Origin of the sequence: Pseudoalteromonas sp. SWXJ133 (genome assembly GCF_015864365.1) — a bacterium.
Taxonomy (GTDB): domain Bacteria; phylum Pseudomonadota; class Gammaproteobacteria; order Enterobacterales; family Alteromonadaceae; genus Pseudoalteromonas; species Pseudoalteromonas arctica.
On the sequence record NZ_JADYXJ010000028.1, the window covers coordinates 1 to 57,671 of the forward strand.

Consider the following 57,671-nt stretch of genomic DNA (forward strand, 5'->3'; position numbering starts at 1 on the left):
AATCGTAATTATTTAACTCTTTCATCTTAATTCCTTTATTAATTAATTTTCACTTTTACCAATACAAACACCATACTCACCATCAGTCGTTCCTAACCAAACTCCAGTACACTTTCCACCAAAAACACTACTTGTTATTTCTTTTTTATTTAACTCTTTCATTTTATTTTTCCTATCTGATTATTTAAGTTGATTCATTAGATCTTTAATGGCTTGCAGCCATGCACCCTCATGATAAACCGTTGAAACACCACCACTCACTACTTCCAACTGAACTATATTTAATGTTTTCATATACCTCTCCTATTGAAAAATCTTTGGAATAGTTGGGACTTTAGGTCCAATTACACAACCACCATCTACAATGCCACCATTAGCTTCTTTCACTTGCATTATGTTCAATTCATTCATGATATTTTCCTATTTTAAGTTTATTGTGTTTTAGTAAGTCTGATTAGATTTTGGTATTTCAATGGGGCCACATATAACAGGCCTACTCCCGGAAGAAATTGCACCACCATTAACTTCTTTTAACTGAACTACATTTAACTCTTTCATTTATTTCTCCTTTTTTATTAATTAACTTATTAAAAAACTTCCGTCTGAACTTGTATCTATAAACTCTTCATTTTCAACATTTAAGCTATTTATCTTCTTTATAGCTTTAGTTCTTGAACCTAAATCAGGCTTATCTACCTCTATGGCTTCACCATATCTAAGCTCTATAACCCTGTCTGCACTGGCTATTGTTTCTGGCCTATGTGCAATAATAATGCGTGTTACATCTAGATTTTTAACGGCTTCGTTTACTGAAAACTCAAGCTTTGTATCTAAGTTACTTGTTGCTTCGTCCATAAATAATATTTTAGGTTTTCTGTACAGAGCTCTTGCAAGTAATAAGCGCTGTATTTGCCCGCCTGATAATGCCGCCCCCATATCACCAACGAGTGTGTTGTAGCCCATTGTCATTTGTAAAATATCTTTATCTATAGCCGCAATTTTGGCTGCCCATTCAACTTGTTGCATGTCTAGCTCGGGGTCAAAAAATGATATATTATCTGCTATTGAGCCTGATAGAAGCTGGTCGTCCTGCATTACAGCTGCAATCTGCGTTCTATATTGACCAAGCCCAAGTTGTCTAATATCAATGCCATCTACTTCAATCTTGCCTTCGTCTGCTTCGAACAACCCAAGCATTAACTTTGCTAACGTCGTTTTACCGCAACCAGACGGCCCAATAATTGCGACTGACTCTCCGGCTTTAATTGATAAGTCTAGGTGTTTAAATACCGGTGCTTCTTTTTTGTTGTATCGGTAATTAATGCCTTTAAGCTCTATGTTGCCACTGATTTTCTTTCCACTCATTTTGCCTTGAATGTTTTGCTCTTTATCAGTTAGAGAGATATCAGCTAAGCGGTTAAAATGAAGGCTAAGCATTTTAAACTCGATCACTTTTTCAATTAAGCTTGCCATTTTTTCTACAAATTGGCGCTTATAAGCCATAAAGGCAAACAACATACCAACCGTTAAATCCCCCTCCATAACCAGCATGGCTGCAAAGTAAATAACTAGAACATTTTCAATACCAAAAATAATTTTATTAAATGCTTCGTAGCCTATGTTTAAGTGACCTACGCGTATACCTGAGTTCAAACTGTCTGCGTACTTGTTATGCCACACACTTTGTCTTTGTACTTCTCGCCCAAACAATTTAATCGTTTGGATACCTCTCACTGTTTCCATAAAGTTCGATTGCTCTTTGGCAAGGTTTACGATGACCTCTTCTGACATTTGACGAAGTGGGCGATACATTGCAATTCTAAACACTGCATAAATGGCTATCGCTATTAAAACAATGATACTGAGCTTTGGGCTGTACAAAAAAATCATGATAAGTGTTGCGATAGCCATCACACCATCAATAACCGCCTCTATTACCCCTTTAGTAAGTAGTTCCTTTACTTGTTGTAGTGAGCCGAACCGAGAGACAACATCACCTATGTGCCGTTTTTCAAAATACTGTAATGGTAATCTGATTAAATGATGAAATAGATTGGCACCAAGCTGTATGCTCATTAAATTACCAAAATGCAATAATAAAACACTCCGTACAGCTCCCGTGACCATTTCTATTCCCATCAGCAAGCCAAATCCAATTGCTAAAATAGCGAGTAGGTTTTGGTCGTAGCTTAAAATCACTTCATCAACTACAAGCTGCATGTAGTAAGGGCTTGCTATTGCAAATGCTTGTAGTAATAGTGATAAAACAAATACTTTGCCCAGCGTTGACTTTAGGCCGGTTACTTTGCTCCAAAAGTCAGATAATTTTAAATTTACCCGCGAATCTTCAGATTTAAACTCTTCTGTTGGACTAAGCTCTAATGCAACACCAGTAAAGTGTTTAGAAAACTCCTCCATTGTGTATTTGCGCTCACCTAAACCTGGGTCATGTATCTCTATTGATTTTTTAGTTACTTTTTTTAGTACTACAAAGTGATTCATGTCCCAGTGCAAAATACAGGGTGTTTTAAGCTGCGATAAGTGTTCTAAATCTAATCTTAAAGCTCGTGTACTTAACTTTAACTTATCTGCAATTTGCATTAGCTCTTCAAGGTTTGCGCCTTTTAAAGAAATTTCATGTTCTTGGCGTAAGCTCGTTAAATCTGTTTTGTAACCATAGTAAGCAGCAACCATTGCTATACTTGCTAACCCACATTCTGCAGCTTCTGTTTGTAAAATTACTGGGAGACGCTTTGCCCCGCTAAATTTCAATAAATGCATTGGGTTTTCCATCATACTGCTCCCTTAATGCTATATATTGGTTCAAATAACCACTCAAAGAGCGAACGACTATCAACCATAATGTCTGCTTCGAGTAACATGCCAGCTTGTAGAGGAACAGAAGCTCCATAAGCTTTTGCATTTTGATTGGTTAACTCTACTACTACTTGATACATTGGCTCTTGAAGCGAAACAGGTAAAGCCGTCTCGTTTGGTAAAAGTATTGATTTAGATACACTTTTTATTACCCCGTCATAAATACCAAAGCGTTGGTATGGAAATGCCTGATAACGAATGCGTGTACCTTGCCCTTTTTGTACAAACCCATAAGCTCTAGTTGGTACAAAAAGAACGGCCTCTAATTTTGTATCTTCTGGTAACACTGCCATTAATGGATAATTTGATTGTGCCATCATCCCTGGCTTAACTAATAAGTTACTAATGCGGCCACTACGCTGACTACGGACATCATAACTACCTTGTGATTCAGCTTGGCTAATCTGCTGATTTATATTCGCTAATTGAGAACGTAGCTGTGATTCAACCTCTTGTTGATTCATCGGCATTTGTATTAATTCAAAACGATACTGACTCAGCAACTCTTTTTGCGTAAGTAAACGCGCTTCTAGATCTTCGGCTTGTTGTTGAATTGCAAAGTAATTATCTTTTACCGTCTCCAAATCAGCGTTAGAAGCAAATTGTTTTTCTATAAGCGATTCGGTATCAGTAACTCTTTTTTTACTCAAAACAACTCGTTTATCTAATAATGTCAGCTGTTTTTGGGCCTGCTCCACTTGAAAAGTCGTGCTCGCTATTTGAGATTCTAATTTTTCAACACTCACTTCAGCTAATAATTTTTGATTTTGTAAGTTTTCATTTAAGAATTGCTTTTGCTTAGTTAACTCACTCACGATTACATCATTAATATCGTTACCAGAAGAAAGTAACCTTTCCATCCGTATCCGCGCTAGCAATTGACCTTTAATGACATGTTCACCTTCTTCTACAAAAATCTCTTCAACAACACCTGTTGTTAAAGGATAAACCTTAGATAAACCGGTTGTTGGTCGTAAATAACCAGAAACAACTTCTTTTCGGTGATATTCACCTAAAATAAGGTATGTGAAGCCAATAATAACAATCCCTAAAATCAACCCTAATATCCATGTAAACGACATATGAGTTGCTATTGTTACCTCACCATCAAGTTTTTGTCCTTGATGGTCAATAGCTTCTTTGCGAAATAAACCTGACATATTTACACCATTGCCTCAGGTAGTGGTGTACTACAATGCAATTTCCATTCACCTGACTCTTTTACTAACGAATGTAAATTACTCGACACTTTATCTATATCTTTGCCATCTATCTCTGCTTTAAAATTAACTACATCTCTTACAACTAATAAGTCGTCTTGCTTTGCAATTAGTGCCACATTTTGCAAAGTAAACTTAAAGTCAAATTGCTTTCTTAGTGTTTCAAACTGTTGCTTGGTCGCATTAAATAAAGGGGAGCCAGAACAGAAATAATCTTCTAGATCATCTAAGCTACCATCGCAGATTAATGCATAGTAACGGCTAAAATATTCATTAAGCGTCATAGTAAGCTCCAAATTATTTAACTTTTAAAAGAGGGTTTTATTGGCCCCCTCTGATTCGATGGAATTTATATTCACAGATAATTATTCATTTAGCAAATGTAAGGATAATTAATAAAATTATTTTTTTTCAGTTACTTAAGCTAAAAAGTTATTTGTAAATAAGCTAGTAATAGTGATTAGATTTGCTTTGCTAATATGGTAAACATATTTATAGATATAGATTTGCGAAGGGAATACATAAGAAGTATCATCCCGATGGTTGCTCGGGTCTAATTTAGCTGAACGCTTAATTTATTGACTAACGAGCAAGGCTACAGTATTGCAAAAATTGCTAAGTTTGTGTGTATAACGCTTAACTTTAAAGGTGAAAATATAAAGAAATAGCTAAAACGCAGCAGAGACTTCGGATGAGTCTAAAAAGCGTATGCCGTAATAACTGAGTAAAAAGCACTAAATAAAAAGTTCGAAAAGTAATACTAACCAAGGCTAACTCCTTTTCCACTAAAAAAAGTAATGATTATGAGCATAAAAACTAGTGTTCCTGAATCACCTTTAAAATTAATTTGTTACATGATGGGAATAAATAATGGCTAACTTAAATACCGAGTAGTGTTATCAGCCTATACTTTAAAATTTAATACGCGTGTTTGGTGTCTATTTAAAACTAAGAAGGGTAAGTAGTTTGGGATAACAAGGTAAATATAATTTAGAAAACAAGTAGATGAGTAACTACAGATAGATGAGTAACTACAGATTTAATTGGTATGCTTTTGATATAAGCCTGTTATTTTCTGTGGCCCTGGGCGGGAAAGTGGTTAAAATTATTGCCAGCTATTTCTCCAGCGGTTGTTAAATATAACACAACTTAAGAAAAGAAAGGAATGTAGATATATACTGCTAATAAACGCTTTTTCGGTAATTTATTTAGTACTAAGCCAGATTGTTTATGACAAAGTATACGGCCACTTATATAAAGCATGACTATATTTGGAAAATAGAGGTTAGAATGGTGAAGAGTGTAAAAATTCTTAAATAAAAATTTCCATTTAATAGAACTAAATAAGCTTAAATGGCGATTATGGCCGCTTAATAAATCTAAACCATCGTAATATAATGTAAAATTTGATAAAAATACTTACTCGTTTGCAAAGCAGATAGTACCTGCGAAACTAATTGCAATTATAAAAAACTTCATTAACCCCCTTATTTTTCATGCTCAAATCCTCATCTAAATTCTTAATTGATACTAAAATAGATGAATGGTCTACCTTGACCACTTTAAAACGAAAGTCATATGCGTCTGAACATAAGTAACCCTCTAGCTTTATAGAGGCAATGTTATCTAGCTCCTTATTATTAAAAGAAAGTACGCCATAAAACTCTTCGTTTTTGATTTTAAAAAGTAGCTCTCCCTTATAAAAAAAACCACCTTTTTCTAACCTTGACCCATATACGACATTTCCCTTTAAAGTAGAGTAAACATACTTTCTTGACTCATAATTATCATACGCCATTAATAAATCATTTTTATTAACTAAATCACCGTTCTTAACAAAAACATCACTAATATTCCCAGATTCTCTGGAATATAAATACTCCTGAAGTTCAGGTGTATTTATATTCAAAACAGCAGAGAATGAAATTGCAGTATATAAATTGATTACTAACAAAAAGCCCCCTATTTAGTGACTTCAGTAAATATTGTAACTGAACCTGGAATTTGAACATCAGGGTCTTCCGGATTACACCAGCTTGTTCTAATCGTCACAGTTTTTGCCGCACCGTTTATCATTTTCGTTTGTTCTAGCGCTAGGATATTATTAGTATTTAAGCCTTCTGATTTAAGAACTTTTAGGTTTTTTTTCTTTAATGAAAATTTCATGAATCTTAATCCTATAGATAATTGTTTGTTATAGTTTCTTAGTGAACACAATTAATTTATCCTAAAAATATAAAAAAATGTAATTATCAATCATTATTAAATCATATAATAATTAGACTTAAACTACTGAAATTAAATAACTTAACAATATTAGCAATTGAAAATATTAGAATAATAAAAAACTTGTCTTATTTTTGGAACGGCTGTAAAATTTAGTTTCCTTATTGCATTTGCATTTCTCGCATATGTAGCCCAAAGTACCGCCATACTTTGGGCATATATATACAAAGTCAAATAAGTAAGTCCTAAAATACATATAATTGTTTTAAGTACAACAAAGTGACGCCAGCATTGAAAATAACACTTTTCACTATTAAGCCCTTAAGTTAAATACAAAAATATTGCATCCGATTTGAAGAAACTTATAAGGCGCAAGTTTACTTTTAAATTTATAAAATTAAGTAACAGAGTTTTTCAAGTTAGTTGTCGCATCAAGTTAAATTTTATGCCGCCCGCACTTCTTCTTTTTTCTCTGGATTTAAATTTACTTCATTGATCATTGTCCAATCTCGCGACTTTCCTGACCAACGGCTTGGATTCTGTAATTTCGCCATTTCATTTACCCGATGAGGTTTCGCTAGTATCGCTTTATCTAATCCTAAATGGCGCTGGTTTGGCGTGACAAATTTAATACCGCTGTGCAAGTGCGATCCATCGTTGTAAAGTTGAATAACCGATGTCTAAATCAAGCGCAATATCTTCTAGGCGAACATCATCACATTGAGATAATGCTTTTTCAACAGCTTGAACTTTAAATTCGTGTGTAAATCGACGTCTCATTTTATCTGCCTCTATTAAAAGTTAGAGGCGACAACTATCCTGACACAGGGGGGTAACAAAGATGAATTGGATTAGCTGAGAAGTTATAATATCAAACTTAGTTTTACTTAGTAATGCAGACCACATTAAATTAAAAATCAAGCTAGTTACTATATCTAACACTGTTGATTAAAAGCGATCGCATGAAAGAGCGCGCATAAATTTATCGTTTATAAGTTATTACATGCAGAAAGTCTTCGTATAAACTACTTAAATTAAGGCATAAAAGTTTTGATAACTATATTGATAATTTCAAAAAATACTAGTTAATCACTTTTCTCTAGCGATAATCTCACAAGCTCATTGTTTAGCAATTCAACTATTTCTAAGGTTAGAGTGCTATCTGAACTCGAAGAATTTACATTTAGAATAACATCTTCTGCATTGCTAACTTCAAATACTTTTTTAGGCAATATATCAACACTCTCAGCAAAATCATATTCGTAAATTGCTTTACCGGTCGAATGATAAACTTTATTTTTATTTATCGATAAAGAGTGCTTATAAGTTGATTGTTTAACTTCTAAGCCAGTTGTTTGCACCCCTGTAGATAAATCAAAAAATATTAACATACCTAGATTATTCAAAAATACTATTTTATTATTTTGTAACTGGCCAAACCACAATGCATTATTTACAGGTAATAATATACTTTTAGAGTTAACCCTATTAAAAATGTAAGAGTGAGTACTTGCACCAGATTCATCTTGCACAATATAACCAATGTTTTTATCTAGTAAATAACTAGCTGAAATCAAATTACCTTTTGGGGTAATAACATCCCTAACGGATAAATTTTCATAATTAAGTATTTCTATTTCACTTTCATTAACACCAAAAGCCTCTTGGGAATCAGAAGATATTTTAAAGTCTCGATAGCTGAAGCTAACTTTTTTTGATTTGACCTTACCATCTTTGAATACCGTATTTAATTTAATTGATTCCCCATCATTACTTAAAAACACAAGGTTTTCTCCAATAGAACTTGCAAACCTGCTATCGTATTTTGATACACGTTCAAAGTTTTTAGAAGTTAGATCTAATCTGTAGACATTATGAAAAAAAGGATATATCAACCCTAGAACATTGTTATTGTTAATAGGATAAGTTGCCGAGTAGCGACTTCTACTATGAACTTTTGTTTTACTTTTTATACGGTTATTATTTAACGAATATTGGTAAAAAATTTCTTCTGTATTGTCATACCATAACAATGAGTCGGTTTCTTTTTGATAGTTAATTGACCATATTCTATTTTTGGTCTCAAATAGTTTTATCTGCGCGCCACCTTCTAAATCAGTCATGTATAATTCACTAGAATTAAATTGATGTCTTTCAAATATAATTTTATTCTTGTTTTTTATAAAATATAAAAACTTATCACCATATGAATTTAGGTTTGGTGAACTTATTTGAAACTCCTCACCTGTACTTAAGTTTCGATTAACAAGAACTGATAATTCAGAGCGGTTTCTATAACCATACTTTGAATAAATAAGAGAATTATTATCAATATTAATCGCATTTATTGGGTATGAAGACTCACAATTAAATAAAAACTTACTATCCGCATTACTTGTTAAACCTACTTCCCACAGCTCACATTTGCCTTTACTTTCTACACTATAAATTGCACGTTCACTATCAATTGACCAACCTGCCGGGGAAATATTAGCGTTAGCTTCTGAAATTTTTATTTCTTGCCCAGTATTTAAGTTTTTTAATAAAAGCACTGAATCTAATTGTTCTTCTCCAAGGAATGAAAGTGCAACGGTTGAGTTATTTGGGGAAAGTATCATTTGACTATATACCCCCTGTAGCCAAGAGAGTGTTTCTTCGTTAAATTTTTTCTCTACAATGTTTGGGCTTTTTGTTCCTACCTTTGATAGCGTATCCTTTTGTTTATAGTCATTTTGATTTAGTAGGCTTTGAAATATGTAGATACTACCAATAACTCCTAAAACTAATATTACTATAAATCCTATTACCTTTTTTTGCATTTTATTAGGGGTTTCTTTTAATATATTAACCTGCCCCGAAGTCGAAGGCTCTTCTTCATAATAAATAATCTCAGGCTCCAAGAAAAAGCTATAACCCTTCCTGTAATGTGTTTTTACCACTAAACCACGTTGTATTTCTGACTTCAGTACTTTTCTAAGTTCTGACATTGCTCGGTTAATTGCGTTGTCATCAACATAGTGTTGACACCAAACATCATCAATTAAGTTTTGACGGGTAATGATCTCGTCTTTGTTAATAATCAAATAAGAAAGTACTTTAAAAAGAAGTGGTTCTAGTTCTCTTTCAACTTCACCATCAGAAATTATTTGAAGTTTTGGATTAAGGCTCCACGCACCGAACTTGACTTCTTTAACACTACGGGGAAAATTTGCTTCTTTCATAATTGTTATAACCCAACATCCATATCACAACTTGAGAATAAAAAATGTTTAAACTGTTTCAAATGCGAAAACATTAACGAGAGGTTAACAGCTATGTAAGGTAATGTCATCTGAACAGGCACAAAAAAGCCCACTCAAAGTGGGCTTTTTAAAAACCGGATAGGCTTACTTGTGACGTAATTGCTGAATTACGCGTAACTGAGCAACTGCTTCTGCCAGTCGCGTAGCCGCTTGCTGATAATCAAACTCAACAGCTGACGAATTCGCCATATGTTCTTCAGCTTCACGTTTAGCTTTTTGTACAGAATCTTCATCTAAATCTTCACCACGAACCGCAGTATCTGCAAGAATCGTGATGTGATTTGGTTGAACTTCTAATGTACCGCCAGCAACATATATCACATCTTCGTGACCAAATTGCTTAACTAAACGTACCATACCAGGTTTAAGGGCAGTTAGTAGTGGAGCATGGCCTAGGTTTACACCCAGCTCGCCTTCACTACCAGATACTTGAATCGATTCAACAAGACCAGAGAACAAACTCTGCTCAGCGCTTACTACGTCAAGATGTACAGTCATAGCTGTCATACTACCCTCCTAGTTACATGCCTTTGGCTTTTTCTTGAGCTTCTTCGATAGAGCCAACCATGTAGAACGCTTGCTCTGGCATATCATCAAATTCACCGTTTAAGATGCCTTTAAAGCCAGAAATTGTATCTTTTAGTGATACGTACTTACCAGACGCGCCTGTAAACACCTCTGCCACGAAGAATGGCTGAGATAGGAAACGTTGGATTTTACGTGCACGAGATACAAGTTGCTTATCTTCGTCAGAAAGCTCGTCCATACCTAGGATTGCAATGATGTCTTTAAGTTCTTTATAACGCTGAAGAACTGTTTGAACGCCACGTGCTGTATCGTAGTGCTCTTGACCAATTACTTGTGGGTCAAGTTGACGTGAAGATGAATCAAGTGGGTCTACCGCTGGGTAGATACCAAGTGACGCGATATCACGTGAAAGTACTACTGTTGCGTCTAAGTGAGCAAAGGTAGTTGCTGGAGATGGATCCGTTAAATCATCCGCAGGTACGTATACCGCTTGGATTGATGTAATTGAACCCGTCTTAGTAGAAGCGATACGCTCTTGAAGCACACCCATTTCTTCAGCAAGTGTAGGCTGGTAACCTACCGCTGATGGCATACGACCAAGTAGTGCAGATACTTCTGTACCAGCAAGAGTATAACGGTAGATGTTATCTACGAAGAAAAGTACATCGCGACCTTCATCACGGAACTTTTCAGCCATAGTAAGACCAGTTAACGCTACGCGTAAACGGTTACCAGGAGGCTCGTTCATCTGACCGTATACAAGCGATACTTTATCAAGTACGTTTGAATCGTTCATCTCATGGTAGAAATCGTTACCCTCACGTGTACGCTCACCAACACCTGCGAATACTGAGTAGCCGCTGTGCTCGATTGCGATGTTACGGATAAGTTCCATCATGTTTACAGTTTTACCAACACCGGCACCACCGAATAAACCAACTTTACCACCTTTAGCAAACGGACATACAAGGTCGATAACCTTGATACCAGTTTCTAAAAGTTCAACTGAACTTGATTGCTCTTCGTATGAAGGTGCTGCACGGTGAATAGACATACGGTCTTCTTCGCCGATTGGACCCGCTTCATCGATTGGCTCACCAAGTACGTTCATGATACGACCAAGTGTTGCTTTACCAACTGGAACTTGAATCGATTCACCTGTATTCATAACTAAAGCACTACGACGTAAACCATCAGTAGTACCCATAGCGATAGTACGCACTACACCGCCACCTAGCTGTTGTTGAACTTCTAGAGTCAAACCAGCTAAATCGCCATCTGTTACTCTTAGTGCGTGGTATACCGCTGGCACGCTATCTTGTGGAAATTCAATATCCACAACGGCGCCGATAATTTGGACGACCTTACCTAAACTCATGTCTATTCCTCTCGTTAATCTTTACCCGAAGCATTAAACTGCTGCTGAGCCAGAACAAATCTCACTAATTTCTTGTGTGATTGCTGCTTGGCGAGCCTTATTATAAACAAGCTGTAGCTCGTCCATAAGGTCACCTGCGTTATCAGTTGCAGCTTTCATTGCAACCATACGAGCAGCCTGTTCAGAGGCAGCATTTTCTACCACACCTTGGTATGCTTGAGACTCAATAAAGCGTACTAACAAAGACTCTAAAATAGCCTCTGGATTTGGCTCGTATAAGTAATCCCATGTGTGAGCAGATACTTCTTCTTCAGCTTTTGGCAAAGGGAGTAACTGATCTATAATTGGCTCTTGCCTCATGGTATTAACGAATTTGTTATATACCAAGAATAAACGGTCTATTTTGCCTTCAGAAAATGCATCAAGCATAACTTTTACAGGACCAATAACGTCTTGTACTGAAGGTTTATCTCCTAGGCCCGCTTTTTTAGCGAGTAGTTGACCACCAAAACGTTGAAAGAAGCCAGCTGCTTTACTACCTAAAGTAGCAAATTCAGCATCAACACCTTTTTCTTTCCACGCTTTAACATCAAGTGCAACTTTCTTAAACTCGTTTGAGTTTAGACCGCCACACAGACCACGGTCTGTAGAGATAACAATATAACCAACTCGTTTCACTTCACGATCTTTTAAGAACGGGTGAGTAAAATCAAGATTTGCTTGAGCAACACGACCAATTACTTCACGTAATTTGTCAGCGTATGGACGGCTTGAAGCAACGCGTTCTTGCGCCCTTTTCATTTTAGACGCAGCAACCATTTCCATTGCGCTAGTGATCTTTTGAGTATTTTTAATACTCCCGATCTTGCTTTTAATCTCTTTTCCGCTGGCCATGACTCTCTCTCCGAATCAAGGTGTGCTTTAGTTTCCTAAAGCGCACCATTAATAACTAAATTACCAAGTTTGCGTAGATTTGAACTTCGTTAGAAGTTCTTTAAGCTGCGCTTCGATCTCGGCATTCAAGTTACCAGTTTCATTGATTTGAGCCACAAGCTCTGCGTATGTGCTATTTGCATACGAAAGTAAAGCTGCTTCAAAGTCACCGATTTTCGCGATTTCGATGTCTTGAAGGAAGCCTTTTTCAGCAGCAAATAACGACAAAGACATATCAGCAACAGACATTGGCGCGTACTGTTTCTGCTTCATTAGCTCTGTTACACGCTCACCATGCTCAAGTTGAGCACGAGTTGCATCATCAAGGTCAGACGCGAACTGCGAAAACGCAGCTAATTCACGGTACTGAGCTAGGGCTAGACGAATACCGCCACCTAGTTTCTTAACGATTTTAGTTTGTGCAGCACCACCAACACGCGATACCGAGATACCAGCATTTACTGCCGGACGGATACCTGAGTTGAATAAGTCAGTTTCTAAGAAGATCTGACCATCGGTGATAGAGATAACGTTAGTCGGTACGAACGCAGAAACGTCGCCGCCTTGAGTTTCAATGATTGGCAATGCCGTCAATGAACCAGTTTTGCCTTTCACTTCACCATTAGTGAACTTTTCAACGTAATCTGCGTTTACACGCGATGCACGCTCTAAAAGACGAGAGTGAAGATAGAATACGTCACCTGGGTATGCTTCACGCCCTGGTGGACGCTTAAGTAGTAATGAAATTTGACGGTAGGCAACTGCTTGCTTAGACAAATCATCATATACGATTAATGCGTTTTCACCACGGTCACGGAAGTATTCACCCATAGTACAGCCCGCGAACGGTGCTAAGTACTGAAGTGCCGCAGATTCAGAAGCAGATGCAACAACTACGATAGTATTTGCTAGTGCACCATGCTCTTCTAATTTACGAACTACGTTTGCAATAGTAGATGCTTTTTGACCAATCGCAACGTACACACACTTAACGCCTGTGTCTTTTTGATTGATGATTGCATCGATTGCTAGTGCAGTTTTACCTGTTTGGCGATCCCCAATGATAAGTTCACGTTGACCACGACCAACTGGAATCATCGCATCAATAGATTTATAACCAGTTTGAACTGGCTCATCTACAGATTTACGCTCGATTACACCCGGTGCAATTTTTTCTACAGGTTCAAACCCGTCGTTATCTAGAGCGCCTTTACCATCGATTGGAGCACCTAGTGTGTTTACAACACGACCAAGTAAACCAGGACCAACAGGAACTTCTAAAATACGACCAGTTGTATATACTTTTACGCCTTCAGTAAGGTCAGCGTACGGACCCATTACTACTGCACCAATTGAGTCGCGCTCAAGGTTTAGTGCGATAGCATAACGGCTGCCAGGAAGCTCAATCATTTCACCTTGCATACAGTCAGCAAGACCGTGGATGCGGATGATACCGTCAGTAACAGATACAATAGTACCTTCGTTACGAGCTTCACTTACAACTTCGAACTTCTCAATACGTTGTTTGATCAGATCTGAAATTTCAGTGGAATTAAGTTGCATGCTCTTTTTCCCAATTACGATTGTAGTGTTGTAGCTAAGCGGTTTAATTTACCGCGAATAGTACCGTCGATTACAGTGTCGCCAGACCTAATAATAAGTCCACCAACCACTGACGCGTCTTCACTACAATTCAGCTTAACTTTGCGTGCGAAACGTTTTTCAAGTGCCGCTACCAATGACTCTTGTTGCGCAGCAACAAGAGGAGTTGCAGAAATCACATCTACTTCGATTTCTTTATCGTATTCTGCTTTAAATTCAGCAAATAACTGTGCAACTTCAGGTAGAGCTGTCAAACGTCCATTTTCAGCCATCACCTTAACTAGGTTCTGACCTTGTTCGTTGAGCTGCTCAGCACAAAGTTGAATAAATAATTCAGCTTGTGCAGTAGCTGTAGGCATACTCGCTAAAACAGACGATGCTTGCTCATTGCTGGCTACATGGCCTGCAAAGAACAACATATCATTCCAGCTTTCTAGAGTGCCTTTCTCAACGGCAAGTTCAAAAGCCGCTTTAGCGTATGGGCGAGCGATAGTAGTCAAATTAGACATGCTCATACCCTCCTAATTACAGCTCAGCGACAAGTTTTTCAACGATGTCACTATGTGCGGCTTGATTAATTTCACGCTCTAAAATACGTTCTGCGCCAATCACTGCCAGAGTTGCTACTTGCTTACGTAGTTCTTCTGTTATGCGATTACGTTCAGACTCAACTTCAGAGTGCCCTTGAGCAATGATACTTTCACGCTCTTGTTGACCACGAAGTGTTTCTTCGTCAACAATTAGCACTGCACGCTTTTTAGCTTGATCAATGATATCAGCCGCTTGAGCTTTTGCATCTTTAAGCTGTTCAGCAGCTTTCTTTTGCGCAAGTTCTAAGTCTTTTTCGGCTCTATCAGAGGCAGCTAAACCATCTTCGATTTTTTTCTGGCGAGCTTCAATTGCACCGTTTAGTGGTGGCCATACGTATTTCATACAAAATAATACGAACACCGTAAACGCAATCAATTCACCGATAAGAGTGGCGTTTAAATTCACAACCGCTCCTCCTTAAATAGTAAGCTGTTCAAAGAATAAAATTAAAGTACGAACAACAATACCATAGCGATACCAACACCAATCATTGCTACAGCATCGATTAGACCAGCAAGGATAAACATTTTAACTTGTAGCGAAGGTGCAAGCTCAGGTTGACGCGCACATGCTTCAAGGAATTTACCGCCCATGTTACCAAAACCGATTGCTGTGCCGATTGCACCAAAACCGATTAGTAAAGCTACTGCGATGTATTTTAAGCCTGTTAATAATTCTAAAGCTTCCATTTATTTCTCCAAAGTTTCAATTGTAAAGTTAAAAGTAAAAGTAAAATTGTAAATCTAAAAATTAGTGATTATCTGAACTTGCCATGCTTAGGTATACAATCGTAAGCATCATGAATAAGAATGCTTGTAATGTAATAACTAGAATATGGAATACTGCCCAAACAAAGTGCAACGGTAGTTGCATAAAACCGATAGCGCCGATCAAGATGAAAATCAACTCACCAGCATATAAGTTACCAAACAAACGTAGTGCTAATGAAAACGGTTTAGAAACGAGTGCAATCAGTTCAAGTAATAAGTTAAATGGTATCAAAATAATTTGAACGAACACGTTATTTGAGTTGAACGGATGAAGCGTTAACTCTTTAATAAACCCGCCAATACCTTTTATTTTGATTGAAAAGCCAACCATTAGTATAAATACACCCAGCGCTAGCGCTGAAGTCATATTAATGTCTGTCGTTGGTACAATTTTCATGTACACATCGTGTGAATCCATACCAAATGCAGTCTCACCAACGAAACCTGCAAATGCTGGAAGGAAATCAACTGGTATTAAATCCATTAAGTTCATTAAGAACACCCAAACGAAAATCGTTAAGGCTAATGGTGCAATAAGCTTGCTTTTACCATGGAAAGTATCGCGTACGTTGTCACCAACAAATTCTACGATTATTTCAATAAAACACTGAAATTTTCCAGGTACACCTAGTGTTGATTTTTTAGCGGCACTACGAAAGATCCATAAAAATATAAGACCTAAACCGATAGACCATGCAAGGGTATCTATATGCCATGTCCAGAATCCACTGTCCGTACATGCTTTATTGAAGGCGAGACCTGTATCGGTCGAACACATCTTAGCATTGGTCAAATGGTGCTGGATATGGCCAGATAGAGTAACTTCTTCTGCTGCCATGTTATATCCCAAAAGTTAATGTTTAAAAAAAACGGGTGCGAACAATCCAGTAAAGAGCGCCAGTATATAAGTACTAAAAAAGGGTAATAAAATTACCGGAAAATGCTTCAGTACTAGCGCAAACAATACAATTGTTAGCATAAACTTTAATCCGTTGCCGCGTTTCAACGAGGCATACGCTTGATTTGCTCGACTTGCACCCATATATCTGAATGCATAAAGTGCAAATACAAAGTGCGGAAGTACTGCTACAGCTCCACCAGCGAGTGATGAAAGCGAGGCATTGACTCCCGAACTAAAAAAAATAATTACAGCAGCAACTAATGCTACAACACCCTGAAGGAAAATTAACTTTAATACGGCAAGTCGATATGGACTCGCTAACTTATCAGTCACGTTTAGTTAACCTTTATTGCGTTCTAATTGTTAGGGTGTGAAAACTGGCGAAATTATACTTAATCCTGCCAGTTTTGCAACTTGAGTAGATGCTTTGTAACACGAAATAGCTACAAATGTCCCTTTTTAGACATGTAGAAAACTAATGGTGGGTATTGTCGTGATTTATACGATTTAAAATGCCGTCAAGTTCATCTAGGTTAGTATACGAAATAACCAGTTTACCTTTGCCTTTTTTATTGTAGTTAATCTCTACTTTAGCACCTAGATTTTCAGCGAGTTGTTGTTCTAACTGCTTAACATCTGGATCTTTTTCGGTTATTTCTTTAGCAGGTAAAGGTTCTAAAATTGAGCGTACGAGCTTTTCAGTTTCTCGAACTGTTAATGCTTTAGCTACAGCTAAACGAGCAGCATCTGACTGCGCTTCACCTTCAAGGGCTAACAGGCAACGAGCATGGCCCATTTCAATATCGCCATGTTCTAACAGAATTTTTACATCACTATTTAAGTTATTTAAACGCAATAAGTTAGTTACAGTCGTACGTGATTTACCCACCGCATCTGCTACTTGCTGATGTGTTAATTCAAATTCTATTAGTAAACGATTAAGTGCAACTGCTTCTTCCATGGCATTTAAATCTTCACGCTGAATATTTTCTATCAGTGCAATCGCAACGGCAGCTTCATCAGGTACATCTTTAATAATACAAGGTACTGTTTCAAGCTTAGCTATTTGCGCTGCGCGCCAACGACGCTCACCAGCAATAATCTCAAAGCTATTGTGTGCAATAGGGCGCACAACAATAGGTTGAATAATACCTTGTGAGCGAATAGAACTAGCAAGCTCTTCTAGCGCCTCTTCAGACATGTCTTTACGAGGTTGGTATTTACCAGAGTGTAAGAACTCTATTGGAAGTTTTTGTAATTCACTATTATTAGCCGCGGCATTTTGCACAGCCTCAGAAACGTTTGATGTGTCGTGTTCCTTGCTTGGGCTCGGTGCAGGCTTTGACGAACTTAAAAGTGCATCGAGTCCTCGGCCTAAACCTCGTTTTTTAGCAGACATGTTATTTTTTTACCTCAAAGTTAGGCGACAACGGACGCTGTTTTTTCTTTTCTGCGTAACATTTCACCAGCGAGTGCTAAATACGCTTTAGCGCCACTTGATGCCCGGTCATAGTACATAGCAGGAGTACCAAAACTAGGTGCTTCAGCTAAACGAACATTACGCGGGATCACCGTACGGTATACTTTATCGCCAAAATGTTGTTTTAATTGTTCTGATACATCATTTGCCAAACGGTTACGTGGGTCGTACATAGTACGAAGTATGCCTTCAATTTGTAAGCTAGGATTCACTAACTTAGCAAGTTGCGTAATCGTATCCATTAATGCGGTTAACCCTTCAAGTGCATAATACTCACATTGCATTGGCACTAAAATAGAATCAGCTGCGGCCATTGCATTAACAGTTAACATATTTAGAGAGGGTGGACAGTCGATAAAAATAAATTCGTACTGGTCCTGAATTTTTTCAAGTGCATTACGTAAACGCACTTCACGGGCAAATAATTCCATCAATTTAACTTCTGCAGCGGTTACATCACCGTTTGCAGCAATCATATGGTATTCACCAGACGTTTCTTTAATGATAACGTCTTCTATAGGTTTATCTTCAATAAGTAGGTCGTAAATAGTTGGCACGTCGCCATATTTATCTACGCCACTACCCATAGTCGCATTACCTTGCGGATCGAGATCAATTAACAGCACTTTACGTTTCGTTGCAGCCATAGAAGCAGCGAGGTTAACAGCGGTTGTAGTTTTACCCACTCCACCTTTTTGATTTGCTAATGCGATGACTTTTGCCACGGTATCTCTGATCCCTAATCTTTAGAAAGAATAATTAAATGTCGTTGTGCATCTAAATTAGGTACTTCTAATGCAATTTTTTGCTCAAACTTAACACCTGCAGGTAGTGACTCTAGCTCTTCGCTAGGGAACACGCCTTTAAGTGCTATAAATTTACCCGAATGATCGATTAAGTGCGAACACCAGTCAACCATATCTTGTAATGAAGCAAAAGCACGACTTAGTACGCCGTCTAATTTAACACTTGGTTGATATTCTTCAACTCTTGACTGAACCGGGGTTACATTATCAAGACCAAGCTCATGTTTAACATGCATTAAAAATCGTACACGTTTACCTAAGCTATCTAGTAACACAAAATGTGTATTAGGTAATGCAATTGCTAATACGATACCCGGTAATCCAGGACCCGTTCCAACATCAATATAATGATGACCGGGTAAGTGAGGCGCAACAACTAAGCTATCCATAATATGCTTAATCATCATTTCTTCAGGTAAGCGTACTGAGGTTAAGTTATAAGCCTTATTCCACTTATTCAATAACTCGACGTAACGAACTAGCTGTTGCTGTTGTTTTTCTGTTAGCGCAATATCAGTTTGCGCTAACAATGTAGTTAATTGTTGCTGTAACACTATGTACCCTTACCGTTACGCGGATTTGCGTAATAAGCCTTGCTTCTTCAGATACACTAATAATAGCGAAATCGCCGCTGGGGTGATACCAGAAATACGCGATGCTTGACCAATAGTGTCAGGACGCGACTCAATAAGCTTGGCAACTACCTCATTTGACAAACCAGATACGGTTTTATAATCAAACTCTTTTGGTAAAATTGTTTGCTCATGACGAAGCTGTTTGTTGATCTCATCTTGTTGACGCGCAATATAACCTGCGTACTTAGTATGGATCTCAACTTGTTCAAGTGCCGCTTTGTTTGTAAATTCAGATCCTAATCCTTCTATAGCCATAAGATCGTTATAACGAATCTCTGGGCGACGAAGTAATTCTTCTAAACTTGCTTCACGTGTAAGCGGTGTTTTCAGTAATGCATTTACTTGTTCTACAACGGCGTGATCTTTGTGAATCCACGTATCTTTGATGCGTTGCTTCTCTTTTTCGATTACTTCCATTTTTTCGTTAAATGCCTGCCAGCGTTCGTCATTAACCAAACCTAGCTCACGGCCTTTTTCAGTTAAACGAATATCAGCATTATCTTCACGAAGTAATAAACGGTATTCGGCACGACTGGTAAACATACGGTATGGTTCTTTTGTACCCAGTGTTGCTAAGTCGTCGATTAATACGCCAACGTAAGCTTCATCACGACGTGGTGTCCAAGAATCTTTGCCTTGCACTTTTAGTGCAGCATTCATACCTGCAATTAAGCCTTGTGCACCCGCTTCTTCATAGCCGGTAGTACCGTTAATTTGACCCGCAAAAAATAAACCTTCAATAAATTTAGTTTCTAAAGATTGTTTTAAATCACGTGGATCAAAGTAATCATATTCAATTGCGTAACCAGGTCGACAAATATGTGCATTTTCAAAACCTGTAATCGATTGCACAATTTCAAGTTGTACATCAAACGGTAAACTAGTCGAAATACCATTTGGGTATAATTCGTATGATGTTAAACCTTCAGGCTCAACAAATATTTGATGTTTATCTTTATCTGCAAAACGAACAATTTTATCTTCAATTGAAGGGCAGTATCGTGGACCAATACCTTCAATAACACCTGAGTACATAGGTGAGCGATGTAAGTTTTTACGAATAACATCATGTGTTTTTTCGTTTGTGTAAGTTATGTAACACGGTATCTGTTGTGGGTGATCTGATTGTTTACCCATAAACGAAAACACAGGAGTTGGTGTATCACCTGGCTGTGCTTCCATTTTTGTAAAATCAACAGTACGTGCATCAATACGTGGCGGTGTACCTGTTTTTAAACGATCAACTCTAAATGGATGTTCACGTAAGCGATCAGCTAAAGCGATTGAAGGAGGATCGCCTGCGCGACCGCCTTTATAATTTTCTAAACCAATATGAATTAAGCCGCCTAAAAAAGTACCCACGGTTAAAACAACACTTGGTGCACTAAAACGTAAACCCATTTGAGTTACTACGCCAGTAACACGATCGTTTTCAACAATAAGATCATCACATGATTGTTGAAAAATCTTAAGGTTATCTTGGTTTTGTAATGTTGTTTGAATAGCCGCTTTGTACAAAGCACGATCTGCTTGTGCTCGAGTAGCACGAACAGCAGGTCCTTTTGAAGAATTTAGTGTACGAAATTGGATCCCGCCTTTATCAATGGCCTGTGCCATTGCACCACCAAGCGCGTCGATCTCTTTTACCAAATGACCTTTGCCAATCCCACCAATTGCTGGGTTGCAAGACATTTGACCAAGGGTATCCATATTGTGAGTCAGTAGCAGGGTATTCATCCCCATACGGGCAGCTGCTAATGCGGCTTCAGTGCCAGCATGTCCACCACCTACTACGATAACGTCAAAATTTTCGTGAAAAATCATTAATGGGATCCTACTTAAATCAAACCGGTAAACTTCAAAAGGGAGCGTATTCTACCTAGAAATTGGCAGAAGATAAATGATTAAACAAAGGGCAAGATCTAAGTATGTGATCTCTAATAATATAAAGGATCTTTTAAAGAGATCTTTTATTACTATTACTACTACTGATCGACTTTTCTGTTGATAAGGTTTAGATCTTCATTTAAAACATGAAATTAGATCAGATCTAAAGGTGTTAATATGATCGGATCATCCAGCAAATAAGCTCTGATCAAAAAGGCACTTTATGCACAGGGTTGAATCAGTTGGATCTTATCCAATGGATAAGCATGCTTTAAAACGCAGTTTATTCAATCTTTATCCACAAAACCTATTAAATTATTAGTAAATTGTGGGTAACTTTATATATAACTTTTTACTTGATCTATCTATTTTATGCCTGTTTGAACTATCCAAGAGTCTAACCATGTTAATGCAGTGTCTTCTGGTAGTGCTTCATCGAGAATATTAAGCTCTAAACGTTCTGCTACTTTTATAGCGCCTTTTTGAGCTAATAAGGCATCTATATTACGTCCTGCTAGGTTATAAGTATCATAACTAGTGTCGCCTAAAGCGATTACTGAATATTTTAATTCAGATAAATCATCTGCTTGAGTTACATCTTCAACAAAACTAATAAGATTTTCAGGGTAATCACCTGCACCATAAGTTGATGTGCAGATTAACCAAATGGTATTTTGCTGATCAATATCGCTAAATTCAGGTTGATCATGTAGTTGTGTAGTAATACCAAGGTTATTAAGCGCGTCGCTTAATTGCTCTGCAACATACTCGGCTGATCCCATTTGGCTGCCGACAATAAGATTTACTGAACTCATGAATATTAGTGATCACATTGGTTTTAATTGCCGCCTATGATAACTGAGTGAGGATAACAGTAAAGTTAAGAGTGCTTTTTTGTATAACTATTTTTGCGGTAATTTTACACTCATTCAAAATTGTGTCTTTAAGTTGTTGATAATATGATATTTAACAAATTATCTTTAAGTGTAATCTTCTGATCAAGTTGTTGATAACAGTGGGGAAAGCTCTGCTTAAACTGTTTTTTAGGTTGTTTTATATTCGCTAAGTTATTGATATTACTTGTCAGTAAAAATTAAATTGTAAATATCTCAATTAAAAATACATGTTGATCATTATGTGGATATAAAGCCTGTTGATAACCTTAAATTTAGATCGAAAATAATTTTTAAAAATGATCTAATAAAGCAGATCTAATGAAATTAATTAAAAATAAGTTCATAAATAGATAAATTACAATTGATCATGAGGTTTTTGCGACTGATTTACCTAGTTTTGGTATTTATTTGAGCTGAAAATTAGGTATTGTGGATAAGTGATCTCGGTATTTTTAATTTTATGCGAATTTAGAGCTGCTATTTTTATTAATTTTGCTGGTGAAGTTAGCAGATCAAAAGTGTTGAATACTTAGCAGCTGAGTTATTTTATTTAAAAATCACAGTGATTATCAAATTATATGTTGTCAAAAGTAAGCTTTTTAGAGTACTAATCAGTGTTTTTTAGCTCTTTAATTGAGCGAATAGCATCATTTTTTGCGTGTATCAGGTGTGTTTTAGTGCATTTTTGTGCGCTAAAGTAAGTATAAGGAAGCCATTTATAACTACTTTTTGTATGACATATAACGCTATTAAAGCGTGCGGTTGTTTAAAAATGTATCGATTTTAACCTTAATAATAGGTGTGATTCGTGCTATTAATTCCTCAATAAGCACTCTCAGTATTGTCTACTCTATATAATCAGACCTCTCTTAGCACGTAATAAAGGTAGTTTTGGATATGATTTTATTGGCAGTAATTTGCAGACATCAGGTGTATAAATACATATTTTACATAAAAAAAGAGCACCTAAGTGCTCTTATAATAAAAATATATCTGTAATAGGGTGTTTATTTACCAATACAAAACGAGCTAAATATTTTGCCAAGTAAGTCGTCGGAGGTAAATTCACCGGTTATTTCATTCAAATACTGCTGTGTTAAACGCAGTTCTTCAGCGAGTATTTCACCAGCAATGTGCATTTCTAACTGTGTTTTACCCGTTTCTAAATGATACGCAGCACTTTCTAGTGCATCCAAATGACGACGGCGCGCCATAAAGCCACCTTCTGTTGCACCTTGAAAGCCTATACAAGCTTTTAAATGCTCGCGAACAAGTTCAATACCATCAGTATTTTTAGCACTTAAGCTGATGACCGGGTATTGTTGCTCTTGCTCCATTCCGACTATATCGCCCGATAAATCAGCTTTATTTCTGATGACCGTAACCCCCATACCTTCTGGTAATTTCGCCATAAATTCAGGCCAAATTTTGTGCGGGTCAGTATCTATAGTATCAGTGCCATCAAGCATAAATAAAACGCGGTCGGCTTGGTTTATTTCATCCCATGCACGCTCAATACCTATTTGTTCTACTCTGTCTGGGCTTTCGCGTAGGCCTGCGGTATCTATAATATGCAGTGGCATACCATCTATATGTATATGCTCTCGTAGTACGTCGCGAGTGGTACCGGCTATTTCTGTTACGATTGCGGCTTCACGACCAGCTAGAGCGTTAAGCAGGCTTGATTTACCCGCATTAGGGCGACCTGCAATAACAACACGCATACCCTCGCGCATGATGCTGCCTTGCTTGGCTTGGTTGGTTACAGTGTTAAGCTGAGTAATAATAGCGTCTAAGTCGCCTGACACTTTACCATCTGATAAAAAATCAATTTCTTCATCAGGAAAATCTATTGCCGCTTCTACATACATACGTAAGTGAATTACTTTTTCTACGAGTGTTTCTATGTGCTTAGAAAATTCACCTTGGAGAGACTGTAGGGCGCTTTTAGCGGCTTGCTCGCTCGTAGCATTAATTAAGTCGGCGATAGCTTCTGCTTGTGTTAAATCAAGCTTGTCATTCATAAATGCGCGTTCAGAGAACTCACCAGGCTTTGCTAAACGAACGCCCTCTATTTTACTAATTTCTTTAAGTAACATATCCAGTACTACAGGACCGCCGTGGCCTTGTAATTCAAGTACGTCTTCACCAGTAAATGAGTTAGGGCCTGCAAAGTAAATGGCAATACCTTGATCAAGTTGCTCGCCAGCAAGGCTTTTAAATGGCACATAATCGGCGTAGCGAACTTTAGGTATTTTACCTACTACTTTTTCGGCGACACTTTTAGCAAGGCTACCTGAAACGCGAATAATACCAACACCACCACGTCCAGGTGCTGTTGCTTGTGCTGCAATTGTATCTTGATTGATCATGCTATTAATTTGCCAACGATGAGTAACTTTATGCCCGTATTGTAACCTATCGATTTATTTGTAGCGAATAGCTGTGGTGAAAAACAGGCAATAAAAAAGGCGACCGAAGTCGCCTTTATATAAGTAGGAGCTTAGTTAGCCTCTTACTTTAATTCCTTTCTTTTCCATGCCACGGTAGATGATTAACATCTGGACAATAGAAATAAGGTTAGACACTAACCAGTAAAGAACTAAACCAGATGGGAACCATAAGAAGAATACAGAGAAGATTACCGGCATAAAGGTCATCATTTTTTGCTGCATTGGATCCGTAACCGTCATAGGTTGTAGCTTTTGCGTCACAAACATACTCGCACCAAATAATATTGGCAATACGTAGTACGGGTCTTTCGCAGAAAGGTCAGTTAACCAAAAAATGAATTCAGCATGGCGAAGTTCAGTAGACTCTAAGAATACGTAGAACAAGGCTAAGAAAATTGGCATTTGTAGCAAAATAGGGAAACAGCCACCCATTGGGTTAACTTTTTCTTTTTTGTACATTTCCATAGTTGCTTGGCCGAACTTTTGACGGTCATCACCAAACTTTTCTTTAAGGGCTGCCATTTTAGGCTGTAGGGCACGCATTTTTGCCATTGAAGTGTATTGCGCTTTAGTAAGTGGGTACATTAACGATTTAACGATAATAGTGATGGCAATAATTGCTACACCCCAGTTACCTAAAATGCTGTGTAGCCATTTTAGCAATACAAATAAAGGTTGCGAGATAAAAAATAACCAACCGTAATCTACGGTTAGGTCTAGGTCAGGGTGAATCGCTTCAAGAATATCTGACTCTTTCGGGCCCATATAATAAGTAGCAGTTAATGTTTGCTCACTACCAGCTTGAATATTTACAGCGGGATCTTTAGCACCAATAATAGCGGCATTACTTTTTGTAATTAAGCTATAAAGTGTATTTGATTGATCTTGCATTGGAACCCAAGCACTTACAAAGTAATGTTGAATAAAGGCAACGTAACCACCTTGTGTGCTTTTATTTAGGTTTTTATCAGCCATATCTGAAAAACTATACTTTTCGTATTTTTCTTCATCAGTACCGTATGCAGCACCTAAATAGTTTTGATCAACCATGCTACCTTTTTCTTGTACGGTACGCTTAATTTGCGTGTATAGCTGTACTTGAAGAGGTGCGCTGGTAGTGTTGTTAATTTTGTATTCTAAGCCTACGTCATACTGACCTTTTTTGAATACATACGTTTTAGTAAAACTAACACCATTACTATCAGTAAACTGAAGTGGAACGCGAAGCTCATCACCCGTTAAGGTATATGACTTTTGTTCGGTATTGTAAGTAGGGCGACCGTTAGCAGATGCGTCAGGGCCATTTAAGCCAATTAAGCCACTTTGTGAAAAGTATTGTTTGCCACCATCAAGCTGACCAAGAAGCATATAAGGCGTTTCACTGCCTTTTGTCTCTTCGTATTGAAGAAGGTCTGTTTCAACAATGTCACCGCCTTTGGTGTCAATTTTAACTTTAAAAACGTCAGTTGTAATTTCAATAACTGAACGCTTAGCTAAAGTTGCTGAAGCAGGTAACTCTGAATCTGACGATGAAGGAATATAATCATCCGACTCTGGTGAATTTGCTTGTAGTGTTTGTGTTGTGGCACTTGGATCGACTTTAGGCTTGTTGTAATCATTATCCCATTCTTGGAACAATAAAAACGACACTAGCATTAGGCCAATTAATAAAAACGTGCGTTGCGATTCCATAACAGCTCTTATTTCTCGTGTTGGTGGTTAATATGGGTTAATTTTTCAGGAACGGGGTCGTCTCCGCCTGAATGTAAAGGATGGCATTTTAATATGCGTTTTAAAGCTAACCAACTACCTTTTACCGATCCATGCAATTTAATTGCTTGAATAGCATAACTAGAACAGGTTGGATTAAAACGACAATGCGGACCTAACAGCGGGCTAATCCACTTTTGATAACCGCGGATAAATAACACTAAACAAAAAGTTGGTAAAGCAACAAGTGGTTTAAGTAACCTCATGATGTTTATGCCCCTACTTAAGTTTAGTGAGATAGATATCATGTATTTAAAGACTCAATTAGAAAATTTAAATGCATGATTAAAAGGTGAGCTAAAGATACATTAATTAACCCTGCAATTCTATTGCAATTAGGTTTGTTTGTTAGATTTAGCTGATTTGTTTGGGCGTTTCTTAAAAGGTGGCGGTTTAGGTGCACCTGGTTTACAGCGTTCGTTAATTTTTCGCCATAATTTAGTAAGTTGTTTGGTTATTTCTTCATTAGACTGCTCATCAATACCATTTTTAACCATAAGCACAATATCAATATTATCGATGCTGTGTTGATTTAAACGAAAACTTTCGCGAGCGAGACGTTTAATACGGTTTCGTTGGCATGCCTTTTTTACACGTTTTTTAGCAACAGTAAGACCTAACCGAGGTTTTTCTTGGTCATTTGGTTTAGCTAATAGAGTAAAGAAAGGAGTTGCAGCCCGAGCGGGTTCATTAAATATGCGAGAGTAATGCGAGGGAGTTAACAGACGTAACTCCCTGCCAAAGCTAAAGTCTTCCACTTATAAATTAAGCAGAAAGAACTTTGCGGCCTTTAGCGCGGCGACGTGCTAATACTTTACGGCCATTTACAGTTGCCATGCGAGCACGGAAGCCGTGTGCACGTTTGCGTTTTAAAACGCTAGGTTGAAAAGTTCTTTTCATAACAATCTCATCCGATCGGTTAAAGTTAAAACATCCTATACAGGTCGCGATCCTGGCATAGGTGCCATTGCGAGCGCGAGATATTATAGAGTAAGTAATGTAAAGTCAATCATAATTACGTTAAGGGTATATAACCCACCTACTACTATATAAGAGATCATATAAGGCGATCTGTTAGGATCATCATAAATAAGAAGTTTTCCACAGCCCCTGTATAAAAAGTGAATAAAAGCGGGGGAAAAGTAAATTGGATCGTAAATTTGGTTCGCGATCTTGGTGTTATTTTGTTATGATCTCCTCTCAGGATCTAAAATAAAAACTGTTTTAAATCAGCTTGTTAATGATTTTATACATCGATATCAACAATTTTATAAAAATCAATCTTTTACTTGTGGATAAAGTGTCTTCATAATACGCGGTCTTGGGTCGCTTATTGGACCATTTGAACGCAATAAATGTATGATTTATAATCATTAATGATGTGCGGGAATAAAAATTATATCTCTGGGAGTTTAACTGTGTATCTGTCGGTTTGGCAAAGTTGTTTATATGTATTGCAAGATGAGCTGCCTTCGCAGCAATTCAGTATGTGGGTAAGACCGCTACAAGCAGAAAGTACCGAAGATACCTTGACGATTTATGCACCTAATCGCTTTGTGCTTGATTGGGTGAGAGAAAAGTACCTAAATAGAATTAACGAATTACTAGTAGAGATTTGTGGTGTTGAAGCACCAAAACTACGTTTTGATGTAGGTAGTAAACCTTTATTAAATGCACAAGCTGCACCGGTTATAGAAACTCAATCGGCACCAAGTGCACACGCTTCCGCAAAACAACAGCCTCGCGAGCAAAAGCCAGTTGTTGAACCTGCACCTAAGTCAGGTTACAAATCTAACATTAAAGAAAACTATACTTTTGATAGCTTTGTTGAAGGTAAATCAAACCAACTAGCAAAAGCTGCGGCCACACAGGTTGCCGACAATCCTGGCTCTGCTTTTAACCCTGTATTTATATACGGTGGCACTGGTTTAGGTAAAACTCACTTATTACATGCAGTAGGTAATGGCATTATGGCAAATAAGCCAGATGCTAAAATTGTTTACATGCATTCAGAACGCTTTGTTCAAGACATGGTAAAGGCACTTCAAAATAATGCGATAGAAGAATTTAAGCGTTATTACCGCAGTGTTGATGCATTAATGATTGATGATATTCAATTTTTTGCTAACAAAGAGCGTTCACAAGAAGAATTTTTTCATACCTTTAATGCATTGCTTGAAGGCAACCAACAAATTATTTTAACCTCTGACCGTTACCCTAAAGAGATTGAAGGGGTCGAAGACAGGCTAAAATCGCGTTTTGGTTGGGGATTAACAATTGCGATTGAGCCACCAGAGCTTGAAACACGCGTTGCTATTTTAATGAAAAAAGCCCAGCAAAGTAAGATTAACTTACCACACGAAGTTGCTTTTTTTATTGCCAAAAAATTACGTTCAAATGTTCGTGAGCTAGAGGGGGCACTTAACCGTGTAATCGCTAATGCTAATTTTACGGGTCGTCCAATTTCAATTGATTTTGTAAAAGAAGCGCTACGCGATTTACTTGCCTTGCAAGATAAACTGGTTACCATAGACAATATTCAGCGCACTGTTGCTGAGTACTATCGAATTCGTATATCAGATCTGTTATCTAAGCGCCGCAGCCGCTCTATAGCGAGGCCGCGCCAAGTAGCTATGGCATTATCTAAAGAATTAACTAATCACAGCTTACCTGAGATTGGTGACGCATTTGGTGGACGCGATCATACGACCGTATTACATGCATGTCGTAAGATAAAATCACTACGTGACGAAAGCCACGAAATTAAAGAAGATTACCAAAACTTAATAAGAACATTGTCATCTTAGGGCTGACTTTATTATGCAAATAACAATATCAAGACAACAATTTTTAAAGCCATTGGTGCAAGTGTCGGGCGCAATAGAGCGCAAACACACGTTGCCAATTTTATCTAACGTTTTGTTAGTGGTAGAAAACGGACAACTTTCAATGACGGGTACTGACCTTGAAATTGAATTAGTTTCTGGCGTATTTGTAGGTGATGATATTGCCGATACAAAACTAACGTTACCCGCTAAAAAGTTACTCGATATTTGTAAAAGTCTACCAGATGGTTCAGACATTACTTTAAGCTTGCAAGAGCATCAATTACTTTTAACCAGTGGTAAAAGCCGTTTTTCATTAACGACTTTATCGGCTGATGATTTTCCTAATTTAGAAGAGTGGGACGGAGAGGTTGAATTTCAACTAACTCGTTTAGAGCTTCGTAAGTTACTCGAAAGCACGCATTTTTCTATGGCAAATCAAGACGTACGTTATTACTTAAATGGTATGTCGTTTGAAGTAGATAATACCGATATAAAAACAGTAGCAACAGATGGTCACCGTTTAGCTATAGCGCAAAAGCAATTAACGCAATCGCTTAATACTCAACGCCAATTAATTATACCTCGCAAAGGTGTGCAAGAAATTATGCGCCTTATGGTAGCAGATGACGAATTGGTAACAATTCAGTTTGGTGCCAACCATATTCGTATTATCGATCTTGAGTTTACATTTACAAGTAAACTAGTTGATGGACGTTTTCCAGATTACCGTCGTGTATTACCACGTGGTGGCGACAAAGTAATTACAGCTAACCGAGAATGGTTACGTAATGCGTTTCAACGTGTGTCTATTTTATCTAATGAAAAGTTTCGTGGCGTACGCTTAAACTTATCAAATGGTTTATTAAAAATTACGGCCAATAACCCAGAGCAAGAACAAGCTGAAGAAGTTGTTGAAGTAAGTTACGAAGGTGCCGACCTAGAAATAGGGTTTAACGTGTCTTACGTATTAGACGTACTTAACACATTAAAAACAGAAGACGTACTATTTACATTAGCCGACTCAAACAGCAGTGCCTTAATTGAAGGTGCAGGCGATGAAGAAGCAATGTACGTTGTTATGCCTATGCGTTTATAAGATTATAAATACATAATGAGCTTAAGTCATTTGAGCCTCAAATATTTTCGTAATATTGAGGCGCTGACGTTAGAACCAGTCAACGGCGTTAATATAATTTATGGTGAAAATGGCAGCGGAAAAACCAGCCTTTTAGAGGCTATTTATTACCTTTCTCACGGCAAATCTTTTCGTACTCCAAAACACAAAAGTATAATTGCGCATCAGCAAGAGCAGTTTGTAATTCACGGGCGCAAAACAATACACGACTTATCTATTCCAATTGGTATTAGTAAAACCCAAACGGGCGAAACTAATTTAAAAATCCAGGGAAAAGCGAGCCGTAAAATATCTGAGCTAGCTCAGCTTATGCCTGTACAAATTATCACACCAGAGAGTTACTCCTTATTTTTTGGTGGGCCGAAAGAGCGCAGAAAGTTTTTAGATTTAGGTTTGTTCCACGTGGAACATGAGTTCTTTTTTTTATGGCAATCGTTTAATAAAGTACTTAAACAACGTAATGCATTGTTAAAAACTAAGCCCAAGAATTATTTTGACCAAATTAAGTTTTGGGACAAAGAATTTGTTAGACTGGCTGAAGAAATAAATAAATTAAGATTGGCGTATATAAGTAGGTTTAAGCAGCAATTTTTTGATAAAATGTGTGCAGAATTAACGCTTGTACGTGATTTAGAAATGACCTTTAACGCAGGTTGGAAAGAGACCGAATCTCTTGCAGATGCGTTAGAGCAAAACTTTGAGCGAGATGCTCGCCAAGGGTTTACAAGTAAAGGCCCTCATAAGGCTGATTTTAGTTTTAGTGTCGCTGGCAACAGCGTAGAGAATACGTTCTCACGCGGTCAATTAAAGTTACTATTGTATGCGTTAAAAGTTACGCAAAATAGCTTAATTGAGTCAGAGACAGATAAGCAATCTATATTGCTAATAGATGATCTACCTTCAGAGTTAGGCGAAGATACAAAAGAGAAAGTGGGTCAATTACTTGCTCACTGTAGTTCTCAAATTTTTATCTCTTCAATTTTGTCTGAAAGTATTTCTGCTGTGGTGGAACCCATGCAACGAGAACTACAAATGTTCCACGTGAAACATGGCAACCTAATAACAAGATAAGTGGGATTAACCATGTCTGAGAATTATGACTCGTCGAGTATTAAAGTACTTAAAGGATTAGACGCAGTAAGAAAGCGTCCTGGAATGTATATTGGGGACACCGATGATGGCACAGGCTTACACCACATGGTGTTTGAGGTCGTTGATAACTCGATTGATGAAGCCTTAGCAGGTCATTGTGATGATATTTATGTAACGATTCACTTAGACGGTTCTGTCTCAGTACGAGATAACGGTCGTGGTATTCCAACTTCTATCCATGAAGAAGAAGGTGTATCAGCAGCCGAAGTTATTATGACGGTACTTCATGCCGGTGGTAAGTTTGATGATAACTCTTATAAAGTGTCAGGTGGCTTACACGGTGTGGGTGTTTCTGTTGTAAATGCACTTTCAGAAAAGCTAAAACTTACAGTTCGTCGTGAAGGTAAACTTCATGAGCAGTTTTATACAATGGGTGTTCCAGATGCACCTCTAGCTGTTATTGGTGATTCAGATACAACGGGCACTGAACTACGTTTTTGGCCAAGTGGTGAAACATTTACAAATTTAGAGTTTCATTACGAAATTTTAGCGAAACGTCTACGTGAGCTTTCATTCCTAAATTCAGGCGTGAGCATCATATTAAAAGATGAGCGCGAAGAAAATAAAAGCGATCACTTTAAATATGAAGGTGGCATTCAAGCGTTTGTTGAATACTTAAACCGTAATAAAACACCAATTCATAAAGGTGTATTCCATTTTACTCACGAGCGTGAAGAAGATGGTATTAGCGTTGAAGTATCAATGCAGTGGAATGATGCATACCAAGAAAACATTTACTGTTTCACAAATAATATTCCACAACGTGATGGTGGTACTCATTTAGCCGGTTTTAGATCAGCGCTAACACGTACACTTAATAACTACATGGAAAAAGAAGGCTTTAACAAAAAAGCTAAAACAACCAGCAATGCTACCGGTGATGATGCCCGTGAAGGCTTAACGGCTGTTGTAAGTGTTAAAGTTCCTGATCCTAAGTTTTCATCACAAACTAAAGACAAGCTCGTTTCAAGTGAAGTTAAGTCTGCAGTTGAACAAGCAATGGCTGAAAAATTCACTGAGTTTTTATTAGAAAACCCAACTGATGCCAAAATTGTTGTAGGTAAGATTATTGATGCCTCACGTGCTCGTGAAGCGGCGCGTAAAGCCCGTGAAATGACACGTCGTAAAGGTGCAATGGACTTAGCAGGCTTACCTGGTAAGCTAGCTGATTGCCAAGAAAAAGATCCAGCCCAATCTGAACTGTACATAGTGGAAGGAGACTCTGCTGGCGGATCAGCCAAGCAGGGACGTAACCGTAAAAACCAAGCTATTCTTCCGCTTAAAGGTAAAATCTTAAACGTAGAAAAAGCACGTTTTGATAAAATGTTATCTTCGCAAGAAGTAGCAACGCTGATTACTGCGTTAGGTTGTGGTATTGGTCGCGACGAATATAATCCTGAAAAATTACGTTATCATCGTATCATCATCATGACCGATGCGGACGTGGATGGTTCTCACATTCGTACGTTACTACTAACATTCTTCTATCGTCAAATGCCTGAAATAGTAGAACGTGGTTATATTTATATTGCTCAACCACCACTTTATAAAGTGAAAAAAGGTAAGCAAGAGCGTTATATTAAAGATGATCCGGCACTAGTAGAGTATCTAACATCGCTTGCGCTTAACAGTGCCGCATTGTATGTAAGTGCAGATGCACCAGCTCTTGAAGGTGAAGCATTAGAATCAATAGTTCACGATTACCAAAATACAGTTAAGGTTATTGAGCGTTTAAAACGTAAATATCCTAGTACCGTAATGGAACGCTTAATTTATCAAACAGAGTTAAAAACTGATGACCTTTCAGACGAAGCAAAAGTAATTGCTTGGACAAAAGAGTTAGTTGATGACCTGATTGCACGTGATGAAGATGCGACTATTTTCCATGCTGCTACAGAGCATGACACCGAGCGTAATATGTATTACCCGGTTGTGAATATCCGTCAGCACGGTGTTGATAAAGCGCACGTACTTCATTATGACTTTATTGCGTCACGTGACTACCAACGCATTGCTGTGACTGGTACTAACATCGCAAACATCCTTAGCGAAGGTGCATATATTCAACGTGGTGAGAAAACAAAACCTGTTGATAACTTTGTGGATGCTTTGGAATGGTTGATCACAGAATCTAAGCGTGGGATCTATATTCAACGCTATAAAGGACTAGGCGAAATGAATCCTAGCCAGCTGTGGGAAACTACAATGGATCCTAGTGCTCGTCGCATGTTACAAGTAACTATTGAAGATGCTGTTGGCGCGGATCAATTATTTGCAACCTTAATGGGCGATCAAGTTGAACCTCGTCGTGAGTTTATTGAAAATAACGCACTACGTGTAGTTAACCTAGACGTGTAAAAATATTACTTACATTGAAAAAGGAGCCTAATGGCTCCTTTTTTATTTTCTACACAAACTGCTTAAAACCTGAGTGTACACACGGTATACTAAGGGTAATTTTCACGCTACTTCTTAGATAGTAAAAAGCCAAATATGCAAAAATATGACGTAAAAACCTTTCAAGGTTTGATCCTGGCTTTACAGGATTATTGGGCGCAGCAAGGCTGTGTCATTATTCAACCACTTGATATGGAAGTGGGCGCAGGGACATTTCACCCGCAAACATTTTTAAAGTCTATTGGTCCAGAGCCAATGGCGAGTGCATACGTGCAACCGTGTCGTCGTCCTACCGATGGTCGTTACGGTGAAAACCCAAATCGCTTACAACACTACTACCAATTTCAGGTAGTTTTAAAGCCATCGCCAGATAACATCCAAGAGCTGTATTTAGGTTCTTTAGCGGCTATGGGTATCGATACGCTAACTCACGAAGTTCGCTTTGTAGAAGACAACTGGGAATCACCTACGTTAGGTGCGTGGGGCCTAGGTTGGGAAATTTGGCTAAACGGCATGGAAGTAACGCAGTTTACCTACTTTCAACAAGTTGGCGGTATTGAGTGTTCACCTGTAACAGGTGAGATTACTTACGGCCTAGAGCGTTTAGCAATGTACATTCAAGGCGTAGACAGTATTTACGACCTAGTATGGGCAGACGGTCCACTAGGGCGCGTAACCTACGGCGACGTGTTCCATCAAAATGAAGTAGAGCAGTCTACTTACAATTTTGAACACGCAAACGTAGAAGACTTATTTGCTCAGTTTGATAAATGCGAAGCAGAAAGCCAAAAGTTAATTGAAGCTAACTTACCACTACCAGCTTACGAGCAAGTAATGAAAGCATCGCACGCATTTAACTTGCTAGACGCACGCCACGCTATTTCGGTAACAGAGCGTCAACGCTACATTTTACGCGTACGTGCGTTATCAAAAGCGTGTGCACAAAGTTACTATGACAAACGCGAAGCGCTTGGTTTCCCGCTGTGTAAGGATAAGTAAGTATGTCAGCACAAAATTTATTAGTAGAAATTGGCACCGAAGAGTTGCCACCAAAAGCACTGCGTAAGCTAGCAGAAGCCTTTGCTGCAAACTTAACTGCAGAGCTTGAAACATTAGAGTTAGCACACCAAGGCGTAAGCTGGTATGCATCGCCTCGTCGTTTAGGTTTACAAGTAAAAGCGCTTGAAGCTAAGCAACAAGACAAAGAAGTTGAAAAACGCGGTCCAGCAACTAAAGCCGCATTTGACGGTGACGGTAACCCAACAAAAGCAGCAATGGGTTGGGCACGTGGTTGTGGTATTGAAGTAAAAGACGCACAAACACTTGAGACTGACAAAGGCGCATGGTTATTGCACATTGCTAAAGTAGCAGGGCAAGAAACCAAATCGCTAATGACGGGTGCAATTACTAAAGCGTTGGCTAAATTACCAATTCCTAAACCAATGCGTTGGGGCGCGAATAAAACACAATTTATTCGTCCTGTGCATACGGTAACTATTTTGTTTGGTGATGAGTTACTTGAAGGCGAGATCCTTGGTAAGAAAATAACTAACCAGCTTCAGGGTCATCGTTTTCATCACCCAGAAAAAATTAGCATAAACCATGCAGATGACGTATTTGATGTACTTAAATCTGCTTACGTTATAGCCGATTACGAACAACGTAAAGCGCAAATTCGTACGCAAATAGAAGAGGCTGCAAAAGCAGTTAACGCTGTTGTTGCAATGGATGAAGATTTACTAGAAGAAGTAACATCACTTGTAGAGTGGCCAGTTACTTTAACGGCAACATTTGAAGAAACCTTTTTAGATGTACCAGCCGAAGCGCTAATTTACACCATGAAAGACGATCAAAAATACTTCCCGTTATTAGATCAAAACGGCAAGCTTTTAAATAAGTTTTTGTTTGTATCTAACATCGAAAGTAAAGATCCAAGTGTGGTTATTTCTGGTAACGAAAAAGTAGTGCGCCCACGTTTAGCCGATGCACAGTTTTTCTTTGAAACCGATAAAAAGAAAACACTAGAAAGCCGACTAGAATCGCTTGATAGCGTATTGTTCCAAAAGCAACTTGGTACGCTTAAAGATAAGTCTGCGCGCATTAGTGAGCTTGCAGGTTATATTGCTGAGCAATTAGGTGCCGATAAAGACCTAGCAGAGCGCGCTGGTCTATTAAGTAAAACAGACTTAATGACTGAAATGGTAATGGAATTTACCGACGTGCAAGGTGTAATGGGAATGCATTACGCTCGCCACGATGGTGAAGCCGAAGATGTAGCCATAGCGCAAAACGAGCAGTACATGCCACGCTTTGCAGGCGACAACTTACCTACAAATTTAATTAGCTGTGCAGTAGCGATTGCTGATAAGTTTGACACGCTGGTGGGTATTTTTGGTATAGGCCAAGCACCTAAAGGCGACAAAGACCCATTTGCGCTTCGTCGTGCTGCTATTGGTGCTCTTCGCATCATGGTAGAAAAAGAACTACCACTTGATATTTTAGACCTAGTAGCTAAATCGCAAACATTGTTTGGCGACAAGTTAACTAACTTAAATGTATCAGCTGATGTATTTGAATTTATGCTAGGGCGCTTCCGTGCGTGGTATCAAGACGAAGGTATTGAAGTAGACGTAATTCAAGCTGTGCTTGCACGTTGTCCGACTAAACCTGTCGATTTTGATCGCCGTGTTAAAGCCGTGAGCCACTTCCGCACATTAGACGCAGCAGAAGCGCTTGCAGCCGCTAATAAGCGTGTAGGTAACATTCTGGCTAAAAACGACATTACCAGCCAAGGTAACGTTGATGAGAGCTTATTAAGCGACGACGCCGAAAAAGTATTGGCATCACAAGTAGCAAAATTTGCCACTGACCTTGCACCACTTTACGCAGACGGTAACTACCAAGAAGCATTAAGCCAATTGGCGGGTATTCGCGAAAGTGTTGATAACTTTTTTGACAACGTAATGGTTATGGCCGACGATGAAGCAGTTAAGCAAAATCGTCTTGCGCTATTAAGCCAGTTAAGCGGATTGTTTCTAGGTATTGCAGATATTTCTGTTTTACAAAAATAACACCGATTAGCAATTTTAAAAGCCAGCGTTTTGCTGGCTTTTTAGTTTTCACTGTACGCAAAGGATACCTATTGATGATTTCTATGAAACGAATTTTAACCTTAGCAATTGCTGGTTTACTTACTGCTTGTACTAGTCAAATTTCGATTAACGATGTATTGCCACAGCAAGAGCTTGATCGCACAATTTACTTACGTGGCGACTTTACATTGTGGGATGCAGAACCTCAGTATCAGTTTGCGCCAGTTGGCCCTGCGCTTTATCAAGCACAAGTTAAATTTTCTAGCCCTGGTAAAGTATACGAATTTAAAATAGCCGATGCCGATTTTAGCGAAGGCTACAACTGCGGTTATAGCGACGCACAACCAGCTGGGCAAAAACTAGCACTCGGCCAGCCAGCTATCGCAGACTGTAATACTATTTATAATTACTTTAGCTACACTCCAGCGATAAAAGGCACATACATAGTAAGTATTGATTACGGTGACTACGACAAGCCACAAGTGACGATAACGAAGAAATAGTTGTTATTTCTATTGGAAATTATTACTCTGAAAATATTATAGAAGATGGTATCTTATAGAGCAGTATTTATAGTTTACCTTCTATATAACGGTTTAGCAGAAATAAGCAGAATAGGACAGTAAAATAATATGGATTCCAAGGAACCTAGTTGGGAAGAAGTACATCCTCACTTTATCAAGGAAGTTAGAATAGAGGGCTTTTTAGGCTCTAAAAAAATAATACTACCACTTGACGATGTTAGTGTTGTAATAGGGCCCAATGGCTCTGGAAAAACAACTGTACTTAATATACTTGCTGGGATGTTATTGGACGATAGATTTGATAATTCTTTAATTAATCGGTTTGATAAAGTAGAGATTGAATTTAATAATGGTGAAATATTAAAGTGCATAAATGGCCCTACTATTCCTGAGGACTTAAAAGACTCATTCAAATCATTCATGCAAGAGAAGTTAGTTTCAAAGGTTAAAAAAAAATCAAAGGACTTAGATCTTAGTTTCGAAAATGAAGATGATTTTCAAAAGGTGGTCGCTTTAATTAAAAAAATATCGGACGGATATGTAGGCTCTTTACGTTTCAACCGTGATTTTCATAAAGATAATGAAGATAATAAGTTAGTAAACATCCAACGAGTTTCTACCTTTGATATGATTATGTTAGATAGCAAAAAATTAGAAAAATATCCTCAGGCTCGCTTATCGCAGCTGGATGTGATTCTTAATGAAGAAATAGCTAAGTTAACTAAACACCTTTTACTTATTTCTATGGACTCTCAAGAACAGCAGAGAATAAAAGCTAAGAAGTACTTCAAGAAAAATATCAATGATATAAGTGTTTTTGAAAAAGTACTCAATGAGCTCTTAGCTGTGACAAATAAATCTTTCAAAATAGAGAAAAATGGTGATTTTTCAATAATACAAAATGGTAAGCATTTGAAGTTAACAGAGCTCTCCTCTGGTGAAAAACAACTAATTTATATTATGTGCGTCGTAGTAAATTCCAGAGGTAAAGATACTATCTTATTAATGGATGAACCCGAAGTGTCTTTAAGCTTGAATTGGCAGCGTAATTTATTGAAAAGCATGTTTAGAATAAACTCTAATTTGCAAATAATTTTGGTTTCTCACTCGCCTGCAGTGGTTACAGATGGTTGGGTAACTAAATTAGTAGAAATGGAAGAAATAATAGTTAAATAAGGGAATATGATGTCATCAAAGGACGACTTTTTTGATAGTGCAGTAACTCAGGTTAGTAAAAAGTTTGAACATGGTATATCAACAGAAAAGGTTGGAAATATTTATGTTGAAAATGAACCAGACGTATTCCTATGGGAAAAGCTGTTAGGGGCCGCTATCTGTAAAAAGTATGACTTCTCTCTCGCTAACTCTCCTATATCACAAGATATAGGTACTCGTGGCAAATGCAGATTTCGCCAAGCCTTTAAACTGGCAAATAAAAATTCAATTTTTGCAGTGGATGCTGATTTTGACGTTTTAGCTCCAACCGAAGAATTCCAACAAATAATTGTTGAAAATGATTATATTTTTCATACTGTAGCTTACTCTAGAGAAAATTTATTAAATTCATGTGGGAACTTAGAAGCTTATTTAACTAAGTTTAAGTATGGCGAAACCGTACACCAAATTAATATAAAAGAAGTAATAAATGAGCTCAGTATCACGCTGTATTTACCATTCCTCTACTCTCTTTATATAAAAAGCACCCTTAAAAATACTGAAATTATGCAACAGTTTAACAAGCTATATGAAAACTATGCAGAGTGTATATTTGATGAAGATAAAAAATCTGAATTTATTGATTTATGCGAAAATTTTTTAAAGGGTAATGCTGGTGATTGTGAGCATGAAAATTTCCAAGAGTTTATAAACGATACAAAAGATAAAGGCCTTAACAAAGAACTGACTTACCTATTCTTATGCGGAAAAAATTTAGAGAGATTAATAGATAAGATAAGTGAAAAGATAAAGAATCGAATTATCACGGCGTATATTGAAGATTTTTCTGAGCGCATAAGGAAAGAGGATGATGTTAAAAGAAAACTTATTAGTGATAAAAGAAGTGAGGTTAGGAACTACCTTAAAAATAGCGCAAATTTAAGTACTTTAAGAGAGCATTTATTTGACCCAAGCAGGTTTGAACTATATAGAGTTATAGAAAAGCAGTTTCAAATTATTATGTGAATCAAAGTCCTTTCTTCACCACATATCTATACGGTGCTTCTTCTGCATCTGTAGCCACCAGCGTGTGATCCATGAACGTACAAAAGCTCGGAATGTCGCGAGTGGTTGACGGGTCATCAGCAGTTATTAATAACGTTTCACCATCATTCATTTTACGAATAGCAGCACGTACCATCATTACAGGTTCTGGGCAGCGAAGGCCTATGGCATCTAATTGGTGATCGGGGTTATCAAAGCTCATATTAAATTGGCCTGTTTAATTAAAGTAGTTGCTGTGTATGCGAGTGCTTAGGTATAGCAATTAATAAGTTTGGAAGTTTAACGCAATTTTAAGCGTAATTTAACTATTTTACTTACCTCAATATCAGCATTTTATTTAATGCTTTTAGCAGCATTCAAAATGCTTTATTTAATAATACGTCCGATCACATAATTACGCCGTTATATACTTGCTTCATAGAAGGTCGTTTTCACTTAATTGAAGCCAATAAAAAAGGCGAACTGAATAAAATCAGTCCGCCTTTTTAATCACCAAGATGGTTTTACATGTTCAAACTAATTAGTCTTGAACACGTTCAAATACAGTGGCAATTCCTTGGCCTAAACCAATACACATAGTTGCTAAACCGTATCGTACATTTTTGTCTTCCATCAAGTGAATAAGCGATGTGCTAATACGCGAACCCGAACAACCCAGTGGGTGACCAAGTGCGATTGCGCCGCCATTTAAATTCACTTTTTCGTCAACAACATCCATTAGCCCTAAATCTTTCATTACAGGTAATGATTGTGCTGCAAAGGCTTCGTTAAGCTCTACTACGCCTAAGTCATCAATTGTAATACCGGCTTGTGCAAGTGCTTTTTTACTTGCTGGTACTGGGCCGTAACCCATAATTGATGGATCGCAACCCGCGACTGCCATTGCTTTAATGCGCGCACGAATTGGTAAGCCAAGTTCTTTTGCTTTTTCTTCGCTCATTACTAACATTGCAGATGCGCCGTCAGAAAGTGCAGAAGAAGTACCGGCTGTTACCGTACCCGATGCAGGATTAAATACAGGACGAAGCTTTGATAGGCCTTCTACTGTTGTTTCTGGGCGAATTACTTCGTCGTCTTCAACTAAGATAAGAGAACCATCTGCTGCGTGACCTTCCATTGCTAATATTTCACGGCGGAAACGGCCTTCAACAGTTGCAGCTTGTGCACGTTGATGTGAGCGATAAGCGAATTCATCTTGTTGTTCACGGCTAATGCCATGAAGCGTTGCAAGGTACTCTGCTGTTAAACCCATTGAGCCTGATGCTTGTGCAATCGTTGTTGCTAAGCCTGGGTGAAAGTCGTTGCCGTGAGTCATAGGCACGTGGCCCATGTGCTCAACACCACCAATTAGGTAAGTGTCACCAGCGCCAGTCATTATTGCGCGTGCAGCGTCATGCAATGCTTGCATTGACGAGCCACATAAACGGTTAACCGTTACAGCAGGTACGCTGTGCGGAATACCGGCAAGTAATGCTGCGTTACGTGCTACGTTAAAGCCTTGCTCTAATGTTTGTTGTACACAACCCCAATAAATATCGTCAATTGATGCTGGATCAACTGCTGGGTTGCGATCAAGTAAGCCTTTCATTAAATGTGCGCTTAAGTCTTCAGCACGTTTATGTTTGAATACACCACTTTTAGAGCGACCCATTGGTGTGCGGATACAATCTACAATTACTGGATTATTCATGATATTAACCTTCCACCTTATAGAAAACACGACCTTCTTCGGCCCACTTGCGAGTTTGCTCAGATACTTGGTAAATCGCACCTAGGTGAGCGTATTTGTCTGCTGCTGCAACAAAGTTAGCTAAACCAGTTTGATCTAAGTAACGGAACGCGCCGCCTCTAAATGGAGGGAAACCAACACCATAAACTAATGCCATATCTGCTTCTTGCGGAGAGGCAACAATGCCTTCTTGCAAACAAAGTAGCACTTCGTTAATCATTGGAATCATACAACGGTCGATGATTTCTTGTTTATCAAATTCTTTCGGTGCGTCTGTAATTGGACTTAGTAGCTCAACTGCTGTCTCGTCATGAGACTTTTTAAGACGACCGCGACGATCTGTTTCGTATTTGTAAAAACCGGCTTTGTTCTTTTGACCAAAACGTTTTTCGTTGGCAAAAATAGTTACAGGGTCTTTGTCTGCACGCGCCATGCGCTCAGGGAAACCGTCTGCCATTACGCCAGTACAATGGAACGCTGTATCAATACCTACAACATCAAGTAAGTAAGCCGGACCCATAGGCCAGCCAAATACGTTTTCCATTACTTTATCTACTTTTGCAAAGTTAGCGCCTTCAACCACTAATTTGCTAAAACCTGCAAAGTAAGGGAATAAAACACGGTTTACAAAAAAGCCTGGGCAATCATTAACAACAATTGGCGATTTACCTAATTTAAGCGCGTAATCAACTACTGCATTAATTGTTTTATCTGAGGTCTTTGCACCACGGATAATTTCTACTAATGGCATTTTTGGCACTGGGTTAAAGAAGTGCATACCACAGAAATTTTCTGGCTTATCTAGCGCTTCGGCTAGTAAATCAATACAAATAGTCGATGTGTTTGAAGTAAGTACAGTGCCTTCTGGCATGTTCTTTTCAAGATCAGCGAGTACTGCTTGCTTAACTTTAGGGTTTTCTACAACGGCTTCAACAATAATGTTGGCGCTTTGTAGGTCTGAATCGTTAAGTGTTGGTTTGATTTTGCTAAGAGTTGCCAACATTTTTTCCATTGGCATGTGGCCACGCTTAACTTTTGCACCTAATAACTTAGACGCTTCACCCATACCTAAATCAAGCGCATCTTGTTGGATGTCTTTCATTATAATAGGTGTGCCTTTATAAGCAGACTGGTATGCAATACCGCCGCCCATAATACCTGCACCTAGTACAGCTGCTTGTTTAATTTCTACATCGCTGTGCTTAGCAAATTTACGTGCTTTACCTTTAATGTATTGGTCAGCTAGGAATATACCTGTTTGAGCTGCTGCTTCTGGTGTACGTGCTAATTTAGCAAAGTTGGCATTTTCGATTGCCATTGCTTCATCGCGAGTACAGTTTGCCGCTGCTTTAATAGTACGTACAGCCATAACCGGTGCAGGATAGTGGCCTTTGGTTTTACCCATTACCATACCTTCTGCCATTGCAAAGCTCATGCCTTGCTCAACACGGTTTAATTTAAGTGGCTGTAGTTTTACGTTACGTTTTGCTTGCCAATCTAGCTTTCCAGCAATCGCAAGTTCAAGCGTTGATACACTTGACTCTAAAAGTTTGTCAGTACTAACTACCGCGTCAAACGCACCTACTTTAAGGGCATCTGCTGCGCGATTTTCTGCGCCAGAGGTAATCCACATCATTGCGTTATCGGCGCCAATGATACGTGGTAAGCGCACTGTGCCACCAAAACCAGGCATTATGCCAAGTTTAACTTCTGGTAAGCCCATTTTAGCTGTTTCGCTTGCCACGCGATAATCGGTAGCAAGTGCCCACTCACAACCACCGCCAAGTGCCATACCGTTTATAGCGCTTAGAGTTGGGAATGGTAAATCTTCGATTGCATCAAAAACGTCGGTTGCGTTTTTGATCCACACTACTAATTCTTCTTCAGGTTTAGTAAATGTAGGTAAAAATTCGAAGATATCGGCACCAATAATAAAGTGGTCTTTATCACTGGTAAAAATCATGCCTTTGATATCAGTATTGGCAGCTAATTCTTTTAATGCTGCTGCGCAATCTGAAAGAGTTTTTTGAGATAATGTGTTTACAGAACCTGCAACACAAAACTTAAACTCGGCGATGTTTTCCTTTAGGAAGCTAACTTCAAAGGAATCGCTTTTATATAACATTATTATTCTCCCTAGTTGACGAACTAAGACTGGTACGATGAGTTTGCATTTCAATCAGTGTGCTTGCTTTAAATTAAAAATGCAACGAAAAATTTAACTCGGTTACAATCGACTGGTTAAAATATAGCTGGTTTGGTGCTAAGGTGGTTGAAAAGTTTTTATTCACTACTTTAATTTTTATTAAAGGACATTATGAAAAAATATTTACTAAGTGTTGCGGCAGCTGCATTCATTTTCCCTCTTCACTCTGCCGAGGCAAGTATCGATAACGATGCCTTTTTAGATGCCGAAAAAAAAGTAAGGTACGGAAGTTACCAAGACTTTAAACAAGCGGTTAGTAACCTAAATCATCCGTTAAAACCGTATGTTGAAAAAACATATTGGCAACGTCACCCGAGTATTAAGCATCAGGCAGAGATAGAAGACTATTTAAATATATATCAGCATACACCGCTTGAGTGGCCTGTGCGCAAAGCGTGGTTGGAGTATTTAAAAGAGAACAATGAAAAAGCGGCGTACATACGCAACTACCGTGAAACTTCTAATACTGGGCTTACCTGTACTTATTTAGATTTTCAGCTCGACTTGGGCGCGCCTGAAAAGGCGATTCTAAATCAGGTGACCGACTTATGGGCCGTTGGTAAATCGCAACCTAATGGCTGTGATAGTTTGTTTTCTACGTGGCGTAAAAAAGGCTACATGAAAGAAGAAACGGTTTGGAAGCGTGTAACACTTGCTGCACAAGGCGGGACGCAAAGCTTATTACCTTACTTAAAAACTTTATTGCCAAGTAAGGATCGTTACTTAGCTGACTTATATTTAAAAGTGCGAAAAGATCCAAGCACGGCAGCTGGATTATATCGATATAAAAATAAGTCGGCTAAAGAAGGCCAAATAGCAATTTATGGTGTTAAACGCTTGGTTTGGCGCGATAAAGAGCTTGCTTTAAAAGCATGGGAAAAACTAGAAAAAATATTTAAGTATAGTGATGAAGATAAAGCTGACGTGTATTACACCTTTGCGTTGTCACTTGCTTCAAGCGGGCATAAGCAAGCGAGCTTTTGGCTAAATAAAGTGCCGAAAGAGCGATTAGACAGCAAGCTTATTCAATGGCAACTGGGCAATATGCTCAAAACCCGAGATTGGGAAGGGATTGCTGCGTTTTTTACAGGAAAAGAGGATTTAAGCCTTGGCCAGCAATATTGGTTAGCTTATAGCTATGCACAACGTGGCGAGCAACAAAAAGCAGACGATATTTGGAAAAAAGTAGCGGCTAATCGTGATTATTACGGCTTTTTAGCAGCAGCACGTTTAGGTTTGCCCGTTGATTTAAATAATCAACCTTTAGCAGTCGATAAGGTGCTTGTAGATAAAGTAAGTAATGCACCTGGCTTTAAGCGTGCAAAAGCACTTTATGATATTGAGCGCTTTACGTCGGCGCGCCGTGAGTGGAATTATTTAACGGATACGTCTAGCGATGAAGAAAAGCTAGCAGCATCACAACTATCTACCGATTTAGGTTGGCACGACAGTACTATTTTTACTTTAGCAAAAATTAAAGCGTGGGATAACGTAGAGCAACGTTTTCCGTTTGCGTTTCAAGATGTTTTTGAGCGCTACAGTAAACGTAGCAAGATAGATGTTGCCTGGAGTATTGCTATTGCAAGGCGCGAAAGCTCTTTTGCGCCAGATGCACGCTCGCATGCTAATGCACGTGGTTTAATGCAGTTATTACCTAGTACTGCTGAGTATGTAAATAAAGGTAGTGTGACAAGTAGTCGTTTATATCAACCTAAAACAAATATTAGGTTAGGTACTAGTTACTTACAGTACTTAAAAAAGAAAAACCATGGCAATGAGGTGCTGGCAACAGCTTCTTATAATGCGGGTTATCACCGTATAAAGCGTTGGTTACCTGATGACGCTATTCCGGCTGAGTTATGGGTAGAGCTTATTCCGTATCGCGAAACCCGTGATTACGTAAAAAATGTATTTGCGTACAGACAGGTTTACCATACAAGAATGGGCCGAGAAGGTAATGTATTAGCGCCGCTACTCGAAATGAAAATGGGCGGTTGAATATATGATACCAATCGACCAATAACTTAACACGATAGGTATAGGTATTAATAAGGGGGATGTTTACATGTTAAATATCCCCCTTTTTGAGCGCTTAGTGTTTAAGTGGTAGACTCAGAGCAAGTTAAATTTAACAGATGGATTAACAATGGATAAATTAGCCGTTTTATACGCCGAACATATTGCAACACTGCAACAGCGTACTCGTACAATTTGTAATAGCGAAGGGTTAGAAGGATTAGTAATTCATTCAGGCCAAGCTAAGCGCCAGTTTTTAGATGATATGTATTATCCATTTAAAGTTAATCCACAGTTTAAAGCGTGGTTACCGGTTATTGATAATCCTCATTGCTGGATTGTGGTAAATGGCAGTGACAAACCAAAACTAATATTTTATCGCCCGGTAGATTTTTGGCATAAAGTGCCAGACGAGCCTCGTGACTTTTGGGCTGAGTACTTTGATATAGAGCTATTACTTCAGCCTGATCAAGTTGAAAAGTTATTACCATACGACAAAGCTAAATACGCTTACATGGGCGAATATATTGAAGTAGCGCAAGCACTTGGTTTTAGTATTATGAACCCTGAGCCTGTACTTAACTATTTTCATTACCACCGCGCTTATAAAACGCAGTACGAACTTGAATGTTTACGCAACGCTAACCGCATTGCAGTAGATGGGCATAAAGCTGCACGCGACACATTCTTTAATGGTGGTAGCGAGTTCGATATTCAGCAAGCGTACTTAATGGCAACACGTCAAAGCGAAAATGAAATGCCGTACGGCAACATTGTTGCGCTTAACGAAAACTGCGCTATTTTGCACTACACGCACTTTGATCCAAAAGCGCCACACACTCATAACTCATTTTTAATTGATGCTGGTGCAAACTTTAATGGTTATGCTGCTGATATTACTCGTACGTATGATTTTAAAAAGCAGGGTGAGTTTGCTGAGCTTGTACAAGCTATGACAGTTCAACAAATAGAGTTAGGTAAAGGTTTAAAGCCGGGTATGCTTTATGGTGATTTACACGTTGAATGCCATAACCGTATCGCACAAATACTCAGTGACTTTAAAATTGTTAACCTACCAGCGACAGAAATTGTTGAGCGTAAAATTACCTCTACTTTCTTCCCACATGGACTAGGGCATCATCTTGGTTTACAAGTGCATGATATGGGTGGTTTTATGAGTGACGAAAAGGGCGCACATCAGCCATCGCCTGAAGGGCATCCGTTCTTGCGTTGTACTCGCCTGATTGAAAAAAACCAAGTATTTACCATTGAGCCAGGCTTATATTTTATTGATTCACTGCTTGGTGATTTAGCGCAAACCGATAATAAGCAATTTATTAATTGGGAAAAGGTTGAGTCATTTAAACCATTTGGCGGTATTCGTATTGAAGATAACATTATTGTTCACGAAGATAGCTTAGAAAATATGACTCGAGATTTAGCGCTCGATTAATTCTAGTTAACACTAATTAGTTTATACACGTTAAAATACGTACATTATTTAAAGGGGCCTTTTGGCCCCCTTTTTACAAGTTTAAAATATGTCTGAATATAAATATCCCGCTACTGACGTTTTTCATCAAGAAGAAATTAAAAAAAGTACGTTTATAGTTCACATTGCACATACCCCCGATTTAAATTCAGCTAAAGCATTTATTAAAAGCATTGAAGAAAAGTATAGCGATGCGCGTCATAACTGCTGGGCACATGTGGCAGGCAACCCCGGTGGCAGCCATGTTTATGGTTTTTCGGACGATGGTGAACCAAATGGCACCGCAGGAAAACCTATGTTAAATGTGCTGGTGGGTTCAGGCCTTGGCGAAATCACAGCTGTAGTCACACGTTACTTTGGCGGAATAAAATTAGGCACGGGCGGATTAGTACGTGCTTATGGTGGCTCATTAAATAATGCATTAGTAAAATTGCAAACGGTACTTAAAGTTCCCAGTGTTGAAATTACAGGGAGTAGCGAGTACAGCATGCAAGGTGCGATTGAGCAGTTATTAAAAACAAAGTATCAAGTGCTTAATATTGATAAGCAATTTACTGCTAATATTGAATGGGTGATTACAATAGATAGCCGCGAAGCTCAGCAAGCAATCAAAGATATTTTTGATTTAAGTCACGGCGCAGTTGAGTTAACTATTAAAGAGTAATAACCTACACAAATTGCATGTAATGCATACTGACCCTATTTAATTTGGCTGATACTACTCAGCCTGAATTTACTAATAATAAAAGCGACAAGCTAAATGCAATTTCGTACCATCATAAAAATTCTTGGCCAACTTGTTGCGCTGTTTAGTATTACCATGGTGCCTCCGGCACTGGTGTCTTTAATATATAAAGACGGTGGTGGTGTTCCTTTTGTTTTAGCATTTATCTTTAGTGTTGTTATTGGCATGATGGCTTATTACCCAAACCGCCATGAAAACGGTGACTTAAAAGCGCGTGAAGGCTTTTTAATTGTTGTTTTGTTTTGGCTGGTACTTGGGGCGTTTGCGTCCTTGCCGCTTATATTTTTACAAGAACCTAATTTATCGCTCGCCGATGCGGTGTTTGAAGCATTCTCTGGCTTAACAACCACCGGCGCTACAGTACTTACTGGTATTGAGTATTTACCCAAATCGGTGTTGTTTTATCGCCAGCAACTCCAGTGGTTTGGTGGTATGGGTATAATCGTACTCGCTGTCGCTATACTACCTATGCTTGGTGTTGGTGGTATGCAGTTATATCGTGCAGAAATACCTGGGCCTGTAAAAGATTCTAAAATGACCCCGCGAATTGCCGATACAGCAAAGCACCTTTGGTATATTTATGTGTCGCTGACTATTGCTTGTATGCTGGCTTATTGGGCAGCAGGTATGGAGTGGTTTGATGCGATATGTCATGCATTCTCAACGGTGGCGATAGGTGGTTTTTCTACTTACGATGCTTCCATGGGGCACTTTGACAGCCCTGTAATTAACTTTATTTGTGTGTTCTTTTTAATTATTGCCGCTGTTAACTTCTCCCTGCATTACGCCGCAGTAGCTAGTCGTAACATACAAGTTTATATTCGAGACCCTGAGTTTAAGGTGTTTTTGTGTATTCAATTAGCGCTGGTGGTTATTTGTTTTACCGTACTTTCCTCTAATGAAATATTTGCAAATGGCGATGAAACCCTCGATCAGGCATTATTTCAAGCTGTTTCAATGAGTACAACAGCTGGCTTTGCTACTGATAACTTTTCAACATGGCCTTTGTTTTTACCTATTTTACTTATATTTTCGAGCTTTATTGGTGGCTGTGCAGGCTCTACCGGTGGTGGTATGAAAGTAGTGCGCGTGTTCTTACTTTACTTACAGGGGGTGCGTGAGCTCAATCGTTTAGTGCACCCACGAGCTATATATTCAATCAAGCTGGGTCGAAAGGCGCTGCCAGACAAAGTAGTAGAAGCCGTGTGGGGGTTTTTCTCTGCGTATGCGTTGGTATTTATTATTATTATGTTAGCGCTTATGGGCACGGGTATGGATAACATAACGGCGTTCTCAGCCACTGCGGCTTGTTTAAATAACTTAGGGCCTGGGTTAGGGGATGTAGCGTCGCATTATGGGGCTATAACCGATGGTGCTAAATGGTTGCTTACCATTGCAATGGTGTTTGGTCGTTTAGAAATATTTACTTTATTAGTGCTATTTACGCCTACTTTTTGGCGTGGATAAAACTTATAACCTAATCTTTACTAATATCTTGGAGGAAACATATGTTAGTAACAAATTTAGATAAACTGCATAAGTTAGTTAGCGGCAGTATGGTAGATTTGGAAATTCTCACTCCAACAGATAGTAAACGCTTAAAAACAGAGTTTATTGGCTTGCTAGATGATAAGTTTATTATTTTAAACTATCCAAACGCCAAACGATTAGTTAAAGCCGGTGATTATTTGAATGATGGGGTTTCCGTTATTGTAAGGGCGTTAATTGGAGGACAAGTTATTGCATTTCGGCAGCAAATTATGTCAATAGCGTTTCACCCGACAAAGCTAATATTTATTCATTTCCCCAAGCAAGTGCAGCTATTTGCGCTACGCTCGCAAACGCGTATACCTACCTTATTACCCGCAAAACTAAAACTAAGTGACGACAGAGTACTTGAAGGCATTATTAAAGATATTTCGCTCACTGGTATAATGTTTGATGTTAGAGGCGCTCAGCAGGATGAAAACCTGAAAGATATGCAATGCACTGTAATACTCAACAGTCGTGATAAAGATTTTGAGGGTGAAATCTGCAGTGTTAAAGAGCATGCCGCAGGCGTGCACTGTGGAATTAAGCTACTAGCAAGCGAGGATGAAATGAAAGCCTTTATGAAAGAGCATTTTATAGACCCTTCTGCGCTTGAGCCCACCGTTGAATAAATAGTTTTTCGCTTATTTGCAACAAAAAGGCATTTTACGTCAGTATTTATAAAATGTTTTTTTTCTCTTCCATAATTAAAATTATTATTTAAATAAAACAACTGATTACGTATTATTTTTTACAGATTATTTTTTGTTATTAAAGCTACCTCATTAAAATTTACCTCAATTATTGTTTAAAATCCCTCTTTTTAAAACCATACATTTAAAGATGTATCTTTTTATATAAACATAACTATATGTTTTTAATGGTTTTAATGTAAACCCTTTAAAACGTGTTGCTAAAGGGCAACAATAATTATTCTAAAAACGCCTTCTTGTTGTACGTTTTGAATTTAACTTATTGAAAATTATTAACTTTTAAATGTTGGCATCTAAGTTGTAATAGTCTAAGTGTACTGAACGAAATCGTGATTCAAAGTGAAATACTTAATCGCACACACATAAATTTGAAGGATACATATTATGAAAAGCATTAATAAAACTTTAGCACTTATCGCTATTGCATCTTCTTCAGCCGCTTTTGCTGCAACAGATTTTGACACACTGGATGTAGACGGCAGTGGCACAATTAGCCAAGCAGAAGCATCAGTAGATGCAAAGCTAATGAGCATGTTTTCTGAGCTTGATACTGACCAAAATGGTGAGTTATCAAAAGAAGAATTTTCAGAAGCTTAATTGAAAAGTATTTATCCTGAGTTGCCAAAGACACCTAAGTAGGCAAGGGAGCTTACGAAAGAGGATAACAAGGAAGTGAAAAATTACGTTTTAAGTTAAACGAAGCAATTTTTTTGATAGAACATTGAAGGATTAAGTTATGAAACATTTAAATAAAGCATTAGCACTTATAGTACTAGCATCTTCTTCCGCTGCATTTGCAGCATCAGATTTTGACAGCCTTGATATCGATGGTAGCGGCACAATTAGCCCAAGCGAAGCGGCAGTCGATACAGATTTAATGGCTGAATTTATTGAGCTAGATACCGACGGTAGCGGCGAGCTTTCTAAAGAAGAATTCGCTAATTACTAATTACTAATTAATCTTTTCAGATTAAACATTTTTCACAGTCAGGGATCTTTGAAAAGGACTTCCCATATTACTAGGAATATTATTATGAAAACATTAAATACAACACTTGCAGTTATCGTTTTAGCATCTTCATCAGCAGCATATGCCGCAGTAGATTTTGCCTCTTTTGATGCAGATGGTAACGGTGCTATTACAATGGAAGAAGCAAAGGTTAACCCTCAGCTTGTAAAGATTTTTGATGATTTGGATACTGATGGTAATGGTGAAATCTCTAAAGAAGAGTTTTCAAAAGTACAGTAATCAATATTTAAGCATACTCCATTAAAGCCGCCTTAGTCAGCGGCTTTTTTGTGTATTAAATTAACTAATTAGAGTAACTAGTTAAAGGAATATAGCACTTACTTGGAATAGTTTTTCTACAACGGTAATGTGTTTTTTGTCGATTAAAAACATGATGACATGATCGCCCGACATAATAATTGTATCATCGTGAGCTATCAACACATCGTCATTACGTACTATCGCCCCAATGGTTGTACCTGCAGGAAGTTTTATGTCGGCAATCGCACGACCAACCACTTTAGATGTGTTTTCATCACCATGAGCAACCGCTTCAATGGCTTCCGCTGCGCCTTTACGCAGTGAATACACGTTAACAATATCACCACGGCGTACGTGCGTTAATAACGCTGATATAGTTGCTTGTTGTGGCGATATGGCAATATCTATTTCGCCGCCTTGTACCAAATCAACGTAAGCTCCACGTTGAATAAGTACCATGGTTTTTTGTGCGCCCATACGTTTTGCAAGCATGGCCGACATAATGTTTGCTTCATCGTCGTTGGTTACGGCAATAAATACATCGACTTGTTCAATATGCTCTTCTGAGAGCAGTTCTTGATCAGATGCGTCACCACAAAAAACGACCGTGTTATCGAGCATTTCTGAGAGTTGCTCGGCACGTTCTTTACTGCGTTCAATTAGTTTAACGGTGTGGTTTTTTTCAAGTGAGCGGGCAAGGCCTGCCCCAATGTTACCGCCACCAGCTATCATAATTTTTTTGTACGAACGCTCAAGTTTTTGTAGCTCGTTCATTACTGCGCGTATATGTTTTGTAGCGGCAATAAAGAATACTTCGTCATCGGCTTCAATAACGGTGGTACCCAATGGTTTTATTGCTTTACCTTGACGATAAATAGCGGCAACACGAGTTTCTACATTAGGGATGTGTTCTTTAAGTGCAGATAACGCATAACCTACTAATAAACCCCCATAGTAAGCTTTTACGGCCACTAACGAGAGCATACCATCGGCAAACTGCAATACTTGCAGAGCACCAGGGTAGTCAATTAGACGGCGAATATACTTAGTGACCAGTGCTTCGGGAGCAATGTAATGATCGATTGGTAAATCATCGTTTTGAAATAGTTTTTCGCGGTATTTTAAATATTGCTCTGAGCGAATGCGGGCAATTTTAGTGGGCGTTTTAAAAATACTGTACGCCACTTGGCATGCAACCATGTTCACTTCATCTGAACTGGTTACCGCTATAATCATATCGGCATCTTCAGCGCCTGCACGGCGTAATACATCAGGGTGCGCGCTGTGGCCCATAACCCCTTGTAAGTCGTATTTATCTTGAAGTTCACGTAATCGGTTACCGTCTATATCAACAACGGTAATTTCGTTTTGTTCGCCAACTAAGTTTTCAGCAAGCGTAGCACCAACTTGCCCGGCACCGAGTATAATTATTTTCATTATTTACCCGTGGTATTGATCATAATTTAATTAAAAAAATAGCCATTTAATGTTTCATAAATGGCTAACTATTTAGTGTACGGCTATTAGGCTTTTTTAACTAGCTTAGCGTAATAAAATCCATCACTTTCACCGGGCAGTAACTGCAAACCTGGAGTTGTTACGGTATCATTTTCGTGTAGAGGTATATGTTCTACATCATCGTTATTAGCTAAAAACTTAGCAACTTGCTGTTGGTTTTCTTGTGGAAGAACCGAACACGTAGCATATACCAATGTGCCACCTGGTTTTAACAGTGGCCAAATGCTATCAAGAATATCGTTTTGTAACTTAGATAAGTCTTCGATATCTGATGCGCGACGTAACCATTTTATATCAGGGTGACGGCGAATTACGCCAGTGGCTGAACAAGGCACATCAAGCAAAATACGATCAAATAATTTTTCGTCCCACCAAGTATGTGGTTGTGAGGCATCGCCACATTGAAGGTCTGCACCTAAGCCAATACGCGTTAAGTTTTGCTTAACGCGTTCAAGGCGAGTTGAGTCGCTATCAAGTGCAAGTACATCAGCATCAGCAAGCTCTAATATATGACACGTTTTTCCGCCAGGTGCTGCACAGGCATCTAAAATATAGTCATCTGCTTTAGGTTCTAAAAAGCGGGCTGCCAACTGTGCTGCAGCATCTTGTACTGAACATGCACCTGTATCAAACTCAGGCAACGAAAATACATCACGTGGTTTGGCAAGCTTAATCCCATCAATAAAATCAGGGTTTAAGGTGTGTTCAATATCGTTAGCGCTAAGCATTTCGCTGTATTCTTGCGTGCTAAATTGTGCTTGATTTACACGAAGCCACATTGGTGCTTGTTGCTGGTTTTCTTCAAGTAGTGCTTCCCAACTATCTGGGTAGGCTGTTTGCACCTGTTTAATAAACCAATTTGGATGGTTATATAAACATACCGGAATAAGCTTCGCTTTTTCTTCAAGCTCTGCTTGTTGGCGCTGAAAACTACGTAAAATGGCGTTTATCAGCCCTTTTAATCCTAAAGCGCGTAGTTGAGCCAGTGCGTTTACAGTTTCTGAAATAGCAGCATGTGGTGGTACGCGCATATGCTGCAGCTGATAAATACCTACGTATAATAAAAACTGAAATATTCTACGTTTACCTTTTAATGGCTGCTCTACTAAGTGTTGGCAGTAATTTTCAAGGCTTGGTAAGTAGCGTAAAACGCCATAACAAATTTGCTGTAGCAACGCTTTATCTTTAGGCGGCAAGCCTTGGCTTGCAAATGGAAGTTCTTGATTAAGCGATGCGCCTTTATCAACTACGTTATATAAAGTTTCAGCGGCCAGCGCTCGTACGTTTGGAACATTACTCATTGTTTTCGCCTAATATTGTGCCAGGGGTAACCCAGTCACTACGACCATTTAAAAAGTCGTTAATTGCCATCGGTTTTTTACCTTGCGGCTGTAATTGCGTAATACATAAAGCGTGTTCGCCACACGCCACTACTACGCCATTTTTGTCGCTTGATAAAATTTGCCCAGGATCACCTGATTGCAGCACAACCTGCGCTTGATAAATCTTTACTGTTTGCCCACCCATTTGGGTAAAGCACACTGGCCATGGATTAAAAGAGCGAATGTTTCGCTCAATTTGCAGTGCACTCATTGACCAATCGATATTAGCTTCCTCTTTAGAAAGCTTTTTAGCGTAGTTAGCAAGTTCATCATTTTGAGGTTCAGGGGTGATCTCGCCATTCGCTAATTTATTAATGGTTTCAATTAACGCGTCTGGACCTAGCTCAGCAAGCTTTGTATATAAACTAGCGCTAGTTTCTGTCGTGCTAATTGGGCAGCGACTTATATGAAGCATATCGCCGGTATCTAGCCCTTCATCCATTTGCATTATTGTTACGCCGGTTTGTTCATCACCTGCCCAAATTGCGCGTTGAATAGGTGCAGCGCCGCGCCAGCGCGGTAATATAGAGCCATGCACATTTAAACAACCCAAACGTGGGGCTTCTAATATAGCTTTAGGTAAGATTAAGCCATACGCTACAACAATCATAATGTCGGCATTTAAGCTTGTTAGCTCTGCTAGTGCTTCATCATTTTTTAATGACTGTGGCTGAAAAACCGGTAAGTTGTGCTCAAGCGCTAGCGCTTTCACTTCACTGGCTTTTAATTTTTTACCACGACCTGCAGGGCGATCTGGCTGGCTATATACACCCACTATTTGGTGTTCGCTTTGTATCAGCGCTTGTAAATGACGTGCTGCAAAGTCCGGCGTACCGGCAAATATAATGCGTAATGGTTGAGTCACTGAGTTTTCCTAAGGTACTTATTACTAATCTGCAAATTTAGCTTCTTTTTCAAGCTTTTTACGAATACGTTGGCGCTTTAATGGAGATAAGTAATCAATGAACAGCTTACCTTGAAGGTGATCCAGTTCGTGTTGAATACAAATAGCCAGTAATTCATCTGCATCTAGTACAAACTCTTCACCGTTTTCGTTAAGTGCAGCGACTGTTACTGTTTCAGCGCGGTCTACTTTTGCATACGAGTTAGGTACTGATAAACAGCCTTCTTCGCTAACGGTAGAGCCGTCTTTTTTAATGATTTGTGGATTAATTAATACCAGTGGCTCATCGCGCTCTTCTGATACATCAATAACAACGATTCGTTGATGAATATCTACTTGCGTGGCCGCAAGTCCAATGCCATTTTCATCGTACATTGTCTCTAGCATGTCTTTTACAATTTGGCGTACTGTGTCGTCAACTTGTGCAACATCTTTTGCTATAGTACGTAAACGTTCATCTGGAAATCTTAAAACTTCTAACCTAGCCATAGTTACCTTTTTCACTTGTGCTTAATTTAGGGTATTGTATGCTCTTATTTTAGCCATTCGCGTTCACCTTTAACAGGTTTTGGGCAATAATAATGAAAAAACAATACAAGGAAGCTCAATGAAATCTCCATTACTTGCAATCATGCTTACGTTAAGTGCTGCGTTTCCCGCAGTAGCTGATGTGCTTAAAATAAAAAAAGATGCACCAAAACAGTATGTTGTAAAAAAAGGCGATACACTTTGGGATATTTCTGGCATCTATTTAGATGAGCCTTGGCTATGGCCTGAACTTTGGCAAATGAATCCACAAATTGACAACCCGCACCTAATTTACCCCGGTGATGCATTAGCGCTGATATACGATGCCGATGGAAACCCACGTTTAGTGATTAATAAAGGATATAGAAAGCTATCTCCTCAGGGTCGTATTACACCAAAAGGGCGTAATGCTATTACTACTTTGCCGCTTGAAATGATTAAACCTTATATCAGTTACGAGCAAGCAATGAACAGTGACGATATTAAAGGCAAACCTTATATTTTAGGTGCTAACGAAAATACTAAAACACAAACGTTAGGCCATATTTTATATGTTAAAGGCGACTTACAAGTACATAAAGCATATGCCATTTACCATAAAGGTGACCCTTACACCGATTTAACCGGTGAAGTGTTAGCAACACGTGCTTCTTATGTGGGTATAGCACGTGCATTCAGAACGGGTGATGAACACAATGGCGTACCGTCGTCGTTACGCGTTGAATCGGTTAAACGAGAAATTCAACAAGGTGATTTTTTAATACCAGCAATGGAAGGTCAAATGCTTCCTGCGTACTTTAATATACACCGTCCTTCTGAGCCTGTAACAGGTAATATTATTGCTTCCCCACGACAAGTTAGAGAATTCAGCACAATGGATGTTGTAGTGCTAAACTTAGGCAGTGAACAAAACATAGAAGCGGGTCATGTATTAGATCTAGAACGTCAATCGCCAACGGTTATTGATGGTCCTCGTGGCCCTCGTTACCCAGAAGATTCTAGTAAATACGAGAAGCTTTTATCTGATGCAAGCCAATTATTTGGTGATGAGTCTGACGAAGATAATACAACGTGGACTATGCCTAAAGAAAAAGTTGGTGAGCTAATTGTCTTTAAAGTGTATGACAAAATAAGTTATGCATTAATAACTAAAAACCAGCACCCAATTCGCATTGGAGATATTGCAGTTATTCATTAAGAAGTAGCGAGTCGGTGCTCTAGGAGAGAGCATGGATCAGTCATCTGGCAAGCTAGCCCACTGGCTTGCCTTTTATATGTGTAAAGGGCTGGGTATCAAAACCCTTTTAGCACTATCTACAAACTATTCCCTTGGGTCGTTATTCGACTTATCTCATGACAAGCTTTTACAGCTTGGATTAACCGCTAATCAAGCGAGTAATTTACTCAATACCAATTGGCAACAAGTCAGTCATTATGAGCAATTAATTACGCTGCACAACATTACGGTTGTCTGTATTTTTGATGCGCTTTATCCAGAAGATCTCCGACAGATTGCCAGTGCGCCTTTATTACTATTTTGTAGGGGAGATGTCTCGTTATTATCTACTCCACAAATTGCAATTGTAGGGAGTCGTAATGCCACACCTACCGGGCTTGAAATAGCATCAGAATTTGCATACGAGTTAACTTTAGCGGGTATTACAGTTACCTCAGGTATGGCACGGGGAATAGATGGAGCAGCACATAAGGGCTCTCTTGCTGGTACGGGTAAAACCATAGCGGTGCTTGGTACTGGGGTTGATATTTACTACCCTAAACGCCATAAACTATTAACAGACCAAGTTTTAGAAAGTGGCCTGTTGGTGAGTGAGTTTTTACCAGGGGCAGCTGCTCATGCGCATAACTTTCCGCGCCGAAATCGTATTATTTCTGGGTTATCGTTAGGAGTGCTTATTGTTGAGGCTGAAATTAAAAGTGGTTCGTTAATTACAGTACGCTATGCGCTTGAACAAAATAAAGAGGTATTTGCAGTACCGGGTTCTATTAAAAACCCGTTAGCGCAGGCAAGTCACTT

52 protein-coding genes (1 of these 52 running past the window's edge) are annotated in these 57,671 nt (G+C 38.6%); 19 read left to right on the forward strand and 33 right to left on the reverse strand.

The genetic code is table 11. The features are described from left to right. Positions 1-579: 579 nt before the first annotated feature. From I6F40_RS16955 to rpmH, 26 genes are all read right to left on the reverse strand, one after another. Entirely contained in the window at positions 580-2,793 is a 2,214-nt protein-coding gene (locus tag I6F40_RS16955; RefSeq protein ID WP_166379295.1) for a peptidase domain-containing ABC transporter, read from the reverse strand. Further along, on the reverse strand, positions 2,793-4,037 hold the full coding sequence (locus I6F40_RS16960) for an HlyD family secretion protein (protein WP_166379276.1): 1,245 nt from the start codon (positions 4,035-4,037) through the stop codon (positions 2,793-2,795). Before I6F40_RS16960 ends, I6F40_RS16955 begins: the two co-directional genes overlap by 1 nt. 2 nt (positions 4,038-4,039) lie before the next feature. Then, positions 4,040-4,381 (reverse strand): hypothetical protein, encoded by a 342-nt coding sequence (locus I6F40_RS16965; protein WP_166379278.1) that lies wholly within the window; start codon positions 4,379-4,381, stop codon positions 4,040-4,042. Between the two features lie 1,169 nt (positions 4,382-5,550). Continuing rightward, positions 5,551-6,051: a hypothetical protein gene (locus I6F40_RS16970; protein WP_166379280.1), complete on the reverse strand. Its 501-nt coding sequence runs from the start codon at positions 6,049-6,051 to the stop codon at positions 5,551-5,553. A gap of 8 nt (positions 6,052-6,059) precedes the next feature. Continuing rightward, positions 6,060-6,263 (reverse strand): hypothetical protein, encoded by a 204-nt coding sequence (locus I6F40_RS16975; protein ID WP_166379282.1) that lies wholly within the window; start codon positions 6,261-6,263, stop codon positions 6,060-6,062. Between the two features lie 687 nt (positions 6,264-6,950). Beyond that, a complete protein-coding gene (locus I6F40_RS16980; RefSeq protein ID WP_166379284.1) occupies positions 6,951-7,103 on the reverse strand; it encodes a transposase in 153 nt (50 codons plus the stop codon). 305 nt (positions 7,104-7,408) lie between these two features. Further along, a complete protein-coding gene (locus I6F40_RS16985; RefSeq protein ID WP_166379286.1) occupies positions 7,409-9,544 on the reverse strand; it encodes a winged helix-turn-helix domain-containing protein in 2,136 nt (711 codons plus the stop codon). Positions 9,545-9,709: 165 nt separating this feature from the next. Further along, positions 9,710-10,132 (reverse strand): F0F1 ATP synthase subunit epsilon, encoded by a 423-nt coding sequence (locus tag I6F40_RS16990; RefSeq protein ID WP_007377666.1) that lies wholly within the window; start codon positions 10,130-10,132, stop codon positions 9,710-9,712. Positions 10,133-10,145: 13 nt separating this feature from the next. After that, on the reverse strand, positions 10,146-11,531 hold the full coding sequence (gene atpD, locus I6F40_RS16995) for a F0F1 ATP synthase subunit beta (protein WP_007585971.1): 1,386 nt from the start codon (positions 11,529-11,531) through the stop codon (positions 10,146-10,148). Positions 11,532-11,564: 33 nt separating this feature from the next. Further along, positions 11,565-12,425 carry a F0F1 ATP synthase subunit gamma gene (gene atpG / locus I6F40_RS17000; protein WP_007585974.1) on the reverse strand — a complete coding sequence of 287 codons (861 nt, stop codon included), beginning with the start codon at positions 12,423-12,425 and terminating at the stop codon, positions 11,565-11,567. Positions 12,426-12,485: 60 nt separating this feature from the next. Further along, positions 12,486-14,027 (reverse strand): F0F1 ATP synthase subunit alpha, encoded by a 1,542-nt coding sequence (gene atpA, locus I6F40_RS17005; protein ID WP_007585976.1) that lies wholly within the window; start codon positions 14,025-14,027, stop codon positions 12,486-12,488. Between the two features lie 14 nt (positions 14,028-14,041). Further along, positions 14,042-14,575 carry a F0F1 ATP synthase subunit delta gene (gene atpH, locus I6F40_RS17010; protein WP_007585978.1) on the reverse strand — a complete coding sequence of 178 codons (534 nt, stop codon included), beginning with the start codon at positions 14,573-14,575 and terminating at the stop codon, positions 14,042-14,044. 16 nt (positions 14,576-14,591) lie between these two features. Beyond that, entirely contained in the window at positions 14,592-15,062 is a 471-nt protein-coding gene (atpF, locus tag I6F40_RS17015) for a F0F1 ATP synthase subunit B (protein ID WP_004335264.1), read from the reverse strand. Between the two features lie 41 nt (positions 15,063-15,103). Further along, positions 15,104-15,346 carry a F0F1 ATP synthase subunit C gene (atpE, locus tag I6F40_RS17020; protein ID WP_007585980.1) on the reverse strand — a complete coding sequence of 81 codons (243 nt, stop codon included), beginning with the start codon at positions 15,344-15,346 and terminating at the stop codon, positions 15,104-15,106. Between the two features lie 61 nt (positions 15,347-15,407). Next, entirely contained in the window at positions 15,408-16,265 is an 858-nt protein-coding gene (atpB, locus tag I6F40_RS17025) for a F0F1 ATP synthase subunit A (RefSeq protein WP_024592268.1), read from the reverse strand. Positions 16,266-16,280: 15 nt separating this feature from the next. After that, positions 16,281-16,661 (reverse strand): ATP synthase subunit I, encoded by a 381-nt coding sequence (locus I6F40_RS17030; protein ID WP_166379288.1) that lies wholly within the window; start codon positions 16,659-16,661, stop codon positions 16,281-16,283. Between the two features lie 142 nt (positions 16,662-16,803). Then, entirely contained in the window at positions 16,804-17,727 is a 924-nt protein-coding gene (locus tag I6F40_RS17035) for a ParB/RepB/Spo0J family partition protein (RefSeq protein ID WP_024591276.1), read from the reverse strand. Between the two features lie 20 nt (positions 17,728-17,747). Further along, entirely contained in the window at positions 17,748-18,533 is a 786-nt protein-coding gene (locus tag I6F40_RS17040; protein ID WP_004335235.1) for a ParA family protein, read from the reverse strand. Between the two features lie 14 nt (positions 18,534-18,547). Beyond that, complete coding sequence (rsmG, locus tag I6F40_RS17045) at positions 18,548-19,168, reverse strand: 16S rRNA (guanine(527)-N(7))-methyltransferase RsmG (protein ID WP_007585988.1); 621 nt, start codon at positions 19,166-19,168, stop codon at positions 18,548-18,550. Between the two features lie 15 nt (positions 19,169-19,183). Next, positions 19,184-21,073: a tRNA uridine-5-carboxymethylaminomethyl(34) synthesis enzyme MnmG gene (mnmG, locus tag I6F40_RS17050; protein ID WP_010555145.1), complete on the reverse strand. Its 1,890-nt coding sequence runs from the start codon at positions 21,071-21,073 to the stop codon at positions 19,184-19,186. A 428-nt stretch (positions 21,074-21,501) separates the two neighbouring features. Next, complete coding sequence (mioC, locus tag I6F40_RS17055) at positions 21,502-21,951, reverse strand: FMN-binding protein MioC (RefSeq protein ID WP_007585993.1); 450 nt, start codon at positions 21,949-21,951, stop codon at positions 21,502-21,504. A 1,088-nt stretch (positions 21,952-23,039) separates the two neighbouring features. Further along, on the reverse strand, positions 23,040-24,404 hold the full coding sequence (mnmE, locus tag I6F40_RS17060; protein WP_197193238.1) for a tRNA uridine-5-carboxymethylaminomethyl(34) synthesis GTPase MnmE: 1,365 nt from the start codon (positions 24,402-24,404) through the stop codon (positions 23,040-23,042). Between the two features lie 135 nt (positions 24,405-24,539). Further along, a complete protein-coding gene (gene yidC, locus I6F40_RS17065; RefSeq protein WP_024592270.1) occupies positions 24,540-26,177 on the reverse strand; it encodes a membrane protein insertase YidC in 1,638 nt (545 codons plus the stop codon). An 8-nt stretch (positions 26,178-26,185) separates the two neighbouring features. Then, complete coding sequence (gene yidD, locus I6F40_RS17070; RefSeq protein WP_008138026.1) at positions 26,186-26,461, reverse strand: membrane protein insertion efficiency factor YidD; 276 nt, start codon at positions 26,459-26,461, stop codon at positions 26,186-26,188. Positions 26,462-26,590: 129 nt separating this feature from the next. Then, on the reverse strand, positions 26,591-27,013 hold the full coding sequence (rnpA, locus tag I6F40_RS17075; protein ID WP_007584204.1) for a ribonuclease P protein component: 423 nt from the start codon (positions 27,011-27,013) through the stop codon (positions 26,591-26,593). 7 nt (positions 27,014-27,020) lie between these two features. Then, complete coding sequence (rpmH, locus tag I6F40_RS17080) at positions 27,021-27,155, reverse strand: 50S ribosomal protein L34 (protein WP_004335215.1); 135 nt, start codon at positions 27,153-27,155, stop codon at positions 27,021-27,023. Between the two features lie 518 nt (positions 27,156-27,673). On the opposite strand from rpmH, the gene dnaA reads away from it, so the two are divergent. The 9 genes from dnaA to I6F40_RS17125 all read left to right on the forward strand — a co-directional run bounded on the left by dnaA (position 27,674) and on the right by I6F40_RS17125 (position 39,564). Further along, on the forward strand, positions 27,674-29,062 hold the full coding sequence (gene dnaA / locus I6F40_RS17085; RefSeq protein WP_010555148.1) for a chromosomal replication initiator protein DnaA: 1,389 nt from the start codon (positions 27,674-27,676) through the stop codon (positions 29,060-29,062). A gap of 13 nt (positions 29,063-29,075) precedes the next feature. Next, positions 29,076-30,179 carry a DNA polymerase III subunit beta gene (gene dnaN / locus I6F40_RS17090; protein ID WP_024599960.1) on the forward strand — a complete coding sequence of 368 codons (1,104 nt, stop codon included), beginning with the start codon at positions 29,076-29,078 and terminating at the stop codon, positions 30,177-30,179. 15 nt (positions 30,180-30,194) lie between these two features. Then, positions 30,195-31,289 carry a DNA replication/repair protein RecF gene (gene recF / locus I6F40_RS17095; protein ID WP_008138030.1) on the forward strand — a complete coding sequence of 365 codons (1,095 nt, stop codon included), beginning with the start codon at positions 30,195-30,197 and terminating at the stop codon, positions 31,287-31,289. Positions 31,290-31,301: 12 nt separating this feature from the next. After that, positions 31,302-33,728 carry a DNA topoisomerase (ATP-hydrolyzing) subunit B gene (gene gyrB, locus I6F40_RS17100; RefSeq protein ID WP_197193239.1) on the forward strand — a complete coding sequence of 809 codons (2,427 nt, stop codon included), beginning with the start codon at positions 31,302-31,304 and terminating at the stop codon, positions 33,726-33,728. A 135-nt stretch (positions 33,729-33,863) separates the two neighbouring features. Further along, complete coding sequence (gene glyQ / locus I6F40_RS17105) at positions 33,864-34,766, forward strand: glycine--tRNA ligase subunit alpha (RefSeq protein ID WP_007584197.1); 903 nt, start codon at positions 33,864-33,866, stop codon at positions 34,764-34,766. 2 nt (positions 34,767-34,768) lie between these two features. After that, positions 34,769-36,838: a glycine--tRNA ligase subunit beta gene (gene glyS / locus I6F40_RS17110; protein WP_197193240.1), complete on the forward strand. Its 2,070-nt coding sequence runs from the start codon at positions 34,769-34,771 to the stop codon at positions 36,836-36,838. A 74-nt stretch (positions 36,839-36,912) separates the two neighbouring features. Continuing rightward, complete coding sequence (locus tag I6F40_RS17115) at positions 36,913-37,362, forward strand: hypothetical protein (protein ID WP_197193241.1); 450 nt, start codon at positions 36,913-36,915, stop codon at positions 37,360-37,362. A 129-nt stretch (positions 37,363-37,491) separates the two neighbouring features. After that, a complete protein-coding gene (locus I6F40_RS17120) occupies positions 37,492-38,559 on the forward strand; it encodes an ATP-binding protein (protein WP_197193242.1) in 1,068 nt (355 codons plus the stop codon). A gap of 9 nt (positions 38,560-38,568) precedes the next feature. After that, positions 38,569-39,564, forward strand: coding sequence for a DUF4435 domain-containing protein (locus I6F40_RS17125; RefSeq protein WP_197193243.1), 996 nt, complete (start codon positions 38,569-38,571; stop codon positions 39,562-39,564). Position 39,565: 1 nt separating this feature from the next. On the opposite strand, the gene tusA is transcribed toward I6F40_RS17125, so the two are convergent. The 3 genes from tusA to fadB form a co-directional block, all read right to left on the reverse strand. Then, a complete protein-coding gene (gene tusA / locus I6F40_RS17130) occupies positions 39,566-39,805 on the reverse strand; it encodes a sulfurtransferase TusA (RefSeq protein ID WP_197193244.1) in 240 nt (79 codons plus the stop codon). Positions 39,806-40,123: 318 nt separating this feature from the next. Continuing rightward, positions 40,124-41,293 carry an acetyl-CoA C-acyltransferase FadA gene (gene fadA / locus I6F40_RS17135; RefSeq protein WP_007584192.1) on the reverse strand — a complete coding sequence of 390 codons (1,170 nt, stop codon included), beginning with the start codon at positions 41,291-41,293 and terminating at the stop codon, positions 40,124-40,126. A gap of 4 nt (positions 41,294-41,297) precedes the next feature. Further along, on the reverse strand, positions 41,298-43,457 hold the full coding sequence (gene fadB / locus I6F40_RS17140) for a fatty acid oxidation complex subunit alpha FadB (RefSeq protein WP_197193245.1): 2,160 nt from the start codon (positions 43,455-43,457) through the stop codon (positions 41,298-41,300). A 192-nt stretch (positions 43,458-43,649) separates the two neighbouring features. On the opposite strand from fadB, the gene I6F40_RS17145 reads away from it, so the two are divergent. The 8 genes from I6F40_RS17145 (at position 43,650) to I6F40_RS17180 (ending at position 51,283) form a co-directional block, all read left to right on the forward strand. Next, positions 43,650-45,536 carry a transglycosylase SLT domain-containing protein gene (locus tag I6F40_RS17145; RefSeq protein WP_166379521.1) on the forward strand — a complete coding sequence of 629 codons (1,887 nt, stop codon included), beginning with the start codon at positions 43,650-43,652 and terminating at the stop codon, positions 45,534-45,536. A 148-nt stretch (positions 45,537-45,684) separates the two neighbouring features. Then, the gene (gene pepQ / locus I6F40_RS17150; RefSeq protein ID WP_166379520.1) at positions 45,685-47,007 is read left to right on the forward strand and encodes a Xaa-Pro dipeptidase; all 1,323 of its coding nucleotides are present in this window, start codon (positions 45,685-45,687) and stop codon (positions 47,005-47,007) included. 88 nt (positions 47,008-47,095) lie between these two features. Further along, positions 47,096-47,710, forward strand: coding sequence for a YigZ family protein (locus tag I6F40_RS17155; RefSeq protein WP_008171987.1), 615 nt, complete (start codon positions 47,096-47,098; stop codon positions 47,708-47,710). A gap of 96 nt (positions 47,711-47,806) precedes the next feature. Then, entirely contained in the window at positions 47,807-49,258 is a 1,452-nt protein-coding gene (locus I6F40_RS17160; protein ID WP_007584186.1) for a TrkH family potassium uptake protein, read from the forward strand. 41 nt (positions 49,259-49,299) lie between these two features. Further along, the gene (locus I6F40_RS17165; protein WP_166379519.1) at positions 49,300-49,953 is read left to right on the forward strand and encodes a flagellar brake domain-containing protein; all 654 of its coding nucleotides are present in this window, start codon (positions 49,300-49,302) and stop codon (positions 49,951-49,953) included. A gap of 465 nt (positions 49,954-50,418) precedes the next feature. Continuing rightward, positions 50,419-50,631, forward strand: coding sequence for an EF-hand domain-containing protein (locus tag I6F40_RS17170; RefSeq protein ID WP_004335175.1), 213 nt, complete (start codon positions 50,419-50,421; stop codon positions 50,629-50,631). A gap of 139 nt (positions 50,632-50,770) precedes the next feature. Continuing rightward, positions 50,771-50,983, forward strand: a complete 213-nt coding sequence (locus tag I6F40_RS17175) for a calmodulin (protein ID WP_004335174.1) — start codon at positions 50,771-50,773, stop codon at positions 50,981-50,983. Between the two features lie 84 nt (positions 50,984-51,067). After that, positions 51,068-51,283, forward strand: coding sequence for an EF-hand domain-containing protein (locus tag I6F40_RS17180; RefSeq protein WP_007584177.1), 216 nt, complete (start codon positions 51,068-51,070; stop codon positions 51,281-51,283). An 81-nt stretch (positions 51,284-51,364) separates the two neighbouring features. Here the strand turns inward: I6F40_RS17180 and trkA are convergent, their stop codons facing one another. The 4 genes from trkA to def all read right to left on the reverse strand — a co-directional run bounded on the left by trkA (position 51,365) and on the right by def (position 55,597). Further along, the gene (gene trkA / locus I6F40_RS17185) at positions 51,365-52,741 is read right to left on the reverse strand and encodes a Trk system potassium transporter TrkA (RefSeq protein WP_004335170.1); all 1,377 of its coding nucleotides are present in this window, start codon (positions 52,739-52,741) and stop codon (positions 51,365-51,367) included. Positions 52,742-52,827: 86 nt separating this feature from the next. Next, positions 52,828-54,123, reverse strand: a complete 1,296-nt coding sequence (gene rsmB, locus I6F40_RS17190) for a 16S rRNA (cytosine(967)-C(5))-methyltransferase RsmB (RefSeq protein ID WP_007584175.1) — start codon at positions 54,121-54,123, stop codon at positions 52,828-52,830. After that, positions 54,116-55,069 carry a methionyl-tRNA formyltransferase gene (gene fmt, locus I6F40_RS17195; RefSeq protein WP_010555158.1) on the reverse strand — a complete coding sequence of 318 codons (954 nt, stop codon included), beginning with the start codon at positions 55,067-55,069 and terminating at the stop codon, positions 54,116-54,118. Before fmt ends, rsmB begins: the two co-directional genes overlap by 8 nt. Positions 55,070-55,093: 24 nt before the next feature. After that, positions 55,094-55,597, reverse strand: coding sequence for a peptide deformylase (gene def, locus I6F40_RS17200; RefSeq protein ID WP_007584168.1), 504 nt, complete (start codon positions 55,595-55,597; stop codon positions 55,094-55,096). Between the two features lie 118 nt (positions 55,598-55,715). On the opposite strand from def, the gene I6F40_RS17205 reads away from it, so the two are divergent. Further along, entirely contained in the window at positions 55,716-56,834 is a 1,119-nt protein-coding gene (locus tag I6F40_RS17205; RefSeq protein WP_166379518.1) for a LysM peptidoglycan-binding domain-containing protein, read from the forward strand. Positions 56,835-56,865: 31 nt separating this feature from the next. Continuing rightward, positions 56,866-57,671 carry the 5' portion of a DNA-processing protein DprA gene (gene dprA / locus I6F40_RS17210; protein WP_024607304.1) on the forward strand. It continues 286 nt past the right edge of the window, so only the first 806 of its 1,092 coding nucleotides appear in the window; it begins with the start codon at positions 56,866-56,868; its stop codon lies beyond the right edge, outside the window.

Coding starts and splice junctions, on each gene's coding strand:
- I6F40_RS17165 (WP_166379519.1), top strand. CDS start 49,300: ATGTTAGTAACAAATTTAGATAAACTGCATAAGTTAGTTAGCGGCAGT.
- rsmB (WP_007584175.1), bottom strand. CDS start 54,123: ATGAGTAATGTTCCAAACGTACGAGCGCTGGCCGCTGAAACTTTATAT.
- gyrB (WP_197193239.1), top strand. CDS start 31,302: ATGTCTGAGAATTATGACTCGTCGAGTATTAAAGTACTTAAAGGATTA.
- dnaN (WP_024599960.1), top strand. CDS start 29,076: ATGCAAATAACAATATCAAGACAACAATTTTTAAAGCCATTGGTGCAA.
- I6F40_RS16955 (WP_166379295.1), bottom strand. CDS start 2,793: ATGGAAAACCCAATGCATTTATTGAAATTTAGCGGGGCAAAGCGTCTC.
- I6F40_RS17175 (WP_004335174.1), top strand. CDS start 50,771: ATGAAACATTTAAATAAAGCATTAGCACTTATAGTACTAGCATCTTCT.
- fadA (WP_007584192.1), bottom strand. CDS start 41,293: ATGAATAATCCAGTAATTGTAGATTGTATCCGCACACCAATGGGTCGC.
- I6F40_RS17115 (WP_197193241.1), top strand. CDS start 36,913: ATGATTTCTATGAAACGAATTTTAACCTTAGCAATTGCTGGTTTACTT.
- I6F40_RS17155 (WP_008171987.1), top strand. CDS start 47,096: ATGTCTGAATATAAATATCCCGCTACTGACGTTTTTCATCAAGAAGAA.
- I6F40_RS16965 (WP_166379278.1), bottom strand. CDS start 4,381: ATGACGCTTAATGAATATTTTAGCCGTTACTATGCATTAATCTGCGAT.
- rpmH (WP_004335215.1), bottom strand. CDS start 27,155: ATGAAAAGAACTTTTCAACCTAGCGTTTTAAAACGCAAACGTGCACAC.
- glyS (WP_197193240.1), top strand. CDS start 34,769: ATGTCAGCACAAAATTTATTAGTAGAAATTGGCACCGAAGAGTTGCCA.
- trkA (WP_004335170.1), bottom strand. CDS start 52,741: ATGAAAATAATTATACTCGGTGCCGGGCAAGTTGGTGCTACGCTTGCT.
- glyQ (WP_007584197.1), top strand. CDS start 33,864: ATGCAAAAATATGACGTAAAAACCTTTCAAGGTTTGATCCTGGCTTTA.
- recF (WP_008138030.1), top strand. CDS start 30,195: ATGAGCTTAAGTCATTTGAGCCTCAAATATTTTCGTAATATTGAGGCG.
- I6F40_RS17145 (WP_166379521.1), top strand. CDS start 43,650: ATGAAAAAATATTTACTAAGTGTTGCGGCAGCTGCATTCATTTTCCCT.
- yidC (WP_024592270.1), bottom strand. CDS start 26,177: ATGGAATCGCAACGCACGTTTTTATTAATTGGCCTAATGCTAGTGTCG.
- pepQ (WP_166379520.1), top strand. CDS start 45,685: ATGGATAAATTAGCCGTTTTATACGCCGAACATATTGCAACACTGCAA.
- atpE (WP_007585980.1), bottom strand. CDS start 15,346: ATGGAAGCTTTAGAATTATTAACAGGCTTAAAATACATCGCAGTAGCT.
- I6F40_RS16975 (WP_166379282.1), bottom strand. CDS start 6,263: ATGAAATTTTCATTAAAGAAAAAAAACCTAAAAGTTCTTAAATCAGAA.
- yidD (WP_008138026.1), bottom strand. CDS start 26,461: ATGAGGTTACTTAAACCACTTGTTGCTTTACCAACTTTTTGTTTAGTG.
- I6F40_RS17120 (WP_197193242.1), top strand. CDS start 37,492: ATGGATTCCAAGGAACCTAGTTGGGAAGAAGTACATCCTCACTTTATC.
- mnmG (WP_010555145.1), bottom strand. CDS start 21,073: ATGATTTTTCACGAAAATTTTGACGTTATCGTAGTAGGTGGTGGACAT.
- I6F40_RS16985 (WP_166379286.1), bottom strand. CDS start 9,544: ATGAAAGAAGCAAATTTTCCCCGTAGTGTTAAAGAAGTCAAGTTCGGT.
- I6F40_RS17125 (WP_197193243.1), top strand. CDS start 38,569: ATGTCATCAAAGGACGACTTTTTTGATAGTGCAGTAACTCAGGTTAGT.
- I6F40_RS17170 (WP_004335175.1), top strand. CDS start 50,419: ATGAAAAGCATTAATAAAACTTTAGCACTTATCGCTATTGCATCTTCT.
- atpB (WP_024592268.1), bottom strand. CDS start 16,265: ATGGCAGCAGAAGAAGTTACTCTATCTGGCCATATCCAGCACCATTTG.
- I6F40_RS17160 (WP_007584186.1), top strand. CDS start 47,807: ATGCAATTTCGTACCATCATAAAAATTCTTGGCCAACTTGTTGCGCTG.
- def (WP_007584168.1), bottom strand. CDS start 55,597: ATGGCTAGGTTAGAAGTTTTAAGATTTCCAGATGAACGTTTACGTACT.
- I6F40_RS17205 (WP_166379518.1), top strand. CDS start 55,716: ATGAAATCTCCATTACTTGCAATCATGCTTACGTTAAGTGCTGCGTTT.
- I6F40_RS16980 (WP_166379284.1), bottom strand. CDS start 7,103: ATGAGACGTCGATTTACACACGAATTTAAAGTTCAAGCTGTTGAAAAA.
- I6F40_RS16990 (WP_007377666.1), bottom strand. CDS start 10,132: ATGACAGCTATGACTGTACATCTTGACGTAGTAAGCGCTGAGCAGAGT.
- I6F40_RS17035 (WP_024591276.1), bottom strand. CDS start 17,727: ATGTCTGCTAAAAAACGAGGTTTAGGCCGAGGACTCGATGCACTTTTA.
- mnmE (WP_197193238.1), bottom strand. CDS start 24,404: ATGATCAATCAAGATACAATTGCAGCACAAGCAACAGCACCTGGACGT.
- tusA (WP_197193244.1), bottom strand. CDS start 39,805: ATGAGCTTTGATAACCCCGATCACCAATTAGATGCCATAGGCCTTCGC.
- fadB (WP_197193245.1), bottom strand. CDS start 43,457: ATGTTATATAAAAGCGATTCCTTTGAAGTTAGCTTCCTAAAGGAAAAC.
- atpG (WP_007585974.1), bottom strand. CDS start 12,425: ATGGCCAGCGGAAAAGAGATTAAAAGCAAGATCGGGAGTATTAAAAAT.
- atpH (WP_007585978.1), bottom strand. CDS start 14,575: ATGTCTAATTTGACTACTATCGCTCGCCCATACGCTAAAGCGGCTTTT.
- I6F40_RS17180 (WP_007584177.1), top strand. CDS start 51,068: ATGAAAACATTAAATACAACACTTGCAGTTATCGTTTTAGCATCTTCA.
- I6F40_RS16960 (WP_166379276.1), bottom strand. CDS start 4,037: ATGTCAGGTTTATTTCGCAAAGAAGCTATTGACCATCAAGGACAAAAA.
- mioC (WP_007585993.1), bottom strand. CDS start 21,951: ATGAGTTCAGTAAATCTTATTGTCGGCAGCCAAATGGGATCAGCCGAG.
- atpD (WP_007585971.1), bottom strand. CDS start 11,531: ATGAGTTTAGGTAAGGTCGTCCAAATTATCGGCGCCGTTGTGGATATT.
- atpA (WP_007585976.1), bottom strand. CDS start 14,027: ATGCAACTTAATTCCACTGAAATTTCAGATCTGATCAAACAACGTATT.